The sequence below is a fragment of the Dawidia cretensis genome (assembly GCF_018598175.1).
In the GTDB taxonomy this organism is placed as follows: Bacteria; Bacteroidota; Bacteroidia; order Cytophagales; family Cyclobacteriaceae; genus Ohtaekwangia; species Ohtaekwangia cretensis.
Map to the genome: position 1 here is coordinate 115,344 of NZ_JAHESE010000013.1, position 44,562 is coordinate 159,905.

Annotated in this window: 41 protein-coding genes and 2 tRNA genes (1 of these 43 cut by a window edge); 22 read left to right on the plus strand and 21 right to left on the minus strand. The window is 51.9% G+C overall.

Annotated features, from left to right (window positions below; genetic code table 11):
• The 7 genes from KK062_RS14570 to KK062_RS14600 form a co-directional block, all read right to left on the minus strand.
• Positions 1-166, minus strand: the beginning of a protein-coding gene (locus tag KK062_RS14570) for a LysE family transporter (RefSeq protein ID WP_254085043.1). 494 nt of this gene lie to the left of the window's left edge; 166 of the gene's 660 nt are visible here — the first part of the coding sequence; the start codon lies at positions 164-166; its stop codon lies off the left edge, out of view.
• Positions 163-1,104: an ATP-grasp domain-containing protein gene (locus KK062_RS14575; RefSeq protein WP_254085044.1), complete on the minus strand. Its 942-nt coding sequence runs from the start codon at positions 1,102-1,104 to the stop codon at positions 163-165. Before KK062_RS14575 ends, KK062_RS14570 begins: the two co-directional genes overlap by 4 nt.
• A 137-nt stretch (positions 1,105-1,241) precedes the next feature.
• A complete protein-coding gene (locus KK062_RS14580; RefSeq protein ID WP_254085045.1) occupies positions 1,242-1,748 on the minus strand; it encodes a hypothetical protein in 507 nt (168 codons plus the stop codon).
• Positions 1,741-2,154 carry a DoxX family protein gene (locus KK062_RS14585; protein WP_262899224.1) on the minus strand — a complete coding sequence of 138 codons (414 nt, stop codon included), beginning with the start codon at positions 2,152-2,154 and terminating at the stop codon, positions 1,741-1,743. The genes KK062_RS14580 and KK062_RS14585 overlap by 8 nt, the downstream gene beginning before the upstream one ends.
• 40 nt (positions 2,155-2,194) lie before the next feature.
• Positions 2,195-2,638 (minus strand): YHS domain-containing (seleno)protein, encoded by a 444-nt coding sequence (locus KK062_RS14590; protein ID WP_254085046.1) that lies wholly within the window; start codon positions 2,636-2,638, stop codon positions 2,195-2,197.
• A 36-nt stretch (positions 2,639-2,674) separates the two neighbouring features.
• Positions 2,675-3,139, minus strand: a complete 465-nt coding sequence (locus KK062_RS14595; RefSeq protein WP_254085047.1) for a YHS domain-containing (seleno)protein — start codon at positions 3,137-3,139, stop codon at positions 2,675-2,677.
• Between the two features lie 162 nt (positions 3,140-3,301).
• A tRNA-Lys gene (locus KK062_RS14600) sits at positions 3,302-3,374 on the minus strand.
• 166 nt (positions 3,375-3,540) lie between these two features.
• Here KK062_RS14600 and KK062_RS14605 point away from each other — a divergent pair.
• A complete protein-coding gene (locus KK062_RS14605; protein ID WP_254085048.1) occupies positions 3,541-3,831 on the plus strand; it encodes a hypothetical protein in 291 nt (96 codons plus the stop codon).
• 85 nt (positions 3,832-3,916) lie between these two features.
• Positions 3,917-6,175 (plus strand): TonB-dependent receptor, encoded by a 2,259-nt coding sequence (locus tag KK062_RS14610; protein ID WP_254085049.1) that lies wholly within the window; start codon positions 3,917-3,919, stop codon positions 6,173-6,175.
• 26 nt (positions 6,176-6,201) lie between these two features.
• Here KK062_RS14610 and KK062_RS14615 read toward each other — a convergent pair whose 3' ends face one another.
• On the minus strand, positions 6,202-7,344 hold the full coding sequence (locus tag KK062_RS14615; RefSeq protein ID WP_254085050.1) for a hypothetical protein: 1,143 nt from the start codon (positions 7,342-7,344) through the stop codon (positions 6,202-6,204).
• Between the two features lie 84 nt (positions 7,345-7,428).
• Positions 7,429-7,506 (minus strand) — tRNA-Val (locus KK062_RS14620).
• Between the two features lie 222 nt (positions 7,507-7,728).
• On the opposite strand from KK062_RS14620, the gene KK062_RS14625 reads away from it, so the two are divergent.
• Positions 7,729-9,489, plus strand: coding sequence for a BamA/TamA family outer membrane protein (locus KK062_RS14625; protein WP_254085051.1), 1,761 nt, complete (start codon positions 7,729-7,731; stop codon positions 9,487-9,489).
• A gap of 63 nt (positions 9,490-9,552) precedes the next feature.
• Here KK062_RS14625 and KK062_RS14630 read toward each other — a convergent pair whose 3' ends face one another.
• The gene (locus tag KK062_RS14630; RefSeq protein ID WP_254085052.1) at positions 9,553-11,949 is read right to left on the minus strand and encodes an ABC transporter permease; all 2,397 of its coding nucleotides are present in this window, start codon (positions 11,947-11,949) and stop codon (positions 9,553-9,555) included.
• 216 nt (positions 11,950-12,165) lie between these two features.
• Here KK062_RS14630 and KK062_RS14635 point away from each other — a divergent pair, with 216 nt between their 5' ends.
• On the plus strand, positions 12,166-12,345 hold the full coding sequence (locus KK062_RS14635; protein ID WP_254085053.1) for a FeoB-associated Cys-rich membrane protein: 180 nt from the start codon (positions 12,166-12,168) through the stop codon (positions 12,343-12,345).
• Between the two features lie 2 nt (positions 12,346-12,347).
• On the opposite strand, the gene KK062_RS14640 is transcribed toward KK062_RS14635, so the two are convergent.
• Positions 12,348-13,370, minus strand: a complete 1,023-nt coding sequence (locus KK062_RS14640; RefSeq protein ID WP_254085086.1) for an SPASM domain-containing protein — start codon at positions 13,368-13,370, stop codon at positions 12,348-12,350.
• Positions 13,371-13,458: 88 nt separating this feature from the next.
• Between KK062_RS14640 and KK062_RS14645 the strand changes: the two genes are divergently transcribed.
• A complete protein-coding gene (locus KK062_RS14645; RefSeq protein WP_254085054.1) occupies positions 13,459-14,628 on the plus strand; it encodes a lipoprotein N-acyltransferase Lnb domain-containing protein in 1,170 nt (389 codons plus the stop codon).
• An 85-nt stretch (positions 14,629-14,713) separates the two neighbouring features.
• Here the strand turns inward: KK062_RS14645 and lpdA are convergent, their stop codons facing one another.
• The 3 genes from lpdA to KK062_RS14660 are packed head-to-tail and all read right to left on the minus strand — an operon-like array spanning position 14,714 to position 20,489.
• Positions 14,714-16,114: a dihydrolipoyl dehydrogenase gene (gene lpdA, locus KK062_RS14650; RefSeq protein WP_254085055.1), complete on the minus strand. Its 1,401-nt coding sequence runs from the start codon at positions 16,112-16,114 to the stop codon at positions 14,714-14,716.
• 43 nt (positions 16,115-16,157) lie between these two features.
• Entirely contained in the window at positions 16,158-17,705 is a 1,548-nt protein-coding gene (gene odhB / locus KK062_RS14655) for a 2-oxoglutarate dehydrogenase complex dihydrolipoyllysine-residue succinyltransferase (RefSeq protein ID WP_254085056.1), read from the minus strand.
• A gap of 27 nt (positions 17,706-17,732) precedes the next feature.
• The gene (locus KK062_RS14660; protein WP_254085057.1) at positions 17,733-20,489 is read right to left on the minus strand and encodes a 2-oxoglutarate dehydrogenase E1 component; all 2,757 of its coding nucleotides are present in this window, start codon (positions 20,487-20,489) and stop codon (positions 17,733-17,735) included.
• 457 nt (positions 20,490-20,946) lie between these two features.
• On the opposite strand from KK062_RS14660, the gene KK062_RS14665 reads away from it, so the two are divergent.
• The 6 genes from KK062_RS14665 (at position 20,947) to accD (ending at position 25,396) form a co-directional block, all read left to right on the plus strand.
• Positions 20,947-21,495 (plus strand): 30S ribosomal protein S16, encoded by a 549-nt coding sequence (locus KK062_RS14665; RefSeq protein ID WP_254085058.1) that lies wholly within the window; start codon positions 20,947-20,949, stop codon positions 21,493-21,495.
• A 66-nt stretch (positions 21,496-21,561) separates the two neighbouring features.
• Positions 21,562-22,077: a ribosome maturation factor RimM gene (gene rimM, locus KK062_RS14670; RefSeq protein ID WP_254085059.1), complete on the plus strand. Its 516-nt coding sequence runs from the start codon at positions 21,562-21,564 to the stop codon at positions 22,075-22,077.
• Position 22,078: 1 nt separating this feature from the next.
• Positions 22,079-22,756, plus strand: a complete 678-nt coding sequence (gene trmD / locus KK062_RS14675; RefSeq protein WP_254085060.1) for a tRNA (guanosine(37)-N1)-methyltransferase TrmD — start codon at positions 22,079-22,081, stop codon at positions 22,754-22,756.
• Positions 22,757-22,866: 110 nt separating this feature from the next.
• Positions 22,867-23,220: a 50S ribosomal protein L19 gene (gene rplS / locus KK062_RS14680; RefSeq protein WP_254085061.1), complete on the plus strand. Its 354-nt coding sequence runs from the start codon at positions 22,867-22,869 to the stop codon at positions 23,218-23,220.
• Between the two features lie 198 nt (positions 23,221-23,418).
• Complete coding sequence (locus KK062_RS14685) at positions 23,419-24,489, plus strand: class I fructose-bisphosphate aldolase (protein WP_254085062.1); 1,071 nt, start codon at positions 23,419-23,421, stop codon at positions 24,487-24,489.
• Positions 24,490-24,556: 67 nt separating this feature from the next.
• Positions 24,557-25,396: an acetyl-CoA carboxylase, carboxyltransferase subunit beta gene (gene accD, locus KK062_RS14690; RefSeq protein ID WP_254085063.1), complete on the plus strand. Its 840-nt coding sequence runs from the start codon at positions 24,557-24,559 to the stop codon at positions 25,394-25,396.
• Between the two features lie 68 nt (positions 25,397-25,464).
• On the opposite strand, the gene KK062_RS14695 is transcribed toward accD, so the two are convergent.
• Positions 25,465-26,931, minus strand: a complete 1,467-nt coding sequence (locus KK062_RS14695; RefSeq protein WP_254085064.1) for a flavin monoamine oxidase family protein — start codon at positions 26,929-26,931, stop codon at positions 25,465-25,467.
• Between the two features lie 69 nt (positions 26,932-27,000).
• On the opposite strand from KK062_RS14695, the gene KK062_RS14700 reads away from it, so the two are divergent.
• On the plus strand, positions 27,001-27,549 hold the full coding sequence (locus KK062_RS14700; protein WP_254085065.1) for an AAA family ATPase: 549 nt from the start codon (positions 27,001-27,003) through the stop codon (positions 27,547-27,549).
• Between the two features lie 10 nt (positions 27,550-27,559).
• Complete coding sequence (locus KK062_RS14705) at positions 27,560-27,961, plus strand: DUF2721 domain-containing protein (protein ID WP_254085066.1); 402 nt, start codon at positions 27,560-27,562, stop codon at positions 27,959-27,961.
• Between the two features lie 3 nt (positions 27,962-27,964).
• Here the strand turns inward: KK062_RS14705 and KK062_RS14710 are convergent, their stop codons facing one another.
• Together KK062_RS14710 and acs are read right to left on the minus strand one after the other, a co-directional pair.
• The gene (locus tag KK062_RS14710; RefSeq protein ID WP_254085067.1) at positions 27,965-29,929 is read right to left on the minus strand and encodes an OmpA family protein; all 1,965 of its coding nucleotides are present in this window, start codon (positions 29,927-29,929) and stop codon (positions 27,965-27,967) included.
• Between the two features lie 152 nt (positions 29,930-30,081).
• Entirely contained in the window at positions 30,082-31,974 is a 1,893-nt protein-coding gene (acs, locus tag KK062_RS14715; protein ID WP_254085068.1) for an acetate--CoA ligase, read from the minus strand.
• Between the two features lie 228 nt (positions 31,975-32,202).
• On the opposite strand from acs, the gene KK062_RS14720 reads away from it, so the two are divergent.
• Positions 32,203-33,006 carry a class I SAM-dependent methyltransferase gene (locus KK062_RS14720; protein ID WP_254085069.1) on the plus strand — a complete coding sequence of 268 codons (804 nt, stop codon included), beginning with the start codon at positions 32,203-32,205 and terminating at the stop codon, positions 33,004-33,006.
• A 13-nt stretch (positions 33,007-33,019) separates the two neighbouring features.
• Here the strand turns inward: KK062_RS14720 and KK062_RS14725 are convergent, their stop codons facing one another.
• Both KK062_RS14725 and KK062_RS14730 read right to left on the minus strand, forming a co-directional pair.
• Positions 33,020-33,793 carry a ZIP family metal transporter gene (locus KK062_RS14725; protein ID WP_254085070.1) on the minus strand — a complete coding sequence of 258 codons (774 nt, stop codon included), beginning with the start codon at positions 33,791-33,793 and terminating at the stop codon, positions 33,020-33,022.
• An 18-nt stretch (positions 33,794-33,811) separates the two neighbouring features.
• Positions 33,812-34,810, minus strand: coding sequence for an FAD:protein FMN transferase (locus tag KK062_RS14730; RefSeq protein ID WP_254085071.1), 999 nt, complete (start codon positions 34,808-34,810; stop codon positions 33,812-33,814).
• A 120-nt stretch (positions 34,811-34,930) separates the two neighbouring features.
• Between KK062_RS14730 and ruvB the strand changes: the two genes are divergently transcribed.
• The 3 genes from ruvB to KK062_RS14745 all read left to right on the plus strand — a co-directional run bounded on the left by ruvB (position 34,931) and on the right by KK062_RS14745 (position 38,204).
• Entirely contained in the window at positions 34,931-35,974 is a 1,044-nt protein-coding gene (gene ruvB / locus KK062_RS14735) for a Holliday junction branch migration DNA helicase RuvB (RefSeq protein ID WP_254085072.1), read from the plus strand.
• A gap of 53 nt (positions 35,975-36,027) precedes the next feature.
• Positions 36,028-37,608 (plus strand): FMN-binding glutamate synthase family protein, encoded by a 1,581-nt coding sequence (locus tag KK062_RS14740; protein WP_254085073.1) that lies wholly within the window; start codon positions 36,028-36,030, stop codon positions 37,606-37,608.
• A gap of 89 nt (positions 37,609-37,697) precedes the next feature.
• Entirely contained in the window at positions 37,698-38,204 is a 507-nt protein-coding gene (locus tag KK062_RS14745; RefSeq protein WP_254085074.1) for a hypothetical protein, read from the plus strand.
• On the opposite strand, the gene purN is transcribed toward KK062_RS14745, so the two are convergent.
• Positions 38,201-38,794: a phosphoribosylglycinamide formyltransferase gene (gene purN, locus KK062_RS14750; protein ID WP_254085075.1), complete on the minus strand. Its 594-nt coding sequence runs from the start codon at positions 38,792-38,794 to the stop codon at positions 38,201-38,203. The genes KK062_RS14745 and purN overlap by 4 nt on opposite strands.
• A gap of 49 nt (positions 38,795-38,843) precedes the next feature.
• Here purN and KK062_RS14755 point away from each other — a divergent pair, with 49 nt between their 5' ends.
• Positions 38,844-39,287, plus strand: a complete 444-nt coding sequence (locus tag KK062_RS14755; protein WP_254085076.1) for a DUF8785 domain-containing protein — start codon at positions 38,844-38,846, stop codon at positions 39,285-39,287.
• On the opposite strand, the gene KK062_RS14760 is transcribed toward KK062_RS14755, so the two are convergent.
• Positions 39,281-39,649 carry a hypothetical protein gene (locus KK062_RS14760; protein WP_254085077.1) on the minus strand — a complete coding sequence of 123 codons (369 nt, stop codon included), beginning with the start codon at positions 39,647-39,649 and terminating at the stop codon, positions 39,281-39,283. The two genes, KK062_RS14755 and KK062_RS14760, sit on opposite strands and share 7 nt — an antisense overlap.
• 148 nt (positions 39,650-39,797) lie before the next feature.
• On the opposite strand from KK062_RS14760, the gene KK062_RS14765 reads away from it, so the two are divergent.
• The 4 genes from KK062_RS14765 (at position 39,798) to hemH (ending at position 44,455) form a co-directional block, all read left to right on the plus strand.
• Positions 39,798-40,211 carry a hypothetical protein gene (locus KK062_RS14765; RefSeq protein ID WP_254085078.1) on the plus strand — a complete coding sequence of 138 codons (414 nt, stop codon included), beginning with the start codon at positions 39,798-39,800 and terminating at the stop codon, positions 40,209-40,211.
• Positions 40,212-40,370: 159 nt separating this feature from the next.
• Positions 40,371-42,203, plus strand: a complete 1,833-nt coding sequence (locus tag KK062_RS14770) for a PAS domain-containing sensor histidine kinase (RefSeq protein WP_254085079.1) — start codon at positions 40,371-40,373, stop codon at positions 42,201-42,203.
• On the plus strand, positions 42,200-43,366 hold the full coding sequence (locus KK062_RS14775) for a hypothetical protein (RefSeq protein ID WP_254085080.1): 1,167 nt from the start codon (positions 42,200-42,202) through the stop codon (positions 43,364-43,366). The genes KK062_RS14770 and KK062_RS14775 overlap by 4 nt, the downstream gene beginning before the upstream one ends.
• 78 nt (positions 43,367-43,444) lie before the next feature.
• Complete coding sequence (gene hemH, locus KK062_RS14780; protein ID WP_254085081.1) at positions 43,445-44,455, plus strand: ferrochelatase; 1,011 nt, start codon at positions 43,445-43,447, stop codon at positions 44,453-44,455.
• Positions 44,456-44,562 lie beyond the last annotated feature (107 nt).

The following is a 44,562-nucleotide window of genomic DNA, read 5'->3' on the forward strand; positions in this document are numbered from 1 at the left end:
CTATCCCCATTTCTACTGCTATGGCTGCAATCGAGAAATACATTGCACCCACCAGGTTGTGGTGAGACACGTAGCTCACCACGCCGAGATTTAACGTGCCTAATGGCAGCGAGCCAACGAAACTGATGGATAACGCCCAGGCTATGAGCTTTATTCTTCCGATCATACTTTTGCCATCCGTCGTACATGTTTGTAATGATCTCTGATCATTCTGATGCCATCGGTGGTCTTCATTAAAAAAAGCCTCTTCTTCCGCACATTCAAGGTACTAATGGTGTATAACAGGTGCCAATGCTTATGGATCTCTTTCCAGGCGTAAAATATGGAACACGCGGGATCGTATATGTGCGTCGGCTCGCTGCCTGCACCGTTGAGCTCAATAATGGAAAATTTCCCCTCCAACATTTCCTCCCAGCTATTAAATTTTATGTCCATCCGCCCATAATAAAACCCTGGAATTTGCTGGCATACTTTATCGATGGTACGGGTGAGCGCATCGGTTATTCTATGGTTCAGGTTTATAAATCTGGCGCCCCGGGCATGGTTGCCATACGGCACCAGAACATAGGACACGTCTTTCGCGAGTATGGTGTCGAGAAATTCACCATACGTGCGTTTAAGCACAGACAACTGTAATAGGGAACGGTCGTGCCGCTTCAACAATGATACAATGCTCGACCTGCCATCTCCGGTGACAGTCAAAAACTCCTTCCCTACAATACCGGAGATATGCCCTGTTTCTTCCCCGGGAATACGGTAATAGAAAATACCCACTTCCTGCTCGTATGGTATATATTCCTGTAAGAGAAAATTCACCCGGGTGGTCTGACTGTACAGCGTCAGTTCCTGTTCGGATTCCAGCAATTTTACCTGAATGCCCTTTTGACCCATATCAGGCTTTGCTATCAACGGGAACGTCAATCCTCTATTTTTCAATTCATGAATAAGATGGCTGGCCGGTTCACCCGGCGTGCAAAGCCTTGTCCGGGGATAGTATTGTTGCGGAATTAATTTATAAATATCACTTTTCTTTTCCTGTACAAACCCTGCATATTGGATGCCCGGGTTGGCGGCGCTGAAAAAGAAAAAGGATCGCGCTTTCATACTCAGCCAGCACCAGTATATGTATAAAGGTCCATACACCACGTAAGTCGGCCAATATTCCCAGTTTGTTATTTTAATCTTTACTTTCTTCAAGAACCAATACAGCTTCTGAAGAAGAGTTTCCTGGGTATGCTTCGCTACTGTACGCATACGGTCCTGTATTTTAGCGTCGAAACTGCGACACCGAAATTTTCAGGCAGCTCAATCGTTGCGACCGCTCTTACTCCAATTTTTAAAAGCGCCATGTGATGGATGGTATGCTCAAAATTATACACGATTTCCCGCTGATAACTTGTGGGCACTTCGTAGTAATTACTGTCTTCCCCACAAAAGTCGACAACCAGGTTTAATACCTTATTTTCTTTTGCAACGACCGCGGCGATTCCTACCAGTTCGTTTATAGCAAATTTGCGTTGAGTCTCTATGGTGTAATTCCGTTTCCGGGCATCATAGTTGACTATGCCGGTTTGATATCCCATTTCCAGTTCCTGGAAAAACTCAATGATATGTCGGGTGTGCTGACCGATAGAAGCATCGGACAATAATGGAATCTTACTGCAGTATTGTTCATCGGTAAGGCTTTCCAGGAGTTCTTTCATTTGGTAAAGCAATCCAATTGTCGGTTGGATGAGCTGTTCATTCATGGCGTTTGGATCTTATTCGGTGAAACAAATGAATAATCTGCATTCTGCAGATAACCACTAATATAAGACAACTGATGAATACCAACAACGCATAAACGAATAACTGCCCTGAATCATTCTGTACCGCTATCCCTAATTGGGTAAGATGAAAAAACAACGCTCCGCTCATTAACCCCAACCCCAATATGGCGCCCAGCGCGGTCGTGTACGGTATCAGTATGAGTAAGGATGCAATCAACTCCATTACCCCGATTCCTATCCGCCCCCAGGGCTCCATGCCGAGCTCAGTAAAAATATATACGGACTCAGGAGCGGATGTAAATTTGAAGAATAATGTTTGCAGCATGATCGCGGCTGCTAGAAGCCTGAATATCCAGGTAATGATAGTCCTCTGTTTGTTTTTCATGAAGTATTGTCGCGTTTCTTTATTTTGTATGCGCGCGCTATTATTCCTGTTGTTTTACAACGGGCCATTGACTGTCCGCTTTCTCGATCAAGGCGGGCTGATCCTTAAGCCAGGTTTGTTTTACCTTCATATTGTAATTGAAATACAACTTGTCGTTTACAATAGTCCATGTGTCTGTTTGCGTTGGTGCTTTATGTCCTTCGGCCGTCCCGTAGGCGCAATAGCCCCCATATTGCGGCGCATAATGCCCTGGATCTGCCTTGAAGGTTTCAAGATTTGCTCTCGATGAAAAGAGCCATTGCACATCTTTATACATATAGCTCAAGCTATCGAAACCCTTTACGGGCTTTGATTCTTTAAAGAACGCTACCGCGTCATATCCTTTAATAGCTTTCCCATCTGGAGCAAATACCTCTTGCTTTTGGGCCGTTGCGCCTATTGCTGTAAATACTATCAGCAGTGTTGTGATCAATAAATTTTTCATTTTCCGTTTTTTCAGTATGACTAATGGCTCATTTTATTACTGGACAAACTTTGTCCAGTGCTGATCTGCGTTGGCTTTTAGTTGCGTTTCGTCTTCATTCCAACTTTTGAGTGTATTGTTGAAATATTTATTGTAGAACAGGTAAAGTTTGCCATTGACGATTTTGAATGTTTCCGGATCTACCTCCACTTTTTCGCCTTTAGCACCCATGGCATATGCGCACCATCCGCCATATTGGGGTTCGTATTTTGCAGGGTCAGCCTTGAAAGCATCTCTATTTTGGACCGTCGCGAAACGGTACGCAACGCCCTGGTATACCGTGCCGATCTCTTTTTTACCTTGCATGGCCTGGTTACTGGTAAAGTAGGCAACGGGGTCGTATCCGCCGATCGCCAACCCTGATGTTTCGATATTGAATTGTTCTTTGCGGACCTCCAGTCCTTGCGCATGGATACTTACTATCGCAAGAGAGATGATCAGACTGCTGATGAGCTTTTTCATATTAAGGGATGATTTTCTGTTTTTTTGATGGGATAAAGGAACAGAGACAGTATCTTAAAACGGTTGCTGAAGTGTAACAAAAGTATCACAGCACAATGCCGGTACCTTCCATATGGACAAAAAAAGGGGCAAGTCATACATATTGACTTGCCCCATGAAGGGTGACCTCGGAGAGATTCGAACTCTCGACCCATTGATTAAGAGTCAATTGCTCTACCAGCTGAGCTACGAAGTCGTTTTACTGGCGCTATTTACGCTTTTTTTTCGAAAATCCACGGAAAAAATGATACGACGCTATGGCCAGTAGCGTTTCACGCTGTCTTCTCTAAAGTTCCGAAGCGAAGTCAGACGGAACCAAGGTGTGCGGGGGCACGTTCTTAGGATAGCATTCGACTACTGTTATGTTCAGAGGATTTGATATTCGGCCGGAAGAGCGGGTTATTTTAACGGCCCGTATCCGCCAACGTGTGAAAGAAATGCTGCCCGAAGGGTGGCAAATCAAGCAGGTGACGGAAGTGCCCTGTTCGGATGCTGGCTGCCCGTTGCGTATTACCCGCATTGACGTAACCGACCCGGCGGGCCGGGAACGATCCTGGAGCCTGCATGCTCCCCTCAGCCTGGTGACAGCCAAAGAAGTGGCCCAGTTGCTCGAAAAACACGTTTCCACTCCCTCCGCCCCTACCCAGGGCTAAAAAACACCTTTATCATTGGGCTTATTGCGAATTATTGATTAGCCTTGTTAAATCGAAAGTTTAGACTAGTCTAAAAAATAATCGTATGAAACTTAAATATACCTTGATGGTATGGCTTATCACCGCATTTTGCGGCAGCCGCCTGATGGGACAATCGCTCGGCATTATTCAAGGTACTATTACGACAGGCACCCAGGGTGCGCGGGGTGTCCATGTAACCGTACCCGGCAAAGGGCGTGGCACGGTAACGGATGATCAAGGCAAGTATACCCTGGCCAATGTGCCGTATGGCACGCATACCCTTGTCATCTCCGCAGTGGGTTTTAAGACCGTACGGCAGCCGGTGGATGTGAATAGCGCTGTGATCACACTGGATGTATTCCTGGAAGAAGACATGAGCACGCTGGACGAGGTGGTGATTACCGGCACAATGAAAGAAGTATCGAAGCTGGAGTCGTCGATTCCGGTGGAAGTTTATACACCTACACTCTTTAAGAAGAACCCTACGCCCAACATCTTCGAGTCGCTCAATATCATTAACGGTGTGCAGCCTCAGCTAAACTGTAATGTTTGCAATACGGGCGACATTCACATCAACGGGTTGGAAGGGCCGTATACCATGGTGCTGATCGACGGCATGCCGATCGTCAGCAGTCTGTCGACGGTCTATGGCCTGGCAGGGATACCCAACAGCATGGTGCGCCGTATTGAAGTAGTGAAGGGACCGGCGTCGACACTTTATGGTTCGGAAGCCGTCGGTGGCTTGATCAATATCATTACCAAAGACCCGGCTTCTGCTTCGCGCGTACAGCTGGATGTGTTTAGCACCAGCGTGGGCGAGCTTAATGCCGATGCTACTTTTTCCTTCAAGGCAGGTAAGGCTACGTCGCTGGTCGGCATCAACCACTTTCGATATGATGAGCGGCGCGACATAAACGACGACAACTTTACCGACGTGACACTGCAGCAGCGCATCTCGGTGTTTAATAAATGGTCGTTTGCTACGCCCACTGGAAAAAACTCGTCGCTGGCCTGGCGCTTCTTTTATGAAGACCGGTGGGGCGGTGAGCTGCAATATGAGCGCCAACACCGCGGCACCAATATATATTATGGCGAGTCGATCTACACCACGCGCTGGGAGCTGATTGGCAGTCATGCATTACCCGGCCGAGAAGCCTTTACCGTGGACTATTCCTACAACCATCACCACCAGGATTCCTATTACGGCACGGTGAAGTTCCTGGCGGATCAACAAGTAGTCTTTACCCAACTGCGCTGGAACAAAGTAACCGGCGTGCACGACCTGCTGGCGGGTATACCGTTGCGGTATACCTACTACGACGACAGCACGCCCGGTACCGCCCACACCGACGGCAGCAATCGATCTATTAACACCGTGCTGCCCGGGATTTTCGTACAAGATGAAATAAAGTTCAGTCGCCAGTTTACCATCCTGGCAGGACTGCGGTATGATCATCATAACGTGCACGGCTCTATTGTTACCCCGCGCCTCAGCTTCAAGCTGTCACCAGATAATGTCAGCGTGATTCGCCTGACGGGGGGTAGTGGCTACCGCGTGGTGAACTTGTTTACGGAAGACCATGCCGCCCTGACCGGCTCGCGGCAGGTAATCATCCGCCATGCCTTGCAACCCGAGCAGTCGTGGAATGGCAACCTGAACTATACCCGCAATGTCACGTTTGCCCGCGGCTTCCTGACACTCGATGCCTCGCTATTTTATACATACTTTTCCAATAAGATCGTCGGCGATTTTCTGACCGACGCCGATGCGATCATCTATGACAACCTCGACGGGCATGCCGTTTCCAAAGGCATTACGTTTAACGCTGATGCCAGCTTTACCAACAGCCTGAAGATTATGCTGGGCGCCACGTTCATGGATGTATACCAGCAGAACCGTGTGAATGGCCGCGAGGAGCGTCAACCGCAGCTGCATGCGCCGCGTATCTCGGGCACGGGCACCATCAGCTATACCCTGCCCAGCGGTTTGTGGAGTGTAGACTTAACGGGTCGCGCGAATGGGCCCATGCACCTGCCGGTGCAGCCTAACGACTATCGCCCGGAGATGTCACCGTTCTATGCGTTGTTAAATCTGCAGGTGACGCGCACCATCGAAACGAAGGGTGCTGCGCGGTGGGAAATATATGGTGGGGTTAAGAACTTGCTGAATTACAAACCAGGGGACCCGTTGATGCGCCCGTTTGATCCGTTTGATAAGAATGTGGCAGTGGATAATCCGAATGGATATACGTTCGACACGGCGTATAACTATGCGCCGATGCAGGGGGCGAAGGGATTTTTGGGGGTGCGGTGGACGTTGTAGTCCGCATGGTAACATCGATCTGACTCCTACTTTCTAAAATACGACGCAATCCCTTTACCACTGTATAGGAAAACAACGGGCAGGATGGGCGCTATAAAGCGTCCATCCCAGTCTTCTGACGTGATTCCCACACCCAGTATCTGAATGGCTACGTATGCCAGCGCGAATACACTTACCGGGTTCAGCTTTTCCGACCGTATGCCTTTCACGAACAGAAAATAGGCCGGCAACAGCAGCAGGGTTGCGTAGAGATTATGGGTGACCGACCAGTAAGGGCGCACATGCGCGAGCAAAAAAAACACTTTGGTAAAGAAAAGCTGCATCCAATATAACGGATGGTGAAGAATAAAGCTCACGATCTTCAGGAGTGGCGGCATGCCAGGGGGTGGCAGGTACGGACTGTCTGGCGGTGTTATGATCATCGTTTCGTACCCGGGCGTTGACGGCAATAGCCTGATGGCATAGATCACTTCACCCAGCCTGTAGTTCTCCATCACCAGGTACGTCGTCAGCATCCTGTTTACCAGCAAAAGGAAGATCAGCGTCGCGGCAATGCGGATGCTGTTTTGCAGTAATCGTGATTTCAATCGTCCAGGCGCATACCGAAGAACAACAAAAAGAAGCGCTCCGGGCAATGCAACGCCTGTTGGCTTACTGAAGCCCGTGTACAAAACGACAAGCGCCGTAAGAATATACCACACGGCGCTTTTCCGACCACCATACAATTTCGATAAGAGAAAGAGTGAAAAGCATATGAAGCTCGTGTAGATCGATTCAGCAAGCACGTAAGAATGCCACTGACCGATATCGATAAAGAAAATGAACGCCACGGCGGTAAATACTGCCGCGAGGTTGTTTTTCCAGATCGTCAGAGATGTAAAAAACAGTGCGATAACCGCTAATAGGCCTAGTGTATATTGACCCGCTACAATAATCTCAGCACTTCCCCCAACGAGCTGCACACCGAAGAGGTAGAGCGCGTAGCCGATATACCAGAAGTTATGCGGATCGAAATAGGGGCCTTGATGCAGCCCGGTGGCATATTCGATGTACCGCGCAGAGTCGTTCACAACCTTGACACCATACTGATGATACTGAAAAGCGCTGACGACGAGATAGAGTATCGAGATAAAGATGACCTGGCGCCGGGTGTCGTAAAACCAATGCATTGCCGGCAAAGATAACCAGTCCTTGTTGTATTAATTTCAATAAAAAAGCCCGTTCCGCGAGATGCGGAAAAGGCTTGATCGTGTTGGTGGGCAATACTGGGTTCGAACCAGTGACCCCTACCTTGTCGAGGTAGTGCTCTAAACCAGCTGAGCTAATTGCCCGATTATGGGGCGAATCTAAAAATAAAACCGAACGTTGCAAACAGAGGAACAGGCAATCGTTTTTATATTGTAGAAGAAAGTCTACGTTGAGACGCCATTTTTTGAGTTATGGCCCGATTCGTGTAGCAATAAGCGGGATCAACGGCCGTTTATGGTTTTTTGTACTATTCCCGGTACATCCCTCTTCTACATAATGTTTCCATGCTAAAAACGGTATTATTTGTGGCAATGGTCCTGATGTGGACGGGGCTGTCGGCGCAAATCGATTCTGTCAAGAATCGAATTATGAACAACCGGGTTTCGAAGGAGGTAAAAAACCGCATCTGGAGAAAGCCGAAGGACACAACGGTCGTGACAGTGAAAAGCGAGGCAGCCTTTATGCCTTATAAGGACAAATTTATCCGCCGGATCTACATTCGGCAGATCGGTTTTGAGCGGTCAATTTACGACTCGTCCCGGCGAATTCGCGATCGCATTACGCGCCTGGCCAATACCCTTCACTATGACACACGCGAGAGCGTGATCCGCAATCACTTGTTCCTTCGTGAAAAGCGGCAACTGAATCCATACAAAGTAGCTGACAACGAGCGCTACCTACGCGACCTCGACTTTATTCTTGACTCTAAAATTATTGTTCACCGCGTTCCCGGCCAGCCCGACTCCGTTGACCTGGAAGTGGTTACGCGCGACGTTTTTAGCTTAGGTCTTACCGGATCCGTTAAAGGCCTGGACGAATATGTTGTGGGTGTATACGATGCGAACGTCGGCGGGATGGGTCAACGCGTGCAAGCCGATGTGGGCATTGAAGGCGGGCGTGAGCCTGTGCTGGCGTGGGATGTGATCTACCGCAAGTCGAGTATTATGGGCACACTCATTAACGCGTATGCGGGCTATACGCGACTCGACAACTCGCGCAGCCTGGGGGAAGAATACGAGCATGCCTTTTTTGTGCGGCTTGACCGGCCGCTGGTGTCACCGTACTCGCGGTTTGCCGGTGGGTTTGAAGCCAGTCAGAACTGGTCGAAGAACGTGTATAGAACATCGGACTCACTCTTTCGCCAATATCGATATAATTTCGAAGACGCCTGGGTAGGGTACAATCTGGGCGCCAACAGCTTTAATAACCGCCATCGTTACTTTGCGGCGATGCGTTATTTCCGCCAGCATTATTCAAGACAGCCTTCACAAGAGTGGGATCGTGTACGTGGCTTGTACAATGACCAACGTTTTCTGCTGGGCTCATTTACATTTTACGATCAGAATTTTTACAAGACCCGCTATGTGTACGGCTTCGGCCGAACGGAAGACGTACCCTATGGACAGACTATCACGCTTACTTCGGGATGGATGGAAGAGCTGGCTGAAAAACGCCTGTATACCGGATTGTCGGTCTTAAAAAGTTTCGTGCATAAAGGCGGCAACTTTTACCAGATCGAAGGGGCCTTCGGTACCTTTTATCGCGACAAAAGGGCGGAAGATGCTTTCCTCTCGATCAGCGGTCAATATTATAGCAAGTTGTTCGTCACCAAAAGACTAAAGGTGCGCCAACTCGTGGAAGCGGGGTATGCCCGTGCGTTTCAACCACGCATCCGCGAAATGCTCACGCTAAATGAAGAGCTCAGGGGCTTCTCGCCCGACAGCCTGTATGGTGCCCAGCGCATTATTCTGCGTACAGAGACGACGTTATTTACGAACTGGCAATTCGCCGGCTTTCGTTGTGCACCTTTTGTTTCGTTGGAGAGCGCGCACTTGCGCGCGCAATCGCCCGTCGTATTGCCAAAGAACTTTTTCTGGGGCGCAACCGGCGGGTTTCGCATCCGAAACGAAAACCTGATTTTCGGTACCATTGAGCTTCGTGCCTTCTATTTTCCGGAAGCCATTGACGGCGTAGACCACCTGAGCTTTAGAGTTACAACCAATCTCCGGCTAAAATATAGTGGCAGGTTTGTTACCCCACCGTCACTTGTGCGCTATAATAACTAGCACTATAAAACCAAAGGCCGGTCTCCGTAAAGAAACCGGCCCCGGCATTTACACTATTTAGCTTTATTCCGATCGCAACGAGTTGACCGGGTTGGTCGTCGCTGCACGGACCGATCGATATCCTACTGTCACCAGCGCGATGAGCAAGGTTATGCCGATCGACAACACGAAGATGTCGGCGCCGATGTCAATTTTATAGGCATACTCACTCAAGAACTGGTTCATTACCACCCACGCTACGGGTGCGGCGAGCACAAAACCGATGATGATGAGCCGCACATATTCTTTTGAGAACATCAATACGATGCTTTCGGCGGAAGCACCCAACACTTTGCGGATGCCGATTTCTTTTGTCTTTTGATTTGCCATAAATGTAGCCAGACCAAAGAGACCGAGGCAGCCGATGAAGATTGCCATGGACGTAAAAATAGAAAGCATAACCGACATCTTCTGTTCCTCTTCGTAGAACTCGCGGATGTCTTCGTCGAGGAACTTATAGTAATAAATATGTTCGGGATAGGCAGATTCCCACTTCGTTTTTAATGTCTCTAATATTTCCCGGCTGCGGGCCATGTCGACCTTCAATGCCAGGTCAGTATAGCCTTCGATATTATTGAACATGACGGTGGCTCCCATCGTCTCGTGCAGCGACTGCGTGTGAAAATTATCCACCACGCCGACCACGGGTAATTTCCTGCCCCACACTTTAATGTCGGTGCCAACCATGTCGGTCGGGTTATTAAAGCCGGCCAGGCGCGCGGTTTTTTCATTGACGATAAAGCCGCGGGCCGTGTCGGCGTCCTGTATATTTTGGCCACCCAGAAGCGTAAGCTTGTAGAGGTCGATGTAGTTACCGTCGATTTGCTTCAGCTCGATCTCGAAGTTTTTATCGGCTCCATCCATCTTCAGGCTGGTACCCTGTACGTTGCCCGACGACGGCGGTGCGCTGGCCAGGCTGGCCAGTACTACTCCCGGCACGCGTGCCAGCTCATCGCGCAGGGTGCGCATCTTGCTGAAGCCTTTGCCGGCATCCTCCGACTCGGGTATCGGCACATTGATAATAGCGTCATGTACAAAACCCAGGTCTTTCTTCTGGTAAAAGTCCATTTGGCGTATGATGATGATCGTGCCGATGATAAAAAGCTGCGAGATGCAAAATTGTACCACTACCAGCGTGCGACGCAACGCAAAGCTGGACGAATTCTTGTTGCCTACCAGGTTCTTGAGCGCAAAGGCGGGACTATACCCCGATACCACGAAGGCCGGGTAAAGGCCCGAACATACTGATACCACCACCGTCACGGTCAGCAAATACATCCACATGTAGCCAGCGGTCATATCAAGTTTAAGCGATATATCCAGGAAGATATTAACGTATCCCAAGGCAATCTGCGTGATGACCAGTGAAAGGATCACGGCGAGGATTGTTACCATGGATGTCTCGCCGAGGAACTGACCGATCAGCTGCGCGCGGGTGCTCCCCAACGATTTGCGTACACCCACTTCCTTCGAACGTTTGATGGCTTCGGCAGTAGACAGGTTAATAAAGTTTATGCACCCGGTGATGATGAGAATAATGCCAATCACGCTGAGCGTAGTAAGCGTAGCGCGCGAAACTGTGGAGTTTGAATATGTACCGAAGCGCTTGTCGAAGTGCATTTCCGGCAGGGCTTGTAAAAAGAACTGCGTTTTATCGGGATCATCTTTGCCCAGGTATTTCAGCGAGAAGTCAGGCAGGCGTTTGTCGATGGAAGCAGCCTGCTGCTGGTCTTTCAACAATACATAACACTGTTGCTCGCTCCAGGTGTTGCGCCAGCCAGGCTCTTCCGTGTGCTTTTTTATGGTGCTGTATGAAAGGAATACGTTAAAGGGAAAGTCGGTTGCGGCCGGGGCTTCGTCTACAACAGCCGAGATTTTATACGTTTCCTTGTTGAAGGAGATTTCTTCACCGATAACGTCTTCGCGACCAAAATATTTGCGTGCCCAAGAGGCGGCGATGACAGCCTCGTTCGGTTCATCCAGGCCCTTGATGGGATCGCCTTCGACGACGTGCCGCGCAAACAGCTTAAAGTATCCGGGCTCGGTGTACATGATGCCTTTTTCTTCCTGAAACTTTTTTGCCTCGCCGTTCTCCTGAGGAATCGTGATCATGGCATCCGAGCGATTGGAGATAAACACAACTTCTTCAGCCTCGGGGAAGTCCGTGCGAAAGGCGTCGGGAAGTGCCGGTGGTACTCCCTGACTAAAGTCTTGCCCCTCATTGCCTACAGATTGGCTTACCACACGATAGATCCGATCGCGACGCGGCTGGTCTGTATCGAAGCTGTTCATGTAGCTTACCATCAGAAACAGTATAAGACCGCAGGTGATGCCCAGCGTTAATCCCGACAGATTAATCAGCGAAATGCCGGCGTCACGAAGCAGATTTCGGAAGGCCGTTTTGAAATAGTTTTTCAGCATGGTACACGAAGTTATCCGCGGTAGGATACCAAGATCAATGCCAGCATGGGAAAGTTCGCAAAACTGAGTTTATAAGGCCCTGGCGGGCATGGACTTGTCCGGATGTGCATCGGAACGTCCGGGAGCGGACGTACAGCCATTGCTGGAAATCCAGGCCGCAAGGAACCGTTAGGCGTGCCGGCGTGTTTGAAAGGCGGGATTTTGTACCTTTACGTTATGATCCAAACGATTCTGATGCTGGTGGTTTTTGCAGGCGCCGTGGCCTACCTGGGCCGAATGGTATATCGTTCGTTTCGTGCCAAGACGTCGAGCGCAGGTTGCGCCTCGGGGTGTGGCAAATGCGGCGCGGTAGACTTTAACAAGATCGAGCAGCAGTTGCGGCAGAAGGGAATCTAACGTTACGCCCAGACCTTCGCTCCTTCCGTACAATTTTTACACATCTCTATTTCGCTGCGCGACCGCATGAGCGTCGCGCGGAAATCCTGATAGGCAGATCCCTGCCAAATCTCTTCAAAGCTTTGTTGATTCAGATCGCCGAGCACATGGTGCGCGTCTTTGTCAAAGCAGCACGGCACAATCTTACCATCCCACGTGATGACACAACTGTGCCACATTTTCCAACAATGATTGTCGAGGCTGTTCTTGATGCCATAGGTACCGTCTACCTTCTGATAGTAACGTGCGTATTTGTCCTGCGTGGGAAGGAGGTCAGAACCGTTTTCGTAGTCGTATATCTGCGCGGTCTTGAGCAACACCTGGTCTACGCCTAATTCTTTCGCCAGCGCATAGACCTCGGGGATCTGATGCTCGTTGGGCTTCACCACCAGGAACTGGAAGATGACATGCGGCGTCTTTGCTTTTAGCTTTTTCTTCCACGCCAATATATTGCGTGTACCTTCTAACACTTTGTCGAGGTTGCCGCCGACGCGATAGGATTGATAGGTGTCTTGCGTGGTGCCGTCGATGGATATAATCAGGCGGTCAAGACCCGACTCCACGGTAAGCCTGGCCCGTTCTTCGGTCAGGTAATGTGCGTTGGTGGATGTAGCGGTATAGATACCTTTGCGCGAAGCGTATTGCACCATGTCCAGAAAGTCGGGATGCAGGTAGGGCTCGCCTTGAAAATAAAAGGTGAGGTAGCTAAGCGACGGCGCCAGCTGATCGATGACGTTTTGAAACAAGGCTTTGCCGAGCATTCCGGTAGGCCGCGTAAATGATCGCAGGCCACTGGGGCACTCGGGGCAGCGCAGATTACACGATGTGGTGGGCTCGAAGGAGATGCTGATGGGAAGTCCAGCCATGTTGGGAGTGCCCGTGAGGCGTGACCGCTGGTAGCTGGTGTATGTCCGGGCTGCATTCCACGCCCGCATTGCGGTCGTTTTAGAAGCAAAATTCAGCCGGTCATTCCATCCACCCATCATAGGCGCAAGATAGTCGGTAAAAGGCGCTTTCGGATGGCAGAATGTCATTATCTTTCCCGGCGCGTGCCGCCTTTGCACGCCTCTGTTTATGAAGAAGATCGTATTTCTGTTGTTGGGCTGTATGGCCCTGCACGGTTACTCCCAACCCCGCCAGTTGTCTGACCAGGCCACCATTTCGGTCATCACCTGTGCACCCTGGCAAGGCGAGCTGTACTCGGCATTTGGCCACAGTGCTTTTCGCGTATACGACCCCGCGCTCGGCCTCGACGACGCCTATAACTACGGCATCTTCGACTTCGACCAACCCAACTTCTACCTGAACTTTGCACGGGGCTATATGTATTACCAATTAGGCGCCTATTCGTATGAGCGTTTTAAGCTTCCCTATATTTATCACAATCGGTATATACACGAGCAGGAGCTAAACCTGACATCCGCACAAAAACAAAAAGTATTCGACTACCTGGAATGGAACACTTTGCCAGAAAACGAACACTACCGCTACGACTACTTCTACGACAACTGCGCCACCAAGATGCCGGGCGTACTGATCAAGGCCCTCGGCGACAGCATTGCGTTTGACAATAAACACATTACGACGCACTATTCCATTCGCGAATTGACGGACCTATACCTCCACCAGCAACCGTGGGGTGACCTGGGCATTGACGTTTGCCTGGGCTCGGAGATAGATCATGAAGCACCTCCCTTCGACTATATGTTCTTGCCGGAATATGTCGAGCAAGGTCTTGACCATGCTACGATCAAACACGGCAACACGTGGGCGCCGCTGGTGAAGAAAAAGAATATTGTTTTTGCGCCGCGGGAAGAAGATCCTATGAAGGGTCTCCCCCACCCGCTCTATGTGTTCAGTGCGCTGGCGCTGGTGGCGATTATACTCTCGGTGGTGGATCTGAAACGGAAAAAATTATCGACATGGTGGGATGTGTTACTGTTCGGTGCGGCCGGCCTGATCGGTGTGCTGTTGTTTTTGCTGTGGTTCGCTACGGACCACAAGTCGTCGTATAACTACAATTTATTGTGGGCGCTGCCTTTCCACATTGTTGCCGTTATCGCGTTTGTACGACAGCCGCGCTGGCTGGCAACCTACTTCCTTGTGACAGCCATCATCCTGGTCGTGACCCTGGTAAGCTGGCCGCTGTTGCCGCAGAAGCTCAACACGTCGCTTATCCCCATAGTCATTGCGCTGGCGGTACGGGCCTTTACACAATATCGTATTCGTAAGGCAAAAGTGTAACGCAACAACAGTCAAATAAAAAAGCCTTCCGACGATTCTTCAGAAGGCTTTTTCTTTTATACCCTTATCGGGCGGTTATGTCACATTACATGTGAATGGGGCGATTTTCTGTCGCGGCGAGGCAGGCCTCTTTCACGGCTTCCATATACGTAGGGTGTGCGTGCGACATGCGCGCTACATCCTCCGCGGAAGCGCGGAACTCCATGGCCGTAACACCCGCAGCGATCATATCCGCTGCACGTGCACCGATGATGTGTACACCGAGGATCTCGTCAGTGGCTTTGTCAGCCAGGATCTTTACCAGGCCGTCTGTGTCCATACTCGCCCGTGCACGGCCCAGGGCCTTGTACGGGAAGCTGCCCACCTTGTAGGCACGCCCTTGTTGCTTAAGCTGGTCTTCGGTCTGCCCGACGCTGGCCACTTCCGGCCAGGTATATACTACACCCGGAATGAGGTTGTAGTTTACGTGCGGCTTCTGACCTGCCAGCTGCTCGGCTACAAATACACCTTCTTCTTCGGCTTTGTGTGCCAGCATAGCCCCACGTACTACGTCACCAATAGCATAGATGTTGTCTACGCTGGTGCGCAGGTGGTTGTCGACGGGGATCTGACCTTTCTCGGTCTGAATACCAATCTTGTCGAGACCGAGGCCATCGGTATACGGCCGACGACCGATACTTACGAGGCAGTAGTCGCCTTTCAGCTCGACGGCGTTGCCACCATTCTTCGGCTCGGCTTTCACCACTACTTCTCCGCCTTTGTTTTCCACGGCTGTTACCTTGTGGCCCAGGTAGGTTTCGATGCCCATCTTCTTGGCTACACGCGCCAGCTCTTTGCCCAGGGTGTTGTCCATGGTGGGGATGAGGCTGTCGAGGAATTCTACCACGGTAACTTTCGCGCCGATGCGCGCATAGACCGAGCCGAGCTCCATACCGATCACACCGCCACCGATCACGATGAGGTGTTTGGGTATCTCTTTCAGTTCGAGGGCCTCGGTGCTGGAGATGATCCGCTTCTTGTCGAAGGGAGCAAACGGCAGCGGCGTAGGCTTTGAACCGGTCGCAATGATTACCTTCTCGGTAGTGATGGTGCTTTCTTTGCCATCGGCCGTAGTGATCTTGATGGTGTTTTTGTCTACGAACGAGCCGGTGCCGGTGTGCACCTCGATCTTGTTCTTCTTCATCAGGTAGGCAATACCATCTACGTTGGCTTTTACCACGTCGCCCTTGCGTTTGATCATCTGTCCGAAGTTTACCTTCGGTGCGGGGATGTCGATGCCGTGCTCGGCGAAGTGCTCTTTGGCATTGCTGAAATGCTCGGATGAGTCGAGCAGCGCCTTGGAAGGTATACAGCCTACGTTGAGACAGGTTCCCCCGAGGGTATTGTATTTTTCAATGATGGCTGTCTTAAACCCGAGCTGTGCGGCGCGTATCGCTGCGACGTATCCTCCCGGGCCTGAGCCAATGACCGTGACATTGTATTGCATAAAAGTCTGAATGTCTTTTTAGGTGATTAATGACGATGTTGGCTTATACGCCCAGGATCAACCGGCCCGGATCTTCCAGCAGCTCTTTCACGCGCACCAGGAAGCTAACGGACTCGCGGCCGTCAACGATACGGTGATCGTAGGAAAGTGCCAGGTACATGATCGGACGTACAACGATCTCGCCATTCTTTACCACCGCACGCTCTACAATGTTGTGCATACCCAGGATGGCCGACTGCGGCGGATTGAGGATCGGCGTCGACAGCATCGAACCAAATACACCCCCGTTGGTGATGGAGAATGTACCCCCCGTCATCTCTTCGATGGAAAGTTTACCGTCGCGGCCACGGGTGGCCAGGCGAATCACTTCGCTTTCGATTTGGTTAAAGCTCAGTGCTTCAGCATTGCGGATAACCGGCACGACCAGACCACGCGGTGTGGACACGGCAATCGAAACGTCGCAGTAGTCGTGGAAAATAACTTCCTCTTTGTCGATCGAAGCATTTACCGCCGGGAATTCTTTCAGGGCCACGCACACAGCCTTCGTAAAGAAAGACATAAAGCCGAGACCTACGCCATACTTTTCTTTGAACTGATCTTTATACTTCGAACGCAGCTCCATGATCGGCTTCATATCCACCTCGTTGAACGTGGTGAGCATTGCGGTCTCATTCTTCACCGATACGAGGCGTTTCGCAATGGTCTTGCGCAGCGACGTCATTTTCTCGCGACGCTCGGTGCGGGCACCTGCTACAGCCGGTACTGCCGGTGCTGCAGCCGGCTTGCTTTCGGCAGGCTTCGATGCCGGCGCTTGTGCCTGGGCTTTCTGTGCATCTTCTTTGGTTACACGACCACCGACCCCCGTGCCCGCTACTTGTCCTGCAGGGATACCTTTTTCGTCGAGGATTTTGCCGGCAGCCGGTGAAGGATGTCCGGCAGCATAGGTCTTATCGCCCGAGGCTTGTGCCGGCGCGGCGGCAGCGCTCTCTTGTTTGGCAGGCGCCGCGGCGCCTTCGGCAATTTCAATGCGGCAGATCAAACCACCGATTGGCAAGGTTTCGCCCCCCTTGGCTACGATGCGCAGGATGCCCGTTGCTTCAGCCGGCAGCTCGAACGTTGCTTTGTCGGATTCTACTTCGGCAATGATATCATCGGTCTGCACAAAATCGCCGTCTTTCTTCAACCACGTAGAGATGGTTACTTCCGTGATAGACTCGCCCACCGCGGGTACTTTCATTTCTTTTACACCGCCTGTAGCCTTGGGAGCTGACGGAGCAGGTGCCGGTGTGGCGGCCGGTTTAGACGCTGCCGCAGCAGCTTCTTCTTTCTTGGGCGCTGGGGCTGTACCAGCCTGGCCGTTGGCGTCGATCTCGCAGATGACCTCTCCGATCGGTACGGTCTCGCCTTGTTGTTTTACGATCTTCAGCACACCGGCGCTTTCGGCGCGCAGCTCAAAGGTTGCCTTGTCGGACTCCAGTTCGGCGATGATCTCATCGGCCTGTACGGCCTCGCCATCTTTTTTCAGCCAGTTGCCGATCGTTACTTCCGTAATCGATTCGCCTACGGCCGGTACTTTTATCTGTAATGCCATTCCGTTATTTTTTGATGATACGTTTTATCAGATTTCAAATGCCTTGTTAACAAGCTTGTCTTGCTCAACCTTGTGTACTTTCACGTAACCTGTTGCCGGCGACGCGCTGGCTTTGCGGGATACGAACTCGAGGTTGTACTTCGGCATCACGCGTACAATATAAGAAAGCGCGCCCATGTTTGCAGGTTCTTCCTGCGCCCATACCAGCTTGGCATCTTTATATTTCTTCAGAACTGCCTTCAGTTGTTTTTCCGGGAACGGAGCCAACTGCTCGAGGCGGACAATGGCTGTATCTTTGGTTTTCTTTTTCTGTTGTGCCTCCACCAGGTCGTAGTAGATCTTGCCACTGCAGAGAATCACGCGGTTTACCTCTTTCGCGGACGAGATGGTCGGATCATCCAACACCTCGGCAAACGAGCCTTCTGTAAACTCTTTCAGCGGTGAGATCACGGACGGGTGACGCAACAGCGACTTCGGCGAGAACACAACTGCCGGCTTACGGAACGGCCACGCTACCTGACGACGCAGCAAGTGGAAGAAGTTGGCCGGGGTAGTGGGGTTAGCAACCACCATGTTGTATTCGGCAGACAGTTGCAGGAAGCGCTCAGGGCGGCAGCTGGAGTGCTCTGGTCCCTGACCTTCGTAACCGTGGGGCAGCAGCATGACCATGCCGTTCATGCGTTGCCATTTTGACTCGGCGCTTGACAGGAACTGGTCGATTATCACCTGTGCTCCGTTTACAAAGTCACCAAACTGTGCTTCCCACAACACCAAGGCTGTAGGCGACGACATGGCATAACCATATTCAAAGCCGAGTACGCCAAACTCTGACAACAGCGAGTTGTAGATATGGAACTTGGCCTGGCTCTTATCGAGGTTGTTCAAGCCGCAGTACGGCTCGTTGGTATTGGCATCGAAGAAGTATGCGTGACGGTGCGAGAATGTACCCCGCTTCACGTCCTGACCCGACATACGTACAGGCGTCTTGTCGAGCAGCAGCGAGCCATAGGCCAGCAGCTCGGCTTCTGCCCAACCCAGCACCTTGTCTTCGAAGAATGCTGTTGTGCGATCTTTCAACAACTTCTCGATTTGCTTCAGCGGTTTGAAGCCTTCGGGAATTTGTGTCAGCGCCTTGCCGACTTTCTCAATCATGCTTTCTTTTATACCGGTGTCGGGCGACTTGTCAAAGTCTTCCGCCTTTGACCAACGCATTTGCTCCCACTCTTCTTCAATCTTCTGTGGCTTATAAGGCAGCGGTTTTTGTTTTACTTCGTTGAGGCGGTCTTGCAGCTGGTTGCGAAAGTTCTTGTCGAGCTCATCGGCCAGCGCACCGTCTACGTCGGCGCGATCCACGAGCTTCTTCACATAGATCTCGCGCGGGTTCGGATGCTTGGCAATGATGTTATACAGCTTTGGCTGTGTGAACTTCGGCTCGTCACTTTCGTTGTGGCCGTGACGACGGTAGCACAGCATGTCAATGAAGATGTCTTTGCCAAACTTATTGCGATACTCTACCGCCAGTGTGGCTGCAAAGTTTACCGCCTCGGCGTCGTCGCCGTTGACGTGCAGTACGGGGGCATCGACGATCTTGGCGATGTCGGTACAATAAATGCTGGTGCGGGCGTCGTCGTAGTCGGTCGTAAAACCTACCTGGTTGTTGATGACAAAGTGAATGGTACCGCCCGTAGTATAGCCCGGCAAACCGGACATCTGTACGACTTCGTATACGATACCCTGACCGGCCACCGCGGCGTCGCCGTGAATGAGGATAGCCAGGCCTTTGGAAAGCTCACCTTTATATTCGTCGTCGATCTGACCGCGGGTATAGCCCAACACGAGCGGATCTACTGCTTCCAAGTGTGAGGGGTTGGGAGTCAGCTTCACATAGATCTTTTGTCCCGACGGAGTATTGATGTGGCTGGAGTACCCCAGGTGATATTTTACGTCGCCGTCACCCATGGTGAGGTTCTCGGGCGTAACGTTTCCTTCAAACTCGGTAAAGATCTGCTCGTAGGTCTTGCCCAGAATGTTGCACAGTACGTTGAGGCGACCGCGGTGGGCCATGCCGATCACGACTTCTTTTACATCCAGCTCGGCTGCTTTGTTGATGATGGTGTTCAGCGCAGGGATGGTGTTCTCGCCACCTTCCAGCGAGAAACGTTTCTGCCCAAGGAATTTTGTGTGGAGGAAGTTTTCGAATACGACCGCTTCGTTAAGCTTGCCGAGGATTCGTTTTTTCTCGTCCTGGCTGGGATTATAGGAATAATACTCCTTTTCGATCTTCTGATACAACCACGCACGGATGTCGTCGTTGCGAATGAAGTTATGCTCGAAGCCGATCGGACCGAGGTATACGGCCTGCAGCTTTTCGATGATCTTGCGCAGTGTTGCGCGCGGCATGCCGATCTCTGACGCTACGTCGAACTCGGCGTCGAGGTCTGCGTCGGTCAGGCCTACGCTTTTGTGATCGAGGTATACCGTGTGGTTTCTCCGCTCGCGCACCGGGTTGGTGTTGGACTTGAGGTGGCCGAAGGAGCGGTATTGGAAGATGAGGTTCCGGACTTGGGTCTCTTTGATCGACATGGAGTCGGAAACCGTAGCGCCCGAGCCAACGGTCGGTACATTCGACCCATTGCCAGCACCACCGTGCTGCTGTGAGAAGTCGAACCCTTCAAAAAATTTCTGCCAGGTGGGATCTACAGAGGCAGGATCGTTTTTGTAGTTCTGGTAGAGCTGGTCAACATAACCAACGTCTGCATTGGAGATATATGAATATTTATCCATGGTATTTGTGAAAAGCCTTTTTAGTAAGAGCGAACAAATGTAGAGAACGTGTTTGAGTTTAAAAAACTGAATACTCGCGTAGCCAAATACATGCCTCGTAGTCCATTAAAACGGTTACAATGGATCTGGAAGGTGCCGATCCAATCCGTGGTCTCTGCGGATTTTAGAAACATTCTTAAACAAGTTGTAAATGCACAAGTCCCTTGTAAAGCGCTGTTTTCGAGCATCATTTTAGGCCTAAGGCTTTAACAACGACATTTACGCGGTACAATCAACACATTTTTCCAAATATTTTGCCCTGCTTAGTCGTTGATTTGGTGGAACGCTGCCTTGTTGCAGCATATTGATGATGAGCAATATAGAAAATCGGTGCCGGATATGAATTTATACGAAAAAGGAATATCTTTGCACCCTTTAAAAATTAGGACGAGTTCCATATTTTAAATCTAAAACAGTAATGGTTAAAATTAGATTGGCCCGCAGAGGCCGCAAGAAACTGGCGATGTACGATGTAGTCGTAGCCGACGCCAGAGCTCCACGCGATGGAAAGTTTATTGAGAAAATCGGGACCTACAATCCCCTGACGAACCCTGCCACGATTGACATCAAAGACGATCGCGCATTTCATTGGGTGATGAACGGCGCCCAGCCAAGCGACACCGTAAAAGCAATGCTGTCGTATCGTGGTATCCTGATGAAGAAACACCTGCAAATTGGTGTGATCAAAGGCGCCCTGACACAAGAGCAAGCCGATGCTAAATTGACAGCATGGGTAGACAGTAAAGACGCTAAGGTTCTGGCTAAACGCGAGACGTTGGCAGAGACCAAACAAGCTGCCGCTAAAGCTCGTAGAGAAGCTGAAACGAAAGTGAAAGAAGCTCGCGCTGAGGCAATCCGTCAGAAAGCAAAAGTGGCTGAAGAAGCAGCCGTTGCTGCTGCCGCACCCGCTCCTGCTGCTGCTGAAGGCGAAGCTGCCCCTGCTGAATCTGCAGAGCCACAAGCTTAATCGCACAACACCGAATACCAAAAATGCCAATGCTCACCGCATTGGCATTTTTTATTACAACACCCTATGGAGTTCAACGACTATTTCAAGATCGGTTACGTGCTAAAGCCTCATGGCTTGAAGGGCGAAGTGACGATCTCCCTGGACGAGATTGGCCCCGAGGACCTGGCCGGCATTGCCACCCTGTTCCTGGAAAAAAACAATCGCCTCGAACCTTATTTTGTCGAATCGCTCTCCGGCGCCGGCAGCAAGGCATATCTGAAAGTAGAAGACATCGACACGCCCGAGTCCGCCCAGAGCATCTCCAAACGCAGCATCTATCTGCCCAAAGCCGCCCGCCCTAAATCGAGCCGCGGCCAGTTCTACGACGACGAGGTGATAGACTTTGAAGTAACAGATGCCCAGTTGGGCGCCATCGGCAAAGTCGTGGAGGTAATGAAGGCTGGCGCCAACCGCCTGCTGGTGTTGGACTACCAGGGTAAAGAAGTGCTGATCCCGGTGAACAGTCCATTTATTAAGAGCATAAACAAGAGCAAGAAACTGATTGCGGTAGAACTTCCAGAAGGCTTTTTGGATATATAATATGCACATCGACATCATTACTACGCTGCCCAAACTTGTAGAGAGCCCATTTTCGGACTCGATCCTGAAACGCGCGCAGACGAAAGGACTTGTGACTGTAAACGTGGTAGACCTACGAGCCTATTCCACGAACAAACACCGTACGACCGACGACTACGCCTTTGGTGGTGGCGCCGGCATGGTGATGACGATCGAACCGATTGACAACTGTATTAACGACCTGAAGTCCAAACGCGCCTACGACGAGGTGATCTATATGAGCCCCGACGGCGAGCTGTTTCAACAGTCCATTGCCAACGAGCTTAGCCTGAAGCAAAACCTTATTCTGCTGTGCGGCCATTATAAAGGTGTAGACGAACGCGTACGCGAGCACCTGGTGACCCGCGAGATCAGCATCGGCGACTATGTATTGTCAGGTGGCGAGCTGGCAGCCGCCGTGGTAGCCGACGCCGTCATTCGCCTGCTGCCCGGGGTGCTGTCGGACGAAACCTCGGCCCTGTCGGACTCTTTTCAGGCAGGCCTCGTAGCGCCACCGGTATATACGCGCCCCGCGGAATACAAAGGCTGGAAGGTGCCCGATGTATTGCTATCGGGTCACCCGGCAAAAATTGAAGAGTGGCGCCATGACCAGGCCATTGAACGCACCCGTGCCCGCAGGCCGGGGTTGCTGGACCAGTAAAACGCAGTTCTAACGCGCTGAAATGGCCTGTTTTACAAAATATTTATCGCGACGCTGATTTTATCGATTCTTTCCCTACATTTGCAGTCCAATTTTCAAACCATCGAGTTATGGCAGATTTAATTAAATTAGTTGAGCAGGAGTTCACAGCAATTCGTGAAACACGTCCCGACTTCAATCCTGGTGACACCATCAACGTTCACGTGAAAATAAAAGAAGGCAATAAAGAGCGTGTACAGCAGTTCCAGGGCACAGTAATCCAACGCCGTGGCGAAGGTACTGGCGAGACCTTTACTGTTCGGAAAGTGTCTAACGGTGTAGGTGTTGAGCGTATCTTCCCGATCGTATCTCCTTCCATCGACAAGATCGAGGTTCTGAAAAGAGGTAAAGTACGTCGCGCTAAGCTGTACTACATGAAAGGCCGTCAAGGCAAAGCTGCTCGTATCAAAGAGAAGCTTAAATAAAAAAGGTTCTTTTCTTTTTTGATTTTATACAGAATGAAAGAAGCTGTTCCGACCGGAATGGCTTCTTTTTTTTATGCCTAACACGTTTGCGCGGAGGCAAAAACCACGAAATTTACGCTCGTTAGCATACTATTATTTATTTAATAACTTTGCCCCGCTCATTTTAAAAAACCCAAACAAACCAGACTCATTACCACCATGGCAAAGAACATCGCAGATCTGCTGGGCAAGGATGCCGACTTCCTGCTCAAGCATCAAAGCAAGACCATCTCGAAGGATCAGCTCCACCTGCCCAGCCCGACGTTTGTTGACGACATCTTTCTGCCATCGAATCGCAACCCCCAGGTTTTAAGAAGCCTGCAGCAACTGTTTAGCACCGGTCGCCTGAAAGACACCGGCTTCCTGTCGATCCTCCCGATCGACCAGGGCATTGAGCACAGCGCCGGGGCATCGTTTGCCAAGAACCCTGCCTATTTCGACCCTGAAAATATTGTAAAGCTGGCCATCGAAGGCGGCTGCAACGGTGTAGCCACTACGTTTGGCGCCCTGTCACTCGTATCACGCAAGTATGCTCACCGTATTCCTTTCATCGTAAAGATCAACCACAACGAGCTGCTGACCTACCCCAACAAGCATGAACAAATCATGTTCGGCAGCGTGCGCGACGCCTATAACCTGGGCGCGGTAGCCGTGGGTGCAACGATTTACTTCGGCTCTGACGGTGCATCGCGTCAGATCATCGAAGTGGCCAAAGCTTTTGAAGAAGCTCATAGCCTGGGTATGGCGACCATTCTGTGGTGCTATATCCGCAATAATGCTTTCAAACAAGGCGGCGTCGACTATCACGTATCGGCCGACCTCACCGGTCAGGCGAACCACCTGGGTGTAACAATCCAGGCAGATATCATCAAGCAGAAGCTGGCGGAGAACACCGGTGGCTACAAAGCCCTCAATACGGGTGGTAGCAGCTACGGCAAGCTGGATGAGCGCATTTATAGCGAGCTTTCGTCTGAGCACCCCATTGATCTGTGCCGTTACCAGGTAGCGAACTGCTTCATGGGCCGTGCCGGTCTGATCAACTCGGGTGGCGAATCGAAAGGTACCAGCGACCTGGCAGATGCCGTGCGTACAGCCGTGATCAACAAACGCGCGGGCGGTATGGGCCTGATCTCGGGCAGAAAGGCATTCCAACGCCCCCTCAAAGAGGGTGTGGAAATCCTGAATGCCATTCAGGATGTGTACCTTGATAAGTCGATCGACATAGCATAATTGTTTTCCATTACAAGCCGGTGTATCTTCGATACGTCGGCTTTATTTTTTTACTAAATAGAATTATATGTCTTGGTTCAAGCGTAGTGATAAAGGTATTCAGACGCCGACGGAGGCGAAGCGGGAAGTGCCTGATGGCCTCTGGTTCAAGTCGCCGGCCGGTAAAATTATTCATACCCGTGAATTGAAGAACAACGCCTATGTCGTACCGGATGAAGATTTTCACGTACGCATTGGTTCGGAAGAGTATTTCGAAATTCTCTTTGACGACGGTCAATTCACCGAGCTCGACCCCAACATGGAGTCGGCTGACCCCCTGAACTTCAAAGACACCAAGCCTTATCCGAAGCGTATTAAAGAATCGCAGGAAAAGTCGCAGTTGAAAGATGCCGTGCGTACGGCCTATGGTAAACTGAACGGCGTCGACATTACCATCGGGTGTATGGACTTCAGCTTTATCGGTGGCTCGATGGGCTCGGTAGTTGGTGAGAAAATCGCCCGTGCCATGGACCACAGCCTGCAGAACAAAAAGCCGTTCCTGATGATCTCCCGCTCGGGCGGTGCCCGCATGATGGAGGCCGGCATCTCGCTGATGCAAATGGCCAAAACATCGGCCAAGATCTCCCTGCTGGATAAAGCCGGGATACCCTATATCTCTTTGCTGACCGATCCGACCACGGGAGGTGTAACAGCATCATACGCCATGCTGGGTGACTTCAACATCGCCGAGCCCGGCTCTCTGATCGGCTTTGCCGGCCCCCGCGTAATTCGCGAGACCATTGGCAAAGACCTGCCCAAAGGTTTTCAAAGCGCCGAGTTCGTTCTCGAGCACGGCTTCCTCGACTTCATCGTCGACCGCCGCAACCTCAAGAGCCGCTTGGGTACATTGCTTAAAATGCTGCAGTAAGCAGCTAACTATATACTTAAAAAGGGGACGGCTTCGTCCCCTTTTTTATGTCATCTCGATAAATAACTTTATACAATCGTCTCGATTAGCGCAAGCGCTGCCACTTGCGCCGATAACAAAGCTCCATTTAGCGTCCCGGCATCCCCCGTCGTATCCGTCGCCTCTCCCGCAAAGAACAATACGCCGTTCACCGGCGCCGCCAGCTCCACACGATCTTGATTTGATCCATCGGCGGTACTGTACGCCATCCCGCCACGAATATACTCCTCCTTCGTCCAGTCCATAATCACAGACAGTATATTATCCGCGGGATCGCGTCGTATACTCTCCGTAGCCTGCCCGGCAAACATCCCGTCCAGCTCTTGCAAAAGAACCGGCACCATTTCTTGTCCCAACGCCGAGAGCTCTGCCGCCCGGGGCCCTTGGATCGTTATATCCAATGTCTTGAACTGGTCATCGCGCCCAATGCCCGCGTTGAAGTATTCGGGCGCCTGCACACCACCATAAATGAAATTCGTCTGCGTGCCCCAGAAGTTCTTCCGGAACTCCAATCGCACACGCAATGCCGCCTCCATCTCCATCCGCGACAATGCGGCTGTTTTGGTATCGGGCAGCGGCGGATTGAATGTCATCATGCCTGCTTTTAAAACCGATACCGGCGCCGTTATAATCACGCGATCAACTTCTGCAGTGAAGGGCTCTGCTGCATTTGCCGCCGTACGTTGCCCCGTCAATATCACTTTGCCACCACTATATTGTATGCCGGTCACGGCGCTGTTGAGCTCCACCAGGCTCAGCACATTACTGAACCGCGACAAGACCACATCCTGCATCGGGTTTGCCCGCAACATGGTACGGTGGGTGTTGCGTGTTAATAGCGTTGCTGCTTCTGCCACACCCTTCAACCCGAGCTTGTCATTTACCGTGCCATGCCGGTTGCCGATCCAGCCATTGAGAATAGCCTGTACGCGCGGATTAATACCGGCGCTGGTGATCGCGCTTTGCACCGTCACCGGTTCCGTGCGCATCTTCAGCGACTCAAAAAATTCACGGGCTGCCACCACGTCGGCATCATCCGTTACTTCTGTTGCCAGGCGTGGTATACCATCCAGTACGTATACATCTTCTCCCAGCGATGAAAAATCGATCACGGGCACTTTCAACTGGCTGACGATACGCGCCAGTTCGCCATCGGTACCTTCGATGAAGCTCGCACCCAACTCAAACGGAAACTTACTGATGGGTGGATCGGTCGTACTAAACTGAAGCGACGCAGTCGGCTGATCAAACTGCCGCAGGGTGCGCACCCTACCGCCCAGCACAGACGACGCTTCGAATATGCGCACTTTCACGCCCTTGCTACGCAAGATATCGGCGGCATGTAGCCCGGCAGCACCAGCGCCGATGATGCCTACAACCCCGTCGTATTGAATCTCAGGCTGAGGGTCTTTGTCGCTGCAGCCCGCGAGCCATGTGGGGAGCATCAGCCCTGCCGATACCCCCACTATCTGTTGCAATGCTTGCCTTCTCTTCACCGTGTCATGGATTTTGCGAAAATGATCAGAGACTCTGATTTTACGGGAAATATAACCGATTTTCGTTTTATGAATGCTTTCGAGATACCCCCGGTTGCCAAAGTGGCTATCATTGGCCCCGAGTGCACAGGAAAATCGGCCCTGTCAGCTTACCTCGCCGACTATTTTAAAACCGCATGGGTACCTGAATATGCGCGCCAGTATATTGGTAACCTGACACGCCCTTATACCGAAGACGACCTCCTCCCCATCGCCCATGGCCAACTGCGCATAGAAGACGAATGGGCGCGCGACGCCAACGGCGTACTAATCTGCGACACCAACCTGTACGTGATCAAAGTATGGAGCGAGTTTAAGTACGGCCACTGCAACGAGGAGATCTTGCGCAACATCGCCACCCGCCATTATGACTTATACCTGCTCACCTACGTAGACCTGCCGTGGGAAGAAGACCCACAACGCGAACACCCCCAGCAGCGCGAAGCGCTGTACACCCTATACCTGCGCGAAATGCAACACCAATCTGTACCCTTCGTTGAAATCCGCGGCGAACGAGATCAACGCCAACAGCTAGCACGAGAAGCCGTAGAAAAAATGCTCGCCACCCGCAAACCGTAACGACCTGACGATGCAGAATATTTCTATCAACACGCCTGCCCTCTTGTTCCCCGCCATTACCCTATTGATGCTGGCCTACACCAACCGTTTTCTTGCGCTGGCAACACTCATTCGGAACCTGCACGCCAAATACAAACAAGTACAGGAAGAACGTGACGTGATCAGAGCACAGATACGCAACCTGAAAAAACGCCTGGTACTCATCAAACAAATGCAGGCCGCCGGCATCGTCAGCTTTTTCTTCTGCGTGCTGAGCATGCTGTCCTTTTTTCTACAATACGAAGTGTGCGCTATTACCATCTTCGGCTTGAGCCTTATCTTCCTATTGCTGTCGCTGGCGTTATCGTTAAACGAGGTTTATATCAGCACGAAGGCGCTGGAAATAGAATTGAAAAATATGGAGGAGGAATAGACGTTATTTCTCCGTAATCAAGAACTCAACCCGACGGTTGCGCGCTCTTCCCTCCGGCGTCTTATTCGAATCAATCGGCCGGGCAGTACCATAGCCCTTTGCCGTCACCCGGTTCTTCGGCACTTCTTTTTCTACCAGGTAGTTCATCACAGCCTTTGCCTGGTTCAGTGTCGCCACCTTTGTACCGGGATCGGTATACGCACCGATCTCGATCTTCATACGCGGGTTCTTCAGCAGAAATGCCGCGAGGCGGTCCAGCTCGCGATACGACGAAGGATGTACTGTGATGACCTTACCCGCATTAAACGTAATGTTATTTAACGGAATAGACTGGCCGCGTTGCAGGGGTGCAATTACCAGGTCGCGCAAGATTGAGACATCGGCCGTCTCGCGCGTAACGTCAATCGATTCATACAGCGGATAGTATCCCTCGGCCTCCGCGCTCAACACGTAGCGCTCTTTAACCGGGAAGCGTAGCTCATATTCGCGCGAAAGCGAATCGACACTCGCCGTAACCGATGACACACCTTCAACCACCACCTGCACCGGCACCTCTGCGCCCACCGGCTTGGCTGTGCGCAGGTCTAAAATCTTACCACTTACGATCGCCATCTTCTCGGCGTCGGCTTGCAGGTCAAGCGTTATTTCTTCATACCCATCGATGCCCTTCAGGTCCACCAGGTCGGGCAACGACTCAAAACCGCGGGCGCTTACCTGTACATAATATACTGTGCCGTGCGGCAAGTGCATAGAATACGTTCCTTTAGCGACGTCTACGGTAGCATAGTCAATCTCGTCACCGTCTACCATAATCTTCGCTTTGGCGGAAGCAGGAATCGTACGTTCAGTATTCTTCACCATCAGCTTTCCTTTCAACAAGGCAAAGTCAACGGGCTCTTCTTCCAGGTCGAGTTGGATGTGTTTAAACTGGCGGCCCACCGCATCGACGGGATATGTCTTTGGACCATATTGAAAGAGCTTCGCCGAAAGCTCATACCGGGCCCCCAGCGGCAACTCTACCCGAAAGGTAGCGGAGTCTGCATTTACCGACGACGCTGCCGCCTGTTTACCATCGATCAGAATGGTAACGGCCTTCTGCGTCAGCGGACGCTTGCTTTTGGCATTGATTATTTTACCCGTTACGAGTACATACGGACGGTCTTCGTACAATTTTACTTCGAAGATGTCGGCTTGCTTATCCGCCACGGCGGTAGAAGCAAAGTATGCCCACGAACCGTTGGCGTTGGTGTTCAACCCATCTTCGTTGCCAGGAGTATTGATCGTGTCGTTCAACGCCACCGGAGCAGACCAGGCACTCCAGTCGGCGCTTACGCGTTCTGCTTTAAAGAAATCGGCTTGTTTTCCCTTGATCGTGCGCGAGAAGTACAGCGTTTTGTTATCTGACAGTATAAAAGGACTATATACTTTCCCTTCTATGCCTTTTACGGCTTGTGCCTTTTGCCAATGTCCTTCGGCGCTGCGGTCGATGCGATACAGCGTCCCACCGCGGCTAAAGAGTATATATTTTCCGTCCGCCGACAGCGTCGCTTCCCTGGATGCCTTTACACCAATTTTTTGCGGTGCCGACCAAATGCTGCCCTGCCGTGTAGCCAGGGAGAGACCTTCGTCATTGTAGAGTAATAAGCTCAAACCATCAGCGGAAATACCCAACGGATAGGTACGCTGCCCGATGTTCAGGGAAGTCGAGTGGGTAGCTTCTTGCCACGAACCGTCTGCAAGGCGTGTAGAGATCCAGATGTCCGCTGTCTTTTTTACACCTAACCCGTTTTGCGGATGGTTCTTACGTGCAAAGAACAGGGTGCTGCGGTCAGCCGAAATCACGGGGTTTACCTCGTCATAAGATGAATTAACCCCGGCACCGAGCTTTTTCGGAATAAAATCGGACTGGGCTGACACCCACGTGACAGACGCCACGAACGCAGCGGCGGAAAGGATTATTGACTTCATGATAATTTCCAGTGGTTTACTAATCCGGGATGAGCGGGGCTAAAATTAGAAGGTGTCGCGCACATGGCCCCGCGGATGTAATAAATTCTGCAAAAAAAGAAGACCGGTGCGTCCGGTCTTCTTCAGGGAAGTTAAAAACCCAAATTCGTATGTTACAACGCGCCTGCTTTGATCTCTTCCACCACCGCAGGATCGAGCAAGGTCGTTATATCGCCCAGGTTCGAGACGTCACCCTCGGCCACCTTGCGTAAGATTCTGCGCATGATCTTACCCGAACGTGTTTTAGGCAACCCGCTGACAAATTGGATTTTGTCAGGCTTCGCGATGGGACCGATAATGCGCGACACGGTGTCACGTATCTCACCGCGCAGCTTTTCTTCATCCTTCGGCTTTTCGTAGCAGATGACAAACGCGTACACGGCCTGGCCTTTGATGTCGTGCGGGAAGCCCACCACGGCGGTTTCTGTTACCAGCGGGTGCTCGTCCACGGCGCTCTCGATCTCGGCCGTGCCCAGGTTGTGCCCTGATACGATAATGATGTCGTCCACCCGGCCCGTGATGCGGTAATATCCGTCTTCGTCACGCTTACAGCCGTCGCCGGTAAAATACTTACCGGGAAAGGTCGAGAAATACGTATCCTTAAACCGCTGGTGGTCACCATAGATGGTGCGCGCCATGCCCGGCCACGGGAATTTGATCGTCAGACGTCCTTCCACCCCGTTGCCATTTACTTCGAGACCGCCTTCGTTCATCACGGCCGGCTGCACGCCGGGTAACGGCAGCGTGGCAAACGCTGGCTTGAGCGGCGTAACCCGGGCGATAGGCGCAATCATAAAGCCCCCGGTCTCGGTCTGCCACCACGTGTCGACAATGGCGCATTTACCTTTGCCGATATTTTTATCGTACCAGTGCCAGGCCTCCTCATTGATGGGTTCGCCCACGCTGCCCAGTACACGCAGCGACGAAAGATCATATTTTTCAATGAACTCGATTGGTGCTTGCTGTAACGAGCGAATGGCCGTCGGCGCTGTGTAAAAGATATTTACCTTGTGGCGTTCAATCGCCTGCCAGAACCTGCCCGGATTGGGCCAGGACGGAATACCTTCAAACATGACCGTCGTTGCACCCGCCGACAGCGGCCCATATAAGATATAGGAGTGACCTGTCACCCAGCCGATGTCGGCCGTACACCAATATACTTGCCCTTCTTGGTATTGAAAGGTCGTACGGAACGTATAGTTCGTATATACCATGTAGCCTCCACAGGTATGGACCATACCCTTAGGCTTGCCGGTAGAGCCGGAAGTATAAAGAATGAAGAGCAGGTCTTCGGCGTCCATCTCCTCGGCCGGACAGTCGGCCGACACCTTGGTGATCTCTTCATGCCACCACACGTCGCGCCCCGGTGTAAGCGGCGCACCCGACTTGATATACTCTTTTACGATTACCTTCGATACAGAAGGGCAGCTTTGTACGGCCTCGTCTACAATCTTCTTGAGGTTAATGGTTTTGTCGCCGCGGTATGCGCCGTCAGATGTAACGACCACGTTAGAGCCGGCGTCATTAATGCGGTCGGCAATAGCCTTGGCTGAGAAGCCTGCAAACACCACCGAGTGCACCGCACCAATGCGGGCACACGCCAATACGGCATAGGCCAGCTCGGGTATCATGGGCAGGTAAATACAAACGCGGTCACCTTTCTTGACGCCCTGCGCCTTAAGCATGTTCGCCGTTTTACATACCTCTTCGAATAACTGTTGATACGTAATGTGCCGGGCGTCTTCGTCGGGGTTGTTGGGTTCCCAGATAATGGCGGTGCGGTTAGCATGATTGGCCAGGTGCCGGTCGAGACAGTTCTCAGTAATGTTCAGCTTGCCGCCAATAAACCATTTAACACTCGGTTTGTGAAAATCCCACTCCAGCACTTTGTCCCACTTCTTCCGCCATGTAAGGCCATTCGCCACATCGCTCCAGAAGTTTTCAGGGTGTTCTATACTTTTTTGATAATGATGCTGATAGTCCTCAAAGGTTCTAATGACGTTCATGGTTGGTTTTGCCTGGGGTAGATTAGGGTTTTACTCTCGTGCTGCACTTCCTAACGGTCGTAATCGTTTTAAAGCCCTACACAGCGATAAAATTCTACTCTTTTTCGGGAAATTCAAATAATATTCTGCGTGTGTTTGAACACAACGATAGCCAACGATCAAAATAGGTCGGTGTGCGGTCGTGTGCGAGGAAACCTTGCGGGCAAATCTTGCGTCTTAATTAAAAAGATGAGTGCTCCTTTTGATCATATCGCCGCACCGTACGACGCCGCTTTCCCGCAAGGCGCTGTCGGGCAATTGCAGCGTAAACACATTTGGGCATACCTGCAGCAAGTCATACACCGGCTGCCGGGCCTCGACATTCTGGAGCTGCACCAGGGCAGCGACGAAGACGCTTTGCTGTTTGGCTCACATGGCTTCACGCTGGTGGCAACGGATGTAACCGAAGAAGTGGCACGTGTTATAGAACCGCCCTCGCGCCAATACTCCATGCCCTCGAAGATCAGCTCGCAGTGTCTCGATCCGTATCACCCCGAGGAGACGCTGTTCGACAAACACTACCATCTTATCTTCTCGCACACCGGTGGGCTAAACGCCATGGACCCGGCATCGCTACAACGCCTGTTGCGCCAGGCCGCCACCCTGCTGGCACCCGGCGGACGACTCGTTGCCGTCGTCATGCCCAAGTGGTGTTTATGGGAAATGTTTTACTTCCTGATCACCGGCCGCTTCCGGCGGATCTTCCGGCCATGGTCTGCGCGGCAGTCGGACGGTGTCTCCCCCGTCCTACGCGAGTTCTTTTATACTCCCCGCCAACTGAAACGACTCGCACGGCAAGAGTTTGAGGTCGTAGCGGTAAAGACCGTCGGGTTTGCGCTGCCTCCGGTATGTTTAGAGAATGTTTTTAGTCCACGCAAGAAACTGCTGAAATTCCTGAACCGGTGGGAAGAGCGCCTCAGAAGATTTTCCTTCTTAGCCGGCATGGGCGACCGCTATATCATCGACCTGCGTAAACGTACACCCCAGCGCTAGCGCTATACGCCCCCTACATCAGTCCATACTCTACCAGCACCGCGACCAACGAGCCGGCAATGGCCACCGTAAGCTTCCTGGCATTGAACCGATGCTCCGGACTGCTCTCAAACACGATGGTCGTAGAGATATGCAGAAAGTTACCGCACACAACAGCGTATAGAAAGATCATTCCTTCACCCGTCAGAATTTCATGCTCCGCCAACAACGTGCTAATCAAAAGCCCGAACGGCGCCGCCAACGAAAACCCTACCAGATACGGTATTGCCCGCTTGCGCGAGCCAAGCTGATGCGCCAGTACCGTCATTAATGCAAAAGCCGCCGGTGCGCGGTGCAACGCAATGCCTAACAGAATGGCGTGCATGTCGTACGGCACGCCCATGGTCGCTGGTTGCGCCAGCATGCCCCCTTCCAGTAAGGCGTGAATACAAAGCGCCGTCAATAATACAATTGCCGACGCCGACTGATGCGTGTGTGTCTGGTATGGATTCCCTTGATGTCCGGGGGCCGTATGCCGGTGCATGTGCCCGTGCTCGATACCGGCCGTGAAATACTCCAACACCTGTTGCAAAAAGAAACCCACCAGCACAAAGAGCCCAATATACTCCATGCCGATAGGCTGATGGTATAATTCAGGCAGAATGTGAATGATCGTAATGGCAAACAGATACGCACCGGCAAATACTAACAACAGTTTAAAGCTTGTGCTCTTGCCACCCGGCACCAGAAAGACGGCCAAACCCGACAGCAGGGGTGTAAAAAACAAGACGAGTAGTTTTAAGACCATATATAACGATGTGAGGTTTCAGGGTTGTAATGTTACTGCCCGACGTATGCCCGGCGTGACGTAGGTTGCCACTGTACCATCGGCCGCGGTATAAAATAAGATCGCATCCAGTCCGGGCAATGTCTTCAACACCTCGATCGTCTGCTCGTGCCCCATTACCATAAAAGCGGTATCCCAAGCATCGGCCGTCGTACAGTCGGACGCAAAGACCGATACGGCCAGCAATGGCAGGTCTGCCGGGTAACCCGACTTCGGATCGATGGTATGCGAATATTTCTTTCCGTTTATCTCCCGATAATTAAAATAGTTGCCCGCCGTCGTAAAGGACCGGTCTTTCAGGGCCACATACGCCTTGAAGAATTGATCGTCGCGCGTCGAGTTGGGATCTAGTATGCCGATCTGCCATGCCTTGCGTTTATCTATATTCTTGCCCTGCGCCATGCCTTCGCCGCCCAGCTCCACCAACAGATCGCGCACACCCTTCGCCCGCAGGAAGGCTGTGATTACATCGGCACCATAGCCCTGCCCAATGCCGCCAAAGTCAAGCTGCACCCGCGGGTCGGTCTTCAACAGACTGTCGGTCGTCAACCGAATTTTCTCTACGCCGACAAACGCACGGATCGAATCCACCATGGCCTGGTCTGGCACCCGCGACCTGGCCGGCCCGAAGCCCCACGCATTGACCAGCGGCATGACGGTTGGGTCAAACGCCCCACCCGAATGTTTCGCTACTACCAACGACCGCTGCAAGACCGCCAGCAGGTGTGGGTCTCTTAACGCAATGCCCCGCGCGCTCTTGTTAAACTGCGATACTGCCGAGGCGGGATCGTACGTATTGATACCCTGGTTCACCGCCCGCAGCAGCGAGTCGATGGGCTCCTGGAAATTCCGCTGCCGTTTGTCAAAATAGGTAATATGATAGGTGGTACCCATCGTGCGGCCTTCTACCCGCAAAGGTTCTTCCGCCGGGCTGGAGCACCACAACAGGGTAATGTGTGTAACAAACGCGAGGATCATGTGGCTGTGGCGGACAAGTTACGTAAAATACGATATATGCAACGTTGTTGTATATGAGAACATCGGTTTGTTGCGGCTGGAGAACGTAGAATTGCTACCTTCGTGAACACAAACGGTACTATGCGCGAAGATTACCTGAAAAGCGACGGAGGAGGCGGATTGAATGGAACGGAGAAGGAGTTTGAAAAGGCTTTGCGCCCCCTGTCCTTTGAAGATTTTACCGGCCAGCATAAGGTAGTTGAAAACATAAAGGTCTTTGTGCAGGCCGCCAAGCAACGCGGCGAGCCCCTGGACCACGTCTTACTGCATGGCCCCCCAGGCCTGGGCAAGACTACCCTTTCCAATATCATCGCAAACGAGCTACAAGCCAATATCAAGATCACGTCCGGCCCCGTGCTCGACAAACCGAGTGACCTGGCCGGTCTGCTGACCAACCTCGAGACTAACGACGTGCTGTTCATTGACGAGATCCATCGGCTCAACCCCGTGGTAGAAGAATACCTCTACTCGGCCATGGAAGATTTCCGGATCGACATCATGCTCGACTCGGGCCCCAATGCGCGCTCGGTACAGATCGGACTGAGCCCCTTCACCCTGATCGGCGCCACGACACGCGCCGGCCTGCTCACCTCGCCACTGCGCGCGCGCTTCGGCATCAACGCTCGCCTGGAGTACTATGATTCAACGCTGCTGACCCGAATCGTTAACCGTTCGGCTCAGATACTCAAGACTCCCATCGAAGCCGATGCCGCCTTTGAGATTGCCCGCCGCAGCCGGGGAACCCCGCGTATTGCCAATACGTTGCTGCGCCGTACGCGTGACTTTGCCCAGATCAAAGGCAATGGCACTATTGATAAAAGCATCGCCCAGATTGCGCTCACGGCACTGGACGTAGACGAGAATGGACTGGACGAAATGGACAACCGCATTCTCCTGACCATCATTGAAAAATTTAAAGGTGGCCCCGTCGGGCTTACGACCATCGCCACCGCGGTGGGCGAAGAAGCCGAGACCATTGAAGAAGTATACGAGCCCTTTCTCATTCAAGAGGGCTACCTCAAGCGTACTTCGCGCGGTCGCGAAACCACCGAATTAGCATACCGCCACCTCAAGCTGCCGCCCCCCGCCAGCAAAGGCCCCGGACTTTTCGACAGTATAACCTAACGACCTGGCCGTCCTGCACTTTTTATTATATTTGATTTATCCTGAGTTTCTATATGAGAAAGATCTTCATCTATAGCAGCATCGCAGTTACTGCGCTCCTCCTCCTCTGGGCTTATTTTTGGATTGACGCGCTTTTCGGCTTCCTCCTCGTAGGCCCGCTTATCGTCATGGGCGTACAAGACATTGTACAAAAGAAACAATCTATCAAGCGCAACTTCCCCTTGCTGGGACGGCTGCGCTATGTCTTCGAAGACATGCGGCCGAAAATCCAGCAATACTTTGTAGAGTCTGACACCGATGGTGCCCCTATCAACCGCAACGACCGCTCGGTGATCTACCAGCGGGCTAAGCGTCAGGTGGACACTACCCCATTCGGCACACAAATGAACGTCTATGCCGAGGGTTATGAGTGGATGAGCCACTCTATTGTACCGCTCGATTTTCACAGCATGGAGCATAGTCCCCGTGTGCTGATCGGCAACCGCGACTGTAAACAACCCTACGCCGCCAGCGTACTGAATATATCGGCCATGAGCTTTGGCTCCCTGAGTGCCAATGCCGTCGAGGCATTAAACTCCGGCGCCAAGATCGGCGGCTTTGCACATAACACCGGCGAAGGCGGTCTGAGCCCCTATCACCTCAAGAATGGTGGCGACCTGATCTGGCAAATCGGCACCGGCTACTTTAGTGCCCGCGACGAGGCTGGCAACTTCTCGCCGGAGGCATTCCGTAAGAACGCCGCCAACCCCGAAGTAAAGATGATTGAGCTAAAGCTCTCGCAAGGAGCCAAGCCCGGCCACGGCGGCATATTGCCCGGTAAAAAGAATACGCCTGAAGTGGCGGCCATCCGCATGGTAAAGGCGGGCACTACCGTGTTCTCACCACCCTATCATAGCGCCTTTAAAACACCTCGCGAGCTGGTGCTGTTTATTCAACAACTGCGCGAACTATCGGGCGGCAAGCCTGTGGGCTTTAAATTGTGCATCGGTCGCAAGAGCGAGTTCATTTCCATTTGCAAGGCCATGGTAGCGTTAGACATTTATCCCGACTTCATCACGGTAGACGGTGGCGAAGGGGGTACCGGCGCGGCACCGCCCGAGTTCTCTAACTTCGTAGGCATGCCGTTGCTCGACGGCCTGGCTTTTGTCGACAACATGCTGAAAGGCTTTAACATCCGCCAACACATTCGCATTGGCGCCTCGGGAAAAATTCTGACTGGCTTTCAGATCATCCGTGCCGTCGCCCTGGGGGCAGACTACTGCAACAGCGCCCGCGCCATGATGATGGCGGTGGGGTGTATCCAGGCATTGGAGTGTCATAAGAATACGTGTCCTACCGGCGTGGCTACCCAGGACCCAGAATTGATGAAGGGTCTCGACATTACCGACAAGCGCACCCGGGTGGCTAACTTCCATAAGTATACTGTCGAGAGCTTTGTCGAGCTGCTGGGCGCTGCCGGCCTCGACACCCCGGCCAAGTTGAACCGCCACCAGATCAGCCGCCGTGTATTTACCAACAAGGTGCGTACCCTCGAGCAGATATACCCCTCCATCAAGGTTGGGTCTATGCTGGAACCGGTCGTGCCGAAGCGCTATCAAAAGTCGTTCGCCTCCGCCAGTGCAGATGAATTTTAAGCGGCCTGGTTTTTTGAAGTAAAATATGCCGGATGCATATAGAAGGCTCGACTGTTTTATTACCTTTGGGAATTAACCACAAGTACACCGTGCATCGAAAGTTTTTTCCGCGAGATAAGAATTATGTACTCGAACAAGTACAGGTCTCCCTGGAAAATAACCTTTTGCAGTACATGGTGGATTACGTCAAGGTAGCCTACCTGTTACGATTCAACCCCCTGGGTATTGTTGACGAGACCACGTTGCGCATCCAGGAGCATCCTGCCAAAAATTACGACCACCTGCACGAGTTCTACCTTATCCTGGCGGGCGTATACCGGTTCAAATACTACAGCGACAACCAGTTGGAGTTTATCTTCGACGGTCGTGACCCCCGTGAAAAGTACGAAGCAGAGTGGCCGGAAACATTCCGCCAATGGACCAAAGAGTTTTGCCGCCACGAGCAGTTCCTGCGTGCCATTCTTGAGCTGACCGTATTCTATCCGGAAGACTACACGCCCCAGATGGCAGGTCTGCGCCTAAGCTCGTTCATCACCAAATTCTTTGAGGTGAAGATCGACTCTCAAAAAGGCATCCTCCGCATCCGGGTGGCTTAACCGTTCCCCCCTTTTTCTCCCAACACCCAGCGCTCGATCTGTCGTGGGTAATGTTCATATTCTAATGCGTGCACCTTTTCCGCTATAGCCTCGGCCGCATCATCGGGCGTTAATACACAGCGCGCCTGGAACAGCACGGTGCCCTCATCATAATGCTCGTTCACTTCATGAATGGTAATGCCCGTCTCCGCCTCGCCCGCCTGCTTCACGGCCGTGTGTACGTTCATGCCGTACATGCCTTTGCCACCATACGCCGGCAGAAGCGCCGGGTGAATATTGATGATCCGGCCGGGGTACGCGTGTATCAGGTTCGCGGGTATCAACCATAGAAAGCCCGCCAGCACCACGTGGGTCACGCCCCGCTCCTGCAGCCACTGGACCACCTCGGGTGTATTGCGAAACTGCTGGCGGTCAAATACTTTCGCCTCGATACCCGCCAGGCGGGCGCGTTCCAACGCAAACGCCATTGGGTTGTTGCTCAACAACAGCACGACTTCGATCGTGGGGTGATGCTCGAAATAGGAAAAGAGATTTGCTGCATTGGTGCCGCTGCCTGACGCCAGGATTGCGATGCGGTATTTTTTTGCCATACGGACTGCAAAAGAAACAAAGACTTACATCTTTTAAAACATTGTTACCTTGCAGTTCAATTCCCAACCCTCCATGGAACCGCAAAGCTTTGGCACCAAGGTGAAACGCACCACCAAAAAAATCTTCCGGATCGTCCTGATCGCCGCCCTTGTGGTGGGCGTCGCGGTCTTCTCCTTTTATTATTGGGGAACGTATGAAGAAGGCGTCATGGCCGGCAAAATCCTGCGCGTGAGCGAAAAAGGGGTCATGTTTAAAACCTACGAAGGCAAAATCAACCTGGAGACCTTCGGAGCCTTGCGCGGTGCCAGCCCCATAGCAGAATCATTCGATTTTTCAGTGGAAAAAGGCGACCAGGAACTCATTAAACAATTGCAGGAGGTGGCCCTGAGCGGCGAACGCGTAAACTTGTATTACATCAAACGTTATGCACGCTTTTCCTGGCGGGGTGACACGCCCTATTTTGCGGTGCGCGTAGAGCGGCTACGTCAATAAAGCCTCATTTCTTTTGCCTCCAACTCCTGGATGAGTTGCGATCTCTCTTCCATCAGCTTGATGATCTTGTGGAGGTAGTCAATTTCCTTGCGGGAAAGGGCCAGTTGGTCCTCAAAATCAGCCGGAGCGGCGGCAGGCGGCGCAGCTTGGGCCGCGGCGTGCGGGTCCACATAGTATTGAAAAAAATTATGTTCCAATACTTGGGATATTTTCAGCAAAAGCCCCGTATCTAAGTGACGCTTACGGAAAATACGATAGACATTCTGGCGGACGGTTCCCAGGGAATCCGCAAAATCCGTCAGTTTCATTTGCTTGCTGTCAAAGACTTCTTTGACTTTTTGCCCGATTTCAACAGGTACCATAACGTAATAAGTAACCTTCTACAAATATATGTAAAAAATTAGTTTACACTCTGACGAAGTTATCCGGTGATTGTCACCAATAATTTTACAACGTCATAAATTGTCGCTAAACTTGCAAGCCCAAAACCCGGCAAAGCCCTTTTACTGTATGGCAAGTCCGTATTACCAGGATGAGTACGCAATTATTGAACTGGATGCCTCCATTCCTTGCATTCAGGTCACGCTAAACGGCATTCCACGCTTCAGCGAACACTACCAGCTTGTTCAAATAAAGCGGCTGGAGCTGATGCGCCGTGAAAGAGCCAATTTTCCCAAGCTTCAGATGCTGACCGACAGCCGCACTGCCGGCCCGGTACTGGATGAAGACGTACGCTATTTTAAAAGCCATGTCTTGCCCGCCATGGCAGAGGCCGGCATACATTACCTGGCCATCGTCATGCCCTCTAATAAATTTGCCCAGCTCACGATCCGCGAAATGACCGAGGACTCCGAGAAAGTATATGTACGCTATTTTGATGTGTTGGAAGAAGCCAAACAATGGCTGAAAGAAATGAGCGCGTAACACTAAAAAAATTACCGCTGTTTCTGTTTCAAACGTACATTATTCGGAGAAACGCTATATCCACATTGTTTTTATAGGGTATAGCATTATCTTGCGGAGTTAATAGCTCTCGAACTCCCCTGTAAACCTTTATGTCAATGCGTTTGCCCTCCTAAACCTATGCAGGACCTCATCAGGAACCTACCCGCTGTTATTTATGAATATGCAGTATATCCGGATGGCATAAGCCGGTTTACGTTCATGAGTGAATCTGCAGAGCCCATTTTAGGAGTATCTCCCAAAAAGGTAATGGAGGACGCATCCGTACTGGAAGCTATTATACACGAAGACGACCGTCCCGGCCTCACAGCCTCTGTTGAACAAAGTTTACAGGAGGGACGCGACTGGCATTGGGAAGGACGCGTACACGTACGCGGCGACGTTCTTTGGATTGAAGCCCGCGCCAACCACGCTATAGAACCCGACGGCACCATCATTCGCCGCGGGGTGATCCAGGATATTACCGAACGCAAAGCCTCTGCCCGTGAAACGGAGCTGCGCTACCTCAACCTGGTCGAGCGGCTGCCCATCGGTGTGGTCATTCACAAACAAGGCAAGCTCATCTTCGCTAACGTACAGGCACACCAAATACTCGGCGCTAAAAAATCGCAGGGCCTGCTCGGCACCGACGTACTAAACTTTGTCCACCCCGAGTATCATCCGCGCATTATGCGCCGCATGCGCGAAGTAGCCGAAGGCATGCCTTCGCCCATGGTCGAGCAACAATATGTACGCATGGATGGCCGCGTGATTGACGTCGAGACGATGGCGTCACCTTTTACTTTCCAGGGCGAGCCCTGTGTACAAGTCATCTTCCGTGACATTACCGAGCGCAAGCAGACCGAAGAGCGTATTAAGAAAAATGAAACGCTGCTGGCACAGCTGTTCCAGAATGTGCCGATGGCCGTGGTGCTGCTGACGGAGACCGGCAAAGTAGAGCAGGTCAACAAAGGCTTCGAAGAAATGTTTGGCTTTACCCTCGACGAGCTGAAGGGAAAAAGCATCAACGACTTCATCGTGCCCGAAGAGCTGGTGCACGAAGGTGTCGACCTCAACAACCTCATTACCAGCAGCCGCATTGTGAGCATCGAAACCATTCGTAAGCACCGCAGCGGCAAGCTGGTAAACGTGATCCTCTACGGCATGCCTGTAATGATGGAGAACCAAACCATCGGCATCTACGGTGTATACGTTGACTTTACAGATCGCAAAAAAGTAGAGGAAGAGCTCAAGATCAGAAATACTGAGCTCGACAACTTTGTCTATAAAGTATCGCACGACCTGCGCGCGCCCCTGTCATCCATTCTGGGTCTTGTAAACCTGGCCCGCCTGCCCGGCAATACCGACAACCCGATGGACTACATTGACATCATCGGCGAGAAGGTAGAGCACCTCGACCATTTTATCGGCGATGTACTCAGCCACTCCAAAAACCTGAAGATGGACGTCACCACCAGCCAGGTAGACTTTGAGCAGATCATTGAGCGCACGTTCAAAGACCTGAACTACCTGCAAGGTGCAAAAGACATGGAGCGCAGCGTAAAGATTTCGGGTATTGCTTTTTATAGCGACCCGTGGCGCATTTCCGAGATCTTCCGCAACCTTATTTCCAACGCCATTAAATACCGGCAGCTGAACATCGAGCGGCCCGAGATCCGTATAAAAATACTGATCGACCAGCGCCGCGCCGAGATCAACTTCTCCGACAACGGCATCGGTATTGACGACGTCAGCCTGGCGAAGATCTTTGAAATGTTTTACCGCGCCACCGAGCAATCGGATGGTTCGGGTATTGGATTATATATTGTAAAGAACGCGGTCGATAAACTGGGTGGACAGATCACCGTCTCCAGCCAGGTGAACCAGGGCACACGGTTCAGCATTATCCTACCCAACCGAATCAGTAATATTGTCCTGGTGAATACACCCCAGGCAGTGGATGAGCAATCATGAAGATCGTAGAAGTAATAACAGCGGCACACGCGCGTGAATTTATCGAGTTTGCTGTACGGCTTTACAAAAATCACCCGGTTTGGATACGTCCCCTCGACGCCGATATAGACAACGTCTTTGATCCTGAAAAGAACAAAGCCTTTCGCCATGGCACATGTATACGCTGGCTGCTGCAAGACGACGCCGGCAAAACCATCGGCCGCGTAGCCGCCTTCGTCAACGAAAAGATCGTACACAAAGGCAACGACCAGCCTACAGGGGGCATGGGCTTCTTTGAATGTATTGAAGATCGTGCCGCCGCTTTCGCACTACTCGACCAATGCAAGACGTGGTTACAGGCCAAAGGCATGGAGGCGATGGACGGCCCTATCAACTTTGGTAGCCGCGACCGCTGGTGGGGACTGCTCATCGAGGGGTTTGACCGCGAGCCCAACTACCAGTGTAACTATAACTTTCCATACTACCAGCATTTCTTCGAAGCCTACGGCTTTCAGGTATACTTCTACCAGCTGACCTTTGCCCGCGGGGTGCAAGGCCCGCTATCGGCTCGGCTGGACGAAAAAGCGGCGCTCTGCCGGCGCGACCCGAACTACGACTTTCGCTACCTGAAAAAGCAAGAATTAGGCAAGTTGGCCGAGTATCTACTCATCGTATATAACAAGGCGTGGGCCAACCGCTCGGAAAACCCCGAGCTCACCATGGCACAAGCCAAGCTGCTCGTGCAGCAGATGAAGCCCATTCTCGACCCGAAGCTGCTGTACTTCGGCTTCTACAAAGGCGAGCCCGTATCATTCTTTCTGTCGCTGCCCGAGATCAACCAGATCTTTAAATACGTCGACGGTAAAATGAACTGGCTGGGCAAGCTCAAGTTTGTGTGGCATACACTGTTGAAAACAAACAAGAAAGCCTTTGGCATTCTGTTCGGCGTGGTGCCCGAGCACCAGGGCAAAGGTGTGGACGGGGCCATGATCACCTACGCCCGCGACGTGCTGCAGCCTGACGCCCGCTACACCCAGTACGAAATGAACTGGATCGGCGACTTTAATCCTAAAATGATTCTGGTGGTAGAGCAAGTGGGCGGCGAGGTGTCTAAGCGCCACGCCACATACCGCAAGCTTTTTGACGAGACCAAACCCTTCCGGCGGGCACCGATCCTGAAATGATCGGCCCGGGCGTTTCGCCGTCAAACTTCTTTTCATGGATGCTTGTTTATCGCTAAACTTGCAGCCCGAAGAAAACACATGAAAAGCAAAACCGGAGTCCTCCTGATCAATCTGGGTACGCCCGACAGCCCCTCGGTAAGCGATGTCCGTTCCTACCTGTCGCAGTTTCTGAACGATCCCCGGGTCATAGACATTCCGTGGCTACTGCGCAAAATCCTGGTAAACCTTATCATCGTGCCCTTCCGGGCTCCGAAATCGGCCAAGATCTACCAGAAGCTGTGGACCGCCAACGGCTCTCCGCTGCTGTATTACAGCGAGCGCGTCAAGACCCTGCTCGACGACTCGCTCGGCGACGACTACGAGGTGCACCTGGCCATGCGGTACAAAAATCCGTCGATTCCGAACGTACTGGAAACGATGCGCAAAAAGCATTACGAGAAGATCATCGTGCTGCCCATGTTCCCGCAGTACGCCTCTGCCTCCACCGGCTCGGCCCTGGAAGAGGTCATGCGCGTGCTGCGTACCTGGTGGGTAATTCCGGAAGTAAAATTCATCAGCCAGTACTACGACCACCCGCTCTTTATTGAAGCCTTTGCCGAGCGGGGCCGCAAATACAACATTGGCGACTACGACCACGTACTATTCTCCTATCACGGTTTGCCCGAGCGACAGGTCGACAAAGTGTATGACGAAGGTGTTTGCAAAGACCACGACTGCGAGCATTCCATTACCGAAGACAACCGGTACTGCTACAAAGCAGCCTGTTACGCCACTACCCGCCTGCTAGCCGTCAAGCTGAACATCCCTGCAGAGAAATATACCGTCTGCTTCCAGTCACGCCTGGACAAAAAATGGCTTATGCCTTTCTCCGACGAAGTGGTGCGCCAATGCGGCGACAAAGGCATGAAAAAGATCCTGGCCTTCTCCCCGGCCTTCACAGCAGATTGCCTCGAAACCATTATCGAGATCGGCGACGAGTACCAGGAGATCTTCCACGAACACGGCGGAGAGAAAGTACAGCTGGTGGAAAGTTTGAATGATAGCGCGCTGTGGATTGACTGCTTACGCGATCTGGTGAAAGGACATTAATAACAAAACCTGGCGCCGGCAACACATAGAAATCGAGTAGGAAGTAAGGGATTATTTCCCTTACTGTCCTCTCACACCACCGTACGTGCCGTTCGGCATACGGCGGT

Bases quoted from the DNA above. Each gene is read 5' to 3' on its own strand.
- KK062_RS14575 (WP_254085044.1), bottom strand. From the start codon at position 1,104: ATGAAAGCGCGATCCTTTTTCTTTTTCAGCGCCGCCAACCCGGGCATC.
- KK062_RS14580 (WP_254085045.1), bottom strand. From the start codon at position 1,748: ATGAATGAACAGCTCATCCAACCGACAATTGGATTGCTTTACCAAATG.
- KK062_RS14585 (WP_262899224.1), bottom strand. From the start codon at position 2,154: ATGAAAAACAAACAGAGGACTATCATTACCTGGATATTCAGGCTTCTA.
- KK062_RS14590 (WP_254085046.1), bottom strand. From the start codon at position 2,638: ATGAAAAATTTATTGATCACAACACTGCTGATAGTATTTACAGCAATA.
- KK062_RS14595 (WP_254085047.1), bottom strand. From the start codon at position 3,139: ATGAAAAAGCTCATCAGCAGTCTGATCATCTCTCTTGCGATAGTAAGT.
- KK062_RS14605 (WP_254085048.1), top strand. From the start codon at position 3,541: ATGTTCAGAGGATTTGATATTCGGCCGGAAGAGCGGGTTATTTTAACG.
- KK062_RS14610 (WP_254085049.1), top strand. From the start codon at position 3,917: ATGAAACTTAAATATACCTTGATGGTATGGCTTATCACCGCATTTTGC.
- KK062_RS14615 (WP_254085050.1), bottom strand. From the start codon at position 7,344: ATGCATTGGTTTTACGACACCCGGCGCCAGGTCATCTTTATCTCGATA.
- KK062_RS14630 (WP_254085052.1), bottom strand. From the start codon at position 11,949: ATGCTGAAAAACTATTTCAAAACGGCCTTCCGAAATCTGCTTCGTGAC.
- KK062_RS14635 (WP_254085053.1), top strand. From the start codon at position 12,166: ATGATCCAAACGATTCTGATGCTGGTGGTTTTTGCAGGCGCCGTGGCC.
- KK062_RS14640 (WP_254085086.1), bottom strand. From the start codon at position 13,370: ATGATGGGTGGATGGAATGACCGGCTGAATTTTGCTTCTAAAACGACC.
- KK062_RS14645 (WP_254085054.1), top strand. From the start codon at position 13,459: ATGAAGAAGATCGTATTTCTGTTGTTGGGCTGTATGGCCCTGCACGGT.
- lpdA (WP_254085055.1), bottom strand. From the start codon at position 16,114: ATGCAATACAATGTCACGGTCATTGGCTCAGGCCCGGGAGGATACGTC.
- odhB (WP_254085056.1), bottom strand. From the start codon at position 17,705: ATGGCATTACAGATAAAAGTACCGGCCGTAGGCGAATCGATTACGGAA.
- KK062_RS14660 (WP_254085057.1), bottom strand. From the start codon at position 20,489: ATGGATAAATATTCATATATCTCCAATGCAGACGTTGGTTATGTTGAC.
- KK062_RS14665 (WP_254085058.1), top strand. From the start codon at position 20,947: ATGGTTAAAATTAGATTGGCCCGCAGAGGCCGCAAGAAACTGGCGATG.
- rimM (WP_254085059.1), top strand. From the start codon at position 21,562: ATGGAGTTCAACGACTATTTCAAGATCGGTTACGTGCTAAAGCCTCAT.
- trmD (WP_254085060.1), top strand. From the start codon at position 22,079: ATGCACATCGACATCATTACTACGCTGCCCAAACTTGTAGAGAGCCCA.
- rplS (WP_254085061.1), top strand. From the start codon at position 22,867: ATGGCAGATTTAATTAAATTAGTTGAGCAGGAGTTCACAGCAATTCGT.
- KK062_RS14685 (WP_254085062.1), top strand. From the start codon at position 23,419: ATGGCAAAGAACATCGCAGATCTGCTGGGCAAGGATGCCGACTTCCTG.
- accD (WP_254085063.1), top strand. From the start codon at position 24,557: ATGTCTTGGTTCAAGCGTAGTGATAAAGGTATTCAGACGCCGACGGAG.
- KK062_RS14700 (WP_254085065.1), top strand. From the start codon at position 27,001: ATGAATGCTTTCGAGATACCCCCGGTTGCCAAAGTGGCTATCATTGGC.
- KK062_RS14705 (WP_254085066.1), top strand. From the start codon at position 27,560: ATGCAGAATATTTCTATCAACACGCCTGCCCTCTTGTTCCCCGCCATT.
- KK062_RS14710 (WP_254085067.1), bottom strand. From the start codon at position 29,929: ATGAAGTCAATAATCCTTTCCGCCGCTGCGTTCGTGGCGTCTGTCACG.
- acs (WP_254085068.1), bottom strand. From the start codon at position 31,974: ATGAACGTCATTAGAACCTTTGAGGACTATCAGCATCATTATCAAAAA.
- KK062_RS14720 (WP_254085069.1), top strand. From the start codon at position 32,203: ATGAGTGCTCCTTTTGATCATATCGCCGCACCGTACGACGCCGCTTTC.
- KK062_RS14725 (WP_254085070.1), bottom strand. From the start codon at position 33,793: ATGGTCTTAAAACTACTCGTCTTGTTTTTTACACCCCTGCTGTCGGGT.
- KK062_RS14730 (WP_254085071.1), bottom strand. From the start codon at position 34,810: ATGATCCTCGCGTTTGTTACACACATTACCCTGTTGTGGTGCTCCAGC.
- ruvB (WP_254085072.1), top strand. From the start codon at position 34,931: ATGCGCGAAGATTACCTGAAAAGCGACGGAGGAGGCGGATTGAATGGA.
- KK062_RS14740 (WP_254085073.1), top strand. From the start codon at position 36,028: ATGAGAAAGATCTTCATCTATAGCAGCATCGCAGTTACTGCGCTCCTC.
- purN (WP_254085075.1), bottom strand. From the start codon at position 38,794: ATGGCAAAAAAATACCGCATCGCAATCCTGGCGTCAGGCAGCGGCACC.
- KK062_RS14760 (WP_254085077.1), bottom strand. From the start codon at position 39,649: ATGGTACCTGTTGAAATCGGGCAAAAAGTCAAAGAAGTCTTTGACAGC.
- KK062_RS14765 (WP_254085078.1), top strand. From the start codon at position 39,798: ATGGCAAGTCCGTATTACCAGGATGAGTACGCAATTATTGAACTGGAT.
- KK062_RS14770 (WP_254085079.1), top strand. From the start codon at position 40,371: ATGCAGGACCTCATCAGGAACCTACCCGCTGTTATTTATGAATATGCA.
- KK062_RS14775 (WP_254085080.1), top strand. From the start codon at position 42,200: ATGAAGATCGTAGAAGTAATAACAGCGGCACACGCGCGTGAATTTATC.
- hemH (WP_254085081.1), top strand. From the start codon at position 43,445: ATGAAAAGCAAAACCGGAGTCCTCCTGATCAATCTGGGTACGCCCGAC.